This window comes from Ralstonia sp. OTU4908 (assembly GCF_038440115.1).
Lineage (GTDB): Bacteria > Pseudomonadota > Gammaproteobacteria > Burkholderiales > Burkholderiaceae > Ralstonia > Ralstonia pickettii.
In genome coordinates, this window is the sequence record NZ_JASATD010000019.1 from 1 (window position 1) to 55,543 (window position 55,543).

Sequence of the window (55,543 nt, forward strand, 5' to 3'; positions counted from 1 at the left end):
GGCCAACTCTCAACACGAAAATTCGTACCGCCGAAGATCGCCCAAAGAAAGGAAGCCTGCCCACCAAGTATCGCGATCACAGCTACCAAGTACCTCATACAACCCTCACCATGATGGGCAACGCGAAATAAAGTTCGACCACTCACGCCACTGCTCTGGAGTGATGATCCCCGCCTCACGCAGCTTGAGAATTTTCCGGCGCTCGTTCAGCTTCGCCTCTATGCCGCGCACCTTCTGCGGCTGCAGCCGGCCATGCGTGTACCAGCCGGGAAGGTAGCTGTACGGTGCCTGCGATGCGTCTTCCTTGAACACCTGCCGGGTGTCATATGCCGGGTACAAATCCCCGCCCTTGTACCACCAGCGGTCAGCCACCATCGCGTTGAACTCAGTGCCGTACAGCACCTTTGCGACATGCAGTTTCGGGAGCTTCAGCTTGACCTTGCCGAGCGTGAACGTATCGATCAAGCCGGACAGGAAAGGGATTTTCAGGCGATCAAAACGACGGCACTCAACGAGGTACTCGACCAACGCATCGCGAACCTGACGGTCAACTTGGCTGATGTGCTGGCAGATGAAATACACATCCCAGCCTCTCTTACGGCTGTGCACCAGCCAGTCGATCACGTCCTGCTGTCGCTTGTCCTGCCAGTTACGAGCGTTCAGCAGCTGCGAGACTTCATCGAGAAAGATGCCGCCATTCTTCGTTTCGTCGTAACTCTCATTGCCGCGCCCTAAGCTATCCAGATGTGCAACCGTCGGCTTATCAGGCAGACGCACAACACGCGGCGTCTTCGCCTTCGGCCCGCACAGCTTCTCGAGATTCAAATCGAGATTCGTCGCAACAGGCCGGCCCTCTGCCAGCAAGTCGCGAATGCGGCCGACCGTTGCAAGACTTTTGCCAGAACCGAGCCGCCCCGTGATGATGTAGATAGGCATTTCAAGCCGCCGCCATAATCTTGATATTGCCAACGCCCCAGCGATACAGAAAGATCGCTGCATCAGCTGCAAACGCAACATCGAGCGCGGCGTTCAAGCTGTCCGCAGCTAGCAACCACATCGCATCACCGAGAGGCACCGCGAGATACGCCGGCATCGCGCCGATCAACCCATTCAACACCAACGCCTGCGCAGCAAGCATCCCAGTCGTCAGCGTACCGAACGCAGCAACAGCTGCCATTGCGAACGCAACCTTCTGCGTGAACCACTTCGCAAAGAAGCCGGCCATCGAGCCAAACAAAGACACCATCAACGATGCGAGCAATGGCATACCGCCCCCTTAAACTGCACCGGCATTCGCGCCGGCCGCCTTATTCCAGACATAGACCGCCGAGAGCACCGGCCACAACCAAGCAAGCAGGTCATGCACATATTGAAGCTGCGTGCAGACATCCCACGTGCCACGCCAGCTACCCCACGAAAACCACTCGATAGGCTGACACGATCCACCCGGCAAGATATGAGGCATGGTCAACGTCCACGACCTACTGTTGTTGACGTTCTGTAGCTGCGCCTCTGCTGTCTGCTCAGCTGTCTGCAAATCGGTCGACGGCTGCGCCATCGCAGTCCCAGCATCCGCTTTCGACGGCGTTCCGGTTTCGTCTATCAAACACTTCGGGCTACCGCTCGTACCGAGGCCACACGGCGTAGGAGACGACGCCGGCTGCGGCTGGGGATTGCCACCTCCGCCGGTACCCCCAGCCGTCGGACTCTGCGTAGTCGTTGTTGTCGTCGTCGTCCCGTCCGGGTTGGTTGTCGTCGTTGTCACAGTCACAGTCACCGGATGCTCGGCAAGCGTACCCGTATCCGTATTTGGCGAAACCGTCACCGTCTGCTGACTTGTGGTCGTACCAGCCGACGTAGTGGTTGTCGTCTTAGGCCCAACCACCTGCCCATTCGCAGGACTCAAAATCTGCGCAGGCAACGCCTGCGTAGATGCATCTCCCAAGGCCGCATACCATTGATCGGGCGGCATGATCCCCCAATAGTCTTTAGCCCGGTTCGGATTGCCGCTCATCACGTTCGCCAAGTTACTCGCTAACTCCGGGTATTGCACCGGCTGCGGCTGAACATTCGCATTAGGGTCAACGACACATTGCGAACCAGATGCAACATAGTTCTTCACACACCTACCGTTCGACTGCACCCCAACACCGTTCCAAGACGGGTTGCTAACTTGCCCATCTTGCTTAATGACAAACACGCACCCGCCTGACGTCGGCGAGTAATACTTGACAGAACTAAACGTCGCTGTTGTGCCAGCGGTATTGTTCCCAAACGCGTTATTCGCCCAGGCCTGACAAGCGGCCTGCGGGCTATCAAACAAATTCGTGCCATCCGCGGTCCACTGGAACCCGTTGAAGCCAGTGTCCGTAGAAGCAGGGTTCGCAACGCCCGGCTTACACCATCCATTAGGACTCGTTTGGCACTGCTTAATGCCATACGAAATCAAATCCGCGGCGAGCAACGTCAATGCTATAGGCGTCACCAAACCTACGGCCCGACTCGCAATGCTGGCCATCGCCACACCGCGACCCTCATTGATCATTACCCGACCGATGATGCCGTTACCAGTATTCATCGCGCCAACACCGATATCGACTTCACCAGCCTGCAATACCGTCAACCCACTCGGCGACGCTGTAACGGTCTGCGAAATATTCCGAATCAAATTCGGCACAAGCTGCTGCAACGTCATGTTGGTTTGCGCGTACGCCCGAACAGGCACAAGCACGGACATCACCAGCGCAACCGCAACGACGACGGGCGCAATCAGCAGATCAACCAACACATGCCGCCCACGTTCAGCGGAAGCAAGGACTTTCATACGAGTGACAGGCATAGAACACCTCATACATGGGATCAAGCCGCGTGCCGCATGCGCTCAAAAACAAAAGGCCCGCGAGGGCCAGGGGAGCTAGCTTCGCGGGCCGGAACATCACGCCACCTTGTTGACCAGCTTGCGGCCGATGCGGAAGCCAATGTAGATGCCCCACACGATGACAGCCGCAGCGATGGCCTTGGTGCCAAGCGCCGTGGCGTTCGACGTGGTGCTGTCGAACACGGGTTGCATCGCGGTCGGAAAATCGAACGTGGTTTGCGCTTGAGCGCCGACCGCACCGACCATGCCAGCCACGGCAACCGATGCCAGCAGCAGCTTCTGCTTCGCACCTTCCAGATTCACCTTCATGATTCACCTCCAAAAATGGGCCGGTTGAGAAATTGCCCGGCTTGGCCCATCAACCGGTCAAAAAAGATCGAGCAACTTGCGACCAAGCCGAAACAACGACCCGACAAGCCAACCCGAAAAAAAGAACAACATGCAGAAGCCCGCATACGTAGCTAGGTCCGACGCGCTGTAGCTCATCGCGTATTCCCCGCAATGAAGCCGAGGCAAAAGCAGACCGCGACGAAACCCACCGCTAGCACCATGAAGCCGTCATAGCTCATACGTTTCTCCCTAAAGCCCTGCGGCTTCTATCGCTTGGTCGTACTGCTCAGACAGCTTGTCGATTTGGTCTTGCAGATCGTCACCACGGGCATGCGCCATCGCGTATTTGCGCAGCCACGACTGGGCATCTAACTCAGCCTCTTCACGCTCTTCGTCGAACCGCTGATGCAGCATTTCGAGACCGTGCGATATGTGCGCTAGCTCTTCAGCTTCGTCGTCCCAGTTCGCCAGCTTTGCCCCCGGATCGATCTCGCCGTTTTTCTCCGCAGCCCACAGACGGTCCATCACTACAACCAGCCGATCCGCGACAAGAGACGCCTTCAGCGTGGCCGCATACTCACGATCTCGCGCAGCCATCTCCCGCTCATGCGCACGGTCTTCCTCATCACGTGCCGCATCACGCTTACGAATTGCACGCTCGCGTTTGCCCTGCAACTCATCCGCCGCGAGCAAGTGCTGCTCTTGACCAGACTCGCCGTCATCGAACAACCCCGAGAACCAATCCGAAAGCCCCACAGCAGCCCCTTATCGATACGAAACCTGCGCTGTTGCACGCTCCATTTCGTCACGCACATCAACGTCATGGAGCCAATGCCAAGACGCGGCATATGCCCAGCCAGCGCCAATCACGATGCCGACGAGCAGCCACGCAACGCGCTTCCAGTCATCCATGGCGTCAACCGATCTGACCGGACTCGCGGTCACTCACGTCGACGTAGTTGTCGATAAATGCCTGCCGCGCATCGGCATGAACCTCGATCGTCGACTGCGCCCACACCTCGCCATGGAGGTAAGTAGCCACCCGCACAAGCGGGCTCGCAGGGTCATTCATCAACAACGACAGCAACGACAGCAGGGCGCCCTGCGCATAGTCGTTAAATACGAATCGCGTCGACGAATTCGCCGGGTCCTGCATGACCCCTTTAAGACGCTCTACAGAAATGCCATCAGCCATCACGTTTATCTCCATCGTTTTGTTGTCATGCGGATCGACCATCACAGCCCCCGCTTCAGACCACGCACAAAAACACTCAGCAACAACATCACCACGACGAACATCACCAATGCCCACCCAACTGCTTCCTCAGGCGACATCGGCATAGCAGGAACAGCGGGTTGCGACGACGCAGACCCAACCAGATAACCGAGCAGAAAATTCAGCATCAGGAACCCCACCTATTCAGGAAGTACCAAACGACGGCACGGAAATAGTCGGAGTGCATCCACGCCGTGATGCCAGCCACGAAACCAAGGCACCACACGAACAGAGCGCAGCACAGCAGCCGTTTCATCACGCACCCCGTAAACCGAAAAAAGCCCACGAAGGGTCATCCCCTCCGCAGGCTTTGCGTCATGCAGCATGATCACGATGCAGCGGCTTGCGCCTTCTGTGCATTGGCAGCGGGCCGCATGTTCAGAGCTTTCAGGCCGACGATGCGTGCAACCAATTCACCATCACGCGAGACAAACAGCTTGTAGTCGGCCAGATAATCGCCGGGCGTGGTGTCCTTGAGTTCGTCGGCGACGTTCACACGGCCAACCTTGACTTGCGCGGCAGTGGCGCCGTTCGCATCAACCACTTCTTCGGTCAGGATGCATTGCGCTTCATGCATCGAGTAGGGACGGCCAGTCTTGGCCGAGACGCCGTTACGGCTGTTGATGGCGATGATGGTCAGCTTTTGAGTGTTCGACATGATGGCTCCGACGTATGAGCAAATTGGTGTATGGTTAACTTGCACTCACGAATGAATTACTCAGGCGTGAGTACAGTGCAAAATATACTCACCGGTGAGTAAATTCACCAATTGGAGTTTTCTATGGAATATTCGGAACTGATTGACAGGGCCTTGCACGACCGAAAGGTCAACAAAGCCGCAAAAGAGATGGGCATCCCCCAGCCCAGCCTCGACCGATACGCCAAAGGCCAAACACTGCCGAACTACACAGCAGCCTTAATACTTGCCAAGGAAGCAGGGGTCAGCGCCGCTGAAGCGCTGTGCGCGGTTGCGTGCGAAGAAGCCAAACGCGCAGGCATTTACGAGAATGTGAAGAAGGTTTTTCGCTCGCTGCTTAGCGCCGCGAAACCGAGGAACAGGCTGGCCGCCTGACCCTTGCGCTAGGCAGTATGCGAGGGGTTCAAAAAGGACCCTCTCCGCCAGCAAGTCCAGCGCCCCCGTCAAACGGGGCCTGGTTCGAACAAAGCCCCGCCCTTGGCGGGGCTTTGTCGTTTACGCGTTCTCGGCGGTACAGATGGCCCAAGTTTTTAGGGGTTTGAGGGCGCCATTCTCAGCGCGACAGTACGGCGGTACCGTTAGGTGGTTTGGACACCCCAATATCGGGGTTGTTAAGCCGAAGCGAATCCCAGCAGCGCGCGCCGGGCAGCCCAATCGATGGGCAACGGGACGCTCTATTTGAGCGTATCCGAGGCCAGGCTTGGCGGTTGGGCACCGTCTAACATGGCCCGCACAATGTCAGGTGCCAGGAATGCCCGCCGGGGCTTACGGCGTCTTGATCGCCCCGGACGAGCCGTCGTGGATAAAGCCAACGGGCGCCAATCCCTGGGCCGATGAGGTCGTCTTGGTCAGGACCCGACCACGTCGGCGCCATTGCCGCGGACGTACGGCACCGGGCCGATCCCGCGTGCCGCCGCGAGGGCCTCGATCGCGTATCGGATCGAGACCGCGTCATTGAGCGAGTGGAACGTGCCGTCCTCGTTGAAACTGACTTGCGCGCCTTCGATCCAGGCGATAGTGAAGGTGTCTTCGGTGTTGTCTTCGGGGGTGTAGAAGGTATGCACCGAGCCGCCGGGCTCGTACAGGTAGGAGCCCGCCGTCTGCGGCTGGTCGGGGTACTCGCGATACTTCCAGCAGCCCTGGATCGTCCACACCTGCGCTGTACCAGTGTGGTAGTGAATCCCCTCAGCAGTACCAGTATGGTGGCGTCGGTTCGCTGCCGTTCCGGCCTCTGCGGCACAAGCAAGGGCGAATCAGACTCGCCGGCGACGCCGGGCGTGGCGAACCAGATCGACGGCCAAGACCAAAGAGCGCCGTACTGCAGTCTGGGTAGCGGGGAGCAACCCTAGAGCGCGCGCCATGGGCGTTTGCTGCTGATACGGAGGCAGGCCCCATGCCGAGAAGGATGTGTGGGATGTTCGGCAGCGCATCGGCAACGGCCTCGCGCAAACAGAGCGCTTCGTTGCTGCCCTGCAGAATCTGATTTCCGCCAGCAATCAGCTATGACTGTGGGCCCGACGAATCCTTCTCTTCGATCATGGATTCCAGCAGCAAATCGAATGGCGCGCTAGACACCTTGAATATGCCTTGGTACGGATGGGTCAATTCCAGTATCAGAAAATTGGCGCTCGCGATGGCGATGGCACCCAATAGCAGAAAAAACAACGCGAGCACACTGCCGCTGCTGAGGCTTCCATAAAGAAAGAACAGCAAACAGGCCCATCCAAAAACAATGACAAGAAGCAACGTCGGAACTTGGCTAGAAAGGCTCCTGACAATATTGGATTGAATGGAAATGAAGTTGCTGGAGAATTGCCGGATTGAGTTTAGATCGTCACGAGTAATATTTCTGAACGCCTCGGAGAGCCTGTTGATCTCCAGTACCGTCTCGACATCTTCGGACAGATGGCTGTAGCTGACCTCTCCGCCATGCTTCTTGCTCTCACGGGGCCAGTATCGTCGCAGCAAGCGAACAACCATCTGCCGCAGCATAAGCCTTGGCTTATCAGACACATCAGGAAATTGCTTCAGTAAGAGGTCGATATTGGCGACTGAATTGATCAGTGAATTAAAGTCGGCCTGATGGCTGTTGAAGGTGGTGTAGGAGGAGGATACAAGGAGGCCTAAAACAATGGCAAAAAGAGTGCCAATCAAACCGGAAACCGATCTGATTACATCCACTGAAAGACTGATTTCGGCGGGGAGCAGCTTGTGTACATAGCCCCCGGCAATTGCACAGGCAAAAGTAGCTATGGCAATTGCAATGCAGCGACCAAGGATGTTCATTCGGATCGTTCGTTCGGGTTAGTTTCGTTCATTTTGCGTCCGCCATCGCTGGCGGGGCATTACTATTCCATCTGATCAGCCGTTCTATGAGCGCACGCAAATCCTGGGTCTGGATTCCGTGCAAATTAACACCGCTGCGTCACTGAGTCTCTTCGACACTATTGCTCGTCAGTATCCCGATCCTGCGCAAGGAAGGAAAATCCGAATCCAGGCAATCGTCGCAGGTGCAGGACGATTCCAATGGCAACCGCGATGGCGTACGCCACTAAGCCGATTCCGGTGAGGCGTTGATCGTCCATCAGATAACTGGCGCACAGACGGGTCGGTGTGTCATGAAACAGCAAGCCCACCGTGGCGAGCATCCAGATCAGGTTTCCAGCAAAGAAAACCAGCCCCCCGCCAGGCGCGCGCCGCAGCCCGTGCTGCAGAGCGCCGCCCGCAATAAACAGCGATGCCAGTTTGGCAGCATCGATGCCGGCATCAAGCCGGGCCAGATCGAGTCCCAGTGGCACCATCCAGAACATGAGGCACAAAGTTGCACCGAGCAGAGGCACCAGCCCCATGTGCATGATTGCTTCAAAGGCGCGGCCATCGCCAATGCGTCGCGAAACCATGCGTGACGCCGCAAATCCCGATGCCATTACGAAAGGAAACTCAGCAAGCATCTGCAATGCCATGGACGATTCGACGGCGTTGCGGATCGGCGCCAGCAATAACACGGCAGGCAGGAAGACGGCGCACCACTCGACCCATGTGCGGTGGAGAGAGAACTGCGTTGCGGAATACCGGGCGGCGAGCTTCATCGCAGCACCTGCTGAGCCGCCGTCAACGCGGCATCGAACGCGCTGTAATCGTAAAGACCGAGGACGACACCACGCGCGTCGATGAGATGAATCTCGCCGTTGTGCACGTATCCGCCGAGCCCGTCGGGAATGGCAACCACATCGAGCGAACGCAATAGCGCTTCCTTTGATTCCGTGGTCAGCGGAGCGCCGATGCGCCAGATTGCTGGGTCGGCATGTTGCTGGTTGCCATATGCGCCTAGGCTTCGCGCATCGTCATGAGCGGGATCAATGGAAACCGACAGGAGCTCGACGCGGCCCGCCAGCGCTCCCGTCTTCACACGTTGCTGGAGTTGAAAGAACTCCGAACCCAGCGCCGCGCATACTGTGGTGCACCGCGTGTAGATGAAATCCACCAGATAGACATGCTCGTCTCGGGACGTTGGGGTCCACGGCACAAAACTGCGGCCGCGTTCATCGCGAAGCTCCACGGGTGGTGCAATCAGACTTCGGTCCGCAGACATCATGCTGCGGCGGTCATCCAAGGTCCAGACCTTGAAACCTGCCGTCAAGCAATACAGTGCGATGACGAAGGCGATGCTCAGTACCAGGCAGCCAGCCCCGGCCGCCCAGAGGCCGGGCGCCTTCGACACCGGGCCTTGCTGGCGCCTTCCGGCATGTGCCTCTCGCGAATCACGCATTCCCTATGTTCATTTGCCTGCCGAACTGCAAGAATCCCGACCAATCAACGGCCGCCGTGTACTGCCCGGGCTTTCGTGGATCGCTTGCATGCGCCATCCCTCATCTGCGCCCAGGTACGAAAAAGTCATGCGTGTAGATTCCCTCGGGCTTTCTTGGCTGGCGAGCTACCCAATTCATCAGCGGGCACTCGCCATGCCTGCCTGACTAAGCGGCACTCAGTGATCGGCAGAGCCGGGCACGCGCAGCCTGATCATTCGTCTTTTCCATTTACCACTTGAGCTTGCCCAGTTCGTCGTCTCCGTTATAAGGAGCGGTTTTTTCTTTGGTCGCATCGCGCACCTGGGTGACCGCTTGCGCGAGGATGGGTGGCGCAGCGTTGCCCCACTGGCTCCTCACATAACCCAACACGGCCGCAATCTCGGCGTCGCTGAGCTGGTCGCTGAACGAGGGCATCGCGCCATTGAACTTGGCGCCCTTGACGGTCAGCGGGCCAGTGATGCCGTGCAACACAATGGCCGCCACGGTCTCGGGGCGCCCTTGCACCCATTCCGAGCCGGCCAACGGGGGGAACACCCCGGGCAAGCCTTGCCCCGTCGCCTGATGGCAGGCCGCGCAGCGTGAAGCGAACAGCGCCGCGCCGTCAGTAGCGCCGCCGCCACCCGCTTTCCCTTTTTCAAGATCGGCCACGGTCCGGCTGTCCCCAAGACTGGCAGGGACGTTGATCGGGGAATTCGCGATGTAATAGATTCCCCACACAACAAGCGCCGCAACCAGCAGCTTGATGCCCAGGGGAATGGGAGTCTGGGATTCACCGGGCTCGGCATGCTCCCGCTCCTCTTGCGGGGTTGGCCGGGGGGCGGACTTGTCGTTCAGCATTGTCGTGGCTCCGCCGGGCTAGTTGGCAGCGACAGGCTTGGCAGCCTTGCTGGCTTCACCACCCGGCGCGGCAATTGCTGCATACGTATGGTCGAGCGACTTCAGGTACGCGACAAGATCAAGCGCATCGGGTGTCGCGACGACAACCTTGCCGGCCGGGGCTGCGCCCGGAGGCAGCGTCACTACGCGGTCTCCTTGGTCAGCTGCGTCTTTCACGTCGAACAGATATGGGTAGCTCGGCATGATGCTCTGCGCGACGTAGGCCCGCGGCTGGTACAGGTGTCCGAGGTGCCAGTCCGCGCTGGGCTGGCGTGCGCCGATGTTGAAAAGATCGGGGCCCGTGCGCATCGTGCCGAGCAGATGCGGGTGATCGTAGTAGTAGTCTGCCGCCACCGACGCCCGACCCCAGCCACGCTTGGCGTCGGGTGCAAAAGCGGCATCCCGAGGTTGCTGCGAATGGCAGTAGATGCAGCCGTTGCTGATATAGACCTGACGCCCACGCAGTTCTGCTGCGGTGTACGGCTTGAGTCCCGGGAGAGGCTTCAGTTCATGCAGCTGCAAAAAAGGTAGCACCACCAATGCACTGGTCGCCAGCGCCAGCATGAACATCCCCGAAGCGATCAGGAAGGTGACGCTTCTCATGAGCTGGCTCCCGATTTGGTCGCACCAGCGAGAGCGAACATCGCCGGCTTATCCCGATTCGGGCCCAGCCCAAGGATGACGCACGCAAAGTGAATGATGAACAGCAGGTGCCCGAGCACCATCAAGCCGCCCCCCACAGAGCGAGCCTCTAGGTACGGCACCGTCAGCACAACAGAATCGATGAACGGCCGTGACGCATCCAGCATGGCCAATCCCTGAAGCAGGCCCGCGATGGTCAAGGAGACGAAGTAGATGCCGATGCCGATGGCTGCCAGCCAGAAATGTGCTGTGATCAGGTTCGGGTAAGGCCACTCACGCTGCGTAACACGCGGAACGATGAAGTAGATTGAGCCGAAGAAGACAAAGCTCACGAATGCGTAAAGCCCCAGGTGCGCGTGACCGACGGTGTAATGCGTAAAGTGCGTGATGACATTGACGCTGCGCAGCGCCTCGAACGAGCCCTGGATCGAGCTCAGCGTGTACATCATCCCGCCAAAGGTCACGAAGCGCAGCGTCGGCGAGTACAGCAGCGCCTTGAAATTCCCCCGCATCGTCTGATGCAGGTTGACCGAGAACGCGATCACCGGAATCAGCATCATCATGCTCTGCACGATGGACAGCGTGATCAGCCAACCGGGGACGGGGCCGCCCACAAAATGGTGGCCGCCAACTTGCCCATACAGGAACGCCAGCGTCCAAAACCCGAGCAAGGACAGACCGTACGATTGAATTGGTTTTCCGATGATCTTGGGCAGGAAGTAGTAGATGGACGCCAAGGCAAGCGGCGTATAGAACAACCCCAGCACGCTATGCCCAAACCACCAGTTCATGGTCGCCTGCTCGACCCCGAAATGAACGTAGGGCACCTTGGCCACCAGGTACAGCACAGGGAACCAGAAGAGCGCGCACCCCATGTACCAGACGGAGACATAGAGATGGCTGACCCGGGTTGCCAGCAGTGTCAGCACCAGGGGGATGCCGACCAAGGCGCCCCCCACGGCAAACAGAATGCCGATCTGCCATGGAATCTCCAACCATTCGAGCCCATCGGACAAGCCGGCAGCGATGCTACCCAGTCCGGCAACGACGCCCGCATTCCACAACAGTGCACCCAAGACCGCGAACGTTCCACCCACCAACGGAGTCTTGAGCACGCGGGGCAAGACAAACTGTGTAATACCGAGGCCAGCCATTGGCGCCCAGCCATACGCCACGGCATTCAAGTGGATGGTGCGGATGCGCCCGAATGATAGCCACGCCTGAGAGGCTAGCGCATCAGGAAGATGCAGCTTGAGCGATGCGGTGAGCCCTGCCAGGGAAGCCACCAGCAGCCACAGCATCGCACTGCACAAGAACACGAAAACGACCAGCGACGATGCATCGGCTCCGTTAGTCATTTTTTACGCCAAGACGGCGGAGCACCGCAACAGGTAACACTCCTACAGTTTCCTGCAGCCGGAATCATCCCTCCCCAGAGGATTCGAATTTCAATCTAGGCGATCAACGAAAGTTTGCAAAGGGAGGTGTTAATAACGCCCGCAAGCTTGGCCGGTCAAAGAGAAGTCGGCCAAACGGGGTGAACGCATGAAACGGGCGGACCTGAACCGGGGTTCCTGTCCTGGAGCGTGTTCATCGGCTATTCGCTTGATTACCTTTCCCCGCGTTCTCCTGCCGGCTTCCCCAACGGCAAGAGAGCTTTGCCACCGTCTACGTCATGCCGCCTGACATGTAGGGGACGGCTACACGTGCCGCACCTGAACACCATCGCCCACGCCTGTCTGAAAGACATACCCACGCGACCGCTGGTCCGCAAAGCGTCCTAAATCGCCGAGCGGCTTCCGCATCGCTGGAAACCCGCCCCCCCCCCGGACCGACCAGATAGTTTCAAGTGCCTGTTCGCAGGCAATTATAGATTGAAGTATCTATAGTGACAATAGTATCAGTCGTGACGTTAGTGTCATTAAGTTCGACTGAACTAAACCGGAAGAAACGGACGGAGTCATGCGTGAAGACGCAAACAGAACCCGAGCAACTGGCGTTGGGTAGGCCCAATCGATGGGCAATGGCACGTGCTGCCTGAGGGCATCCGAGGTCTGGGCCGGCGTGCGCTTTCTCAGTGATCCTGGGCCGCAGCCTGGCGATCACGCCCCGTTTGTCGAAACACGAGCAACGGGGCGGCGTGGGGCGTTACTGCGCAACAAACAGAATGCCATGCGGATCTTGCAGGGCGGATGCGTTGCCGACGCTGGTCACAACCGGCGTCAGATGGCCGGTCTTGGTGTCCAACTGCATGACTTGGCCCTGCCCAGCGCTGTACGCGTCGCCTTGCTTGAACGAGGCGTCTACCCGGTAGGTCGTGTTGCTAGCATCGGTAAAAAGCATGAACGTCTTGCCCGTCGGCCCGGCAGCTGGTACCCAGCGGGTGTCATCGACCGGAGTGACCGGGCCGTCCTTGTCGTTGAAGAGCGTCAGTGTTAGCACGCTCACCGTTTGGCTCGGGCCGGGGTTGCTGATGAACACGAGCTTTCCGTCCGCCTGGCTGTCGAGTACCAGATTGCCGGAAGCGTCGATCGTTTCTGAGTCGGGGTCGGTCAGGGCAAGCGTGACGGGCTTGTTGAAGTTTGGATTGGTTGCGCCGCCAACGGAAGGCGTGATGTCGGTGGCTTGGGCATTACCGGCAAGGACCGGCGTGACGTCGAACGTCGTGCCGTTTGCATTCAGCGACAGCGAGACGACCGTGGGTGCGGCCGTGCCGGGCGTTGTTGGGTTGGAGGCGCTGGCGTACACAACACCGTTCAACAATTGCATGTCATCGAACCCACCGCCGTGCGCGGTCGGATTAACCGTTGCCTGATACGTCTTTTGCGCTCCGGTTGCGAGGTTGATGATGGTCAGCTTGGGGTTGGCGTCTTCGTTCGACATGGCCCACAACGTATTTGTGTCCGTACGTGCCAGCAAGCCGTCGATATGTCCAGGAACCGTATAGCTCTTCAGGACATTGCCACTCAAATCGTACTGGACCACTGTGTTGGTCAGGCTCGGCACGGAGCCGTCTTTGACATCGCCCGCCATTTGATAGCCGATGAAGACGGTGTTGTTGTATTGAACAATCGAGTCGGGTTTCGCGGTTGAGGACGGCGCCTTTGCAAACACCGACAAGGAATATCCGGCAGCCGTCGCAGTGTTGGGAATTTGCGCGGGCGTTGCGGCCGTTGCAGACGTTGCCGGTGTGTCATCACCACCGCCGCATGCAGTAAGTAGTGCCGCAGCAGACATTGCAACCAGCAAACTCTTCATCTTCATGTTCTACCCCCAGTTCAAGTTGATCCACGATTTCGGTTAGATGCGCAAAGCTTTGGAATTGAGAATGCAATCGCTTTGGCGTGACGACCCACAGTTGCGCGAAAAGTCTATGTGCCAATTGTGACTACTCAGTGAATTGAAAGAATTGGTGCAGCGTGAGGTGTCGTTGCACTGGAAGCCGCGCTTCTTGTCGAGGGCAGGAGCGTTAGCCTTCCAATCACGATGGACCAAGACTGATCAACGATCAGCGGATCAGCGGGGCTTGCGTCGGACGCCTGTTTGAGCGGGCTGATCCGTTGGGCTTGCTTGGTGGTGGACCCCACCGCATCGCTTACAGCCGGACTGGGCGGAGGCTTAACGATGCTGCGGCGAGCGGAGGAGGGTGCCTTGGCCTGCGTCGACTTGAGGCCCTTGTGGCTCTTGGTGGGTCCGGCTGCGGAGTTGGTCGCGGGGGCTCGACCGGGTGCATTCGAGGTGGAGGATTCCCTGTTATTCCCTGTTCCGAGTCGGTCGTTGTGCCCAGCAAATCCGGCCAGCCCGCGCAGAGCCTGGGGTACAAGTGGATCAGAGGGAGGGAAAGTGCCGAATTCCCTGCCAATTTCCCTGTTCGCAGCGAGCAGGGTGAGACAAACCAGCCGCTGACACAGCGCTCCGCCAGGATGCACTCCGAGGGGGTGCAAGTCGGTTCGGAGAAGAAGAGAAAAAGCCCGTGGAATAACGCTCCACGGGCTCTTTTTTGGTTCTTCGAAGACCGTGGGCCGGGTCTCCACATTCCGTAAGCTGATGCCAACACCTGCAACGCTCAATCGCACGCCATGCGCGCTTCGCTCGAATGGACGCACGCCGAGTTGCACTTCCAGCCGCGCCACCTGGTGGCTGATGGCGGATGCCGTGAGGTGAAGCTCCGCCGCGGCGTGCGCGAAGCCGCGGCGGCGCGCGACAGCTTCGAAACCCGGAGGGCAGCCCGTACTACGGCAAGCATGAATCCTATGCTTACCGTTTCCAGACCCCCGATCACGTCATTGTCTTCACCGGCGACACGGGCCCCAGCTCCGGACAAGTGGTCGTTGCCAAGGACCTGATGGAGTTTTGACCCCATGGTCGCTCGATTCAATCAATGCCTGTCGATGCGTTGCCCGAGGTGGAACGGTCATCGCGTGCGTTGAGACACAACAGCAGCGCAAGTTCGAACTCTCGTTCAGGCCCTGCTAGCCCATACGGCGCGCACGTTTGCGTCATTCCGACTCAATTGCTTCACAAGGGTTTCCCCTGTGAATAACGGGATGTGACCCGTGCCCTCATGCTTGCTCCTATAGTCCCATCAACTCCTTCATCAGAGAGGAGCCAGATCCATGATGGAGACGACACCCTTGAATATCCCGCCCAAGTCAAGTGGGTACGCGCACATGCAGACCCTGCGCGTCCTGTTCCGCAGCGCATTGATTGGTGCTGCTCTTTTGGCGGCGAGCGCGTCGCATGCTGCACTGGATGTTGGCCGGGCCAAGGCGCTGCTCTCGCAGAATGCATGCCTTGGTTGCCACGCGGTCGAATCACGCGTGGTCGGGCCTGCCTACAAAGACGTGGCGGCCAAATACAAAGGCGGGAATCCCGTTGTCCTCGGTGCGCGCATCAAGTCTGGCGGGGCAGGAAAATGGGGTGAGATTGCCATGCCGCCTCAGGCCCAGTTGTCCGATGCGGATGCCAGGATTCTGGCTGCGTGGATTTTGGCCGGCTGCCCCGATCAATGAGTTTAGCGAGCTGTCTTGCTGTTCGTGGTGACATTGTGAAAACGCGCGTCAGTCCGCCGCATGGCGACAAGCGCTGAACATTCTGGAGGTTACGCCTGTGAAAGTCATTCCCATTTCACATGATCAAGAACCGGGCGCGGCAGCTTCGAAGAAGGAACTGACGCTGACACGTAGAAGCATGCTCAAAGGTACCGGCGTGCTTGTGGGCACGTTGGCCATCGGCAGCCCGCTGGCGTTGCTGGCGCCGTCTACGGTGTGGGCTGTCGAGCTCAAGACGCTGAGCAAGGCCGAGGGCGACACGCTGCTGCAGATGGGGCGTGTACTGTTTCCCCACGCCAAGCTGCCCGACGCCGTTTATGCACTGCTCGTGAAAGACCTGGATGCAAAAGCCGCTCAGGACGCCCAGGCGGCCACGCAGTTGCACGAAGGTATTGCCGCGCTCGATAAGCTGGCTGGCGGCAGTTTCATCAAGGCCAGCGCAAAGAGGCGCCTGGCAGCGGTCAAGTCCATGGAAGGCAAGCCCTTCTTCAACACGGTTCGAGGCCAGTGCGTGACCTCGCTCTACGACAACGAAATGGCGTTTGCCACGTTCGGCTACCCGGGATCGGCGTGGGAAAAGGGGGGCTATATCACTCGCGGCTTCCAGGATCTGAAGTGGTTGCCAGCGCCCCCGGTGGAAGCGAGTCCGCCGCCTTTTCTGGGCTGATACGCGTCGCAACAACCCTCCGCTTCAAGCCCGTTAAGTGCTCGACGCAGAGCCGAGCCCGTTGACTGGAGCGAGACAAAAATGCCGGCGGCATGCTGGTGCGCAATACAGGAGACATGTATGGCAACGTTTGATTTCAGCGATGACTCGGTCGTCGTGATCATCGGTTCTGGTGCCGGCGGCGGCACGCTGGCCAACGAGCTGTGCCAGAAAGGCATCAAGGTCGTCGTGCTGGAAGCGGGCGGCAAGCAGTCGAATGCCAGCTTCATCAATGATGAATGGAAGGCCTTCAGCCAACTGGCTTGGCTCGACAAGCGCACGACCTCCGGAAGCTGGCGCATTGCCAAGGATTTTGCGGAACTCCCTGCCTGGATCTGCAAGACGGTTGGAGGTACAAGCACGCACTGGGCCGGCGCTTCTCTGCGCTTCCAGGAGCATGAATTTCAAGCCCGGACGCTGTACGGCGACCTCAAGGGAGCGAATCTGCTGGATTGGCCTCTCACGCTCAAGGAGCTGGAGCCGTATTACGCCAAGGCCGAAGACAAGATGGGCGTCACGCGCACCAATGGCATCCCGGGCCTGCCGGGCAACAACAACTTCAAGGTGATGTACAACGGCGCCACCCGGCTCGGCTATAAGGAAGTGCACACCGGCAACATGGCCATCAACAGCAAGCCGCGCAAGGGTCGCGCACGCTGCATGCAGCTCGGCTTCTGCTTCGAGGGCTGCAAGAGCGGCGCCAAATGGTCGACCCTGTACACCGAGTTGCCCGAAGCAGACGCTACCGGCAATTTCGAGTTGCGCACGCAGGCGCATGTCACCCGCATCGAACACGATGACAAGGGGCGCGTGAATGCCGTCATCTATATGGACAAGGACGGCAAGGAACAGCGGCAAAAGGCGCGCATCGTCTGCGTGGCGGGGAACTCCATCGAAACACCGCGTCTGCTGCTGCTATCCGCTTCGAACATGTTCAAGGACGGTCTGGCCAATTCGTCGGGTCAGGTCGGCCGCAATTACATGCGCCATATGACCGGGTCGGTTTATGCGGCATTCAAGGAGCCTGTGCACATGTACCGCGGCACGACCATGGCCGGCATTGTGCGTGACGAGGCTCGCCACGATACCCGTCGTGGGTTCGTCGGCGGTTACGAACTCGAAACGCTGTCGCTGGGTATTCCGTTCATGGCAGCCTTTCTGAATCCGGGGGGGTGGGGTTCCGACTTCGCGTGGTGGATGGATCACTATACGAATTTGGCGGGCATGTGGCTCGTCGGTGAAGACATGCCGCGTGAGACGAACCGCGTTACGCTCAATACGAACGTCAAGGATCAATGGGGCAACTACGTGCCGAATGTGCACTTCGATGATCACGAAAACGACATCGCCATGCGCAAACACGCCTACACCCAGGCCGAGCGCATCTACGGCGCAGTCGGAGCGATCAAGACGTTCCGCACGCCGCCGTATCCGTCGACCCATAATCTGGGTACCGCCCGCATGAGCGCCCGCCCGCAGGATGGCGTCTGCAATAAATGGGGGCAGACACATGACATCGCGAATCTGTTCATCAGCGACGGCAGCCAGTTCACCACGGGCGGCTCGGAAAACCCGACATTGACCATCGTCACGCTCGCTATCCGGCAGGCTGACTACATTGCCAAGCAGATGTCGCAACGTTCGATCTGAGTGCCGCAGCGTCGGTTGACCCTCTGCAGGAGACTGCGATGTGTGAATTCTTCGTCACCGCTGATCCCATTCTTTATGAGTCGCGTACGCGCTCCGTGCGCATTCATGGGGTACACACCAGCATCCGGCTGGAAAACTTTGTCTGGGATACCTTGGCGATCCTCGCCGCGGATGAAAACATGACCACCAACGCGCTGATCGTCCAGTTTCACGACGAGATCCTGCATCACCGGGGCGACGTTCAGAATTTCACGTCCTTCCTGCGGGTGACCTGCCTGCGCTACCTTCGTCGTAAATGCGACCTGCTCGAAGCTGCACGGCAGGCTGAGGGGGTGATGCAGGCACAGATGGCACCGCAGAAGAGAACACTACAGACTACCCACTGAAACATGGCCAAGCTCATCCATACGATGATCCGCGTGCGCGACCTGGACGCGTCGCTGAAGTTTTACCGCGAGGTACTGGACCTGACGCCCTCGCATACGCTCGATTTTCCGGACTTCGGGCTCGTCTACCTGCGCAATGCAGAGAACGATGTTGAACTGGAACTGACTTTGAACAAGGGCCGCCAGGAGCCCTACACCCACGGCGACGGCTATGGCCATGTGGCCGTGGTTGTCGACGATGTGGCCAGCAAGCATGCCGAATTGCTCAGGGCGGGCTACGAGCCGCTGGCGGTCAAGGAATTCAAGGCAAACGATGCGTTGCTAGCCCGCTTCTTCTTCATCCAGGATCCGGACGGCTACAAGATCGAGGTGCTTGAGCGCCTCGGTCACTATCGCTGAGCGGTGCCATCGCGCGGGCATGGCTCAGCGTGCCTGATCTGATCTGATCTGATATTGGAAGCAACGCGCCATGATTCCTCACCTCTTCACCGCGTTCTCGGGCCCGCTTTCGGCTGTCACCAAGGATAGTCAGCCGCTTAGCCGCGTCATCATCCAGGAAGGGGTGCCGTCGAGGGAGCGATTGCACGGCGCCGCGGCCGAACCTGTTGTCTACATGATCGGGCAGCACGTCGTGGGCGGTTTTTATCGGGCCAACGCCGGCAGGGGCGTGGACGAGCATCTGAATGCGCCGGGGGCGGTGTTTTCGCCCATGCTGCCGGTCGATCAATCCTCGCAATCGCGCTCGCTCTCGTTGCGCACTACGGATGAAGAGCCCAACCGCTTCTATCTATACGGAGTCGTCGGTCAACTGGCCGCGCTGGCGGCGAGCGATGAACTCAAGGCCGCGCAAGCCGAGGCGCCGTCGGCGCTGGAATTTGCCTGAAGGCTGGCTCCCCATGTTGACACTTCGACCGTTACCGGCGTTCGCTGACAACTACATTTGGGTATTGCATGATGAGCGACACGCTTGGGTCGTGGATCCTGGGGAGTCTGCACAAGTGCTCGACTATCTGCAGAAGCACGGTCTGGTTCTGCAGGGAATACTTCTGACGCACCATCACTCCGACCATGTCGGCGGAGTGCAGGCGCTGCGCCAGCAAACCGGTGCTGCTGTCTACGGTCCGGCGGGCGAGCCGATTCCCGAGCCTGCGCGCCGGCTGAGGCAGGGCGATCGGGTGGATGTCTTGGAACAGCAGTTTGAGGTGATCGATGTGCCGGGACATACCGCCGGCCACATCGCTTATTTCAGTGCTGCCTGCCCCGATCGACCGCTCTTGTTTTGCGGGGACACGCTGTTTTCGGGAGGCTGCGGAAGGTTGTTCGAGGGCACACCGGAGCAGATGCTGGCATCTCTCGATACGCTCGCGGCCTTGCCGGCGCAGACGCAAGTGTGTCCCGCGCATGAATACACGCTAGCCAACCTGCGGTTCGCGCAGACGGTCGAACCATCTAACGAAGCTCTGGCCCGCCACGTGCGCTATTGCGAGATGTTGCGCGCGCAAGGATTGCCGACGCTACCGAGCCGCCTTGGGCTCGAGCGTCAGATCAACCCGTTCCTTCGCTCGCGCGAACCCAGCGTGCGGCAGTCGCTCAGTCCGTTGCCGTCAGCCAGTCTTGGCGATGTGCACGTCTTTGCCGCGCTTCGCGAATGGAAAAACAACTTTCAATGATCGCGCGCTGAGCGTGGCGCATCGGGTCGTTACGTGTCACAGGGTTCTGCTCGCCCCCTGCGCAGGCGCTTCTGTGGCGATACGACGGCGGCGAGGAACGCGTTCAGCAGGCTATAGGGTTGGGGAGTCACGTAGCGGTGACCTCGGATCGCTTGTCGGTGCGTCGCCAAGCGCCCGCATCAGGCCATCGACCTGGCCACACCGATCACACGCTACCAGCCCAGCCCGCGGCCGTATCCGTCTACGCTGGCACCGATCGAGTACAGCCCGCAGGACATCGTCCTCAACGTCGGATGGAATGGAGAGCTACGCTTGAAGAGCCGCTGCTTCAGGCTCTCCAGCGACTTGCACGGCTTGCCGGTAGCGTTGCGCCCTGACCCGACACAAAGTGATCAGTTCGATCTTTACTTCGTTCACCAACACCTTGGCCGTATCGATCTGAAACTGCCCGACGACTGCTGACAGGTGTCAACCATGTCCTCGCACACCTGTCACCTATGTCTCCGGTCCGTACAGCGGGGCTTTGTCGTGTAAGCGTTCTTGGCGGTACCGTGGAGCGAGTTTTCGTGGGTTTGGGACCGCCATTCTCAGAGTGCCAGTGCGGCGGCGTACCGATAGCCAGTTTTGCTGCTGATGTCGGCGCTGAATCAGGCGGAGATGAACCCGGGCAACTGGGCCCAGTCGATGGGCAAGGGTACGTTTTGCACGTGGGCATCGGAGGTCAGAGCCGGCGGTTGGGCACCATCCAACATCGCCCGCACAAGGTCAGGCGCCGGGAAGGTCCGGCAGATGACGCGCGTCGCAAAGTAGCGAGTAGCGCCCTCTACCTCTGCAATGGCGGCGATGGACGTGACCCTTCCGGCGTCTAACGCGGCCACGGCGGATTGGCCATTCGGTACCCAGTCTGCTGATAGGCGGCATCTCCCGACGCGCCTTGGATGGCGTCCCCGATCATGGGGTCGTCTTCCACAAGCGATACCCGCATGCATCCACCGGCCATTGCCTCCGTCAATGGGCAACCCGAGCTGCGCGTTGCCTGAAGAGCAGCATGCCGGTCAGGATAAAGGCAAGCAGTGCGGCCGACGCGGAGTAGCGGCTCAAAGCGAGCCCACCAGCGCTGTGCGGTTTGTCGAGAAAGTCGCCAACCACGGCGCCCAAGGGGCGTGTCAGGATGAACGCGGCCCAGAACAGCAGTGTGCGGGAAGCGCGGGTCCAGTAGTAGGCGGCGATGATGAGCGCAAGCAGCGCCCCGAAGACCACGGCCGCCCCTGTGTACCCCAAGCCCGCCGTATCTGCCGTCCAATCGCCCAGGGCCGTGCCCAAGGTCTGCGAAAACATGATGGTGACCCAATAGAACGCTTCAGCCTTGGGCGAGTGGACGGTGCTCACCGACACCGACCCCAACGTGCGGTACCAGGCGAAAAGAGAGCCGAGCAGCAGTACCAGCAGCAAGGTGGAGCCGCCTGCATATCCGATACCCAAAGAGCGATCCGCGAAGTCTGCCAGCGTCGTGCCGACCGTGGTCGTGGCGATGATGGTGGTCCAGTAGAGAAGCGGATGAAAGCCCTTGGCTCTTATTTGTGCGGCTACCGACACCAAGAAGACGGCGGCAAAGATGCCGGTGCCCACCAGATAGCCCAGGTTCATCGACATCGAGACAGCATCACCACCGGTTTCGCCCAGTGTGGTGGCCGCAATCTTGAGTAGCCAAAAGGCCAGTGTGACTTCTGGCACTTTGGCCAGAGCGTGCTCTGTTGACGTCTTCATCATGCGTCCTCGCAAATCAAGTCCGACCTTGCAGCGTGTCGAAGGTTTTCAACAAATCGGTCAACGCAGCCTTGCAGTCGGGCTGCTTGGGTGTGTCTGCGCGCAATGCGGCCAGCGCACGGTCAATGGCCTTATCCAGTACGTGCCAATCATTGGCCGCCCGAGGCTTCAGGCCGGCTTCCGCCGCGTCCCAAGAAACCTCCAGATCTTTGATGCGTGCTTTTGCGGACGCCAGATCACCCTTGTCCACGAGGTTGGCAACATCCGTTGCGATGCTGCGAAACGCCGATAGATCACCAAGCTTCGACGCGGTTTTGGATTGGGGCGGTGATGCGGTTTGAGTCGATGTGCCCGGCACTGTCCCAGTTGCGGCTTGAGCCTCCGGTTTGGAGCAACCGGTGGCGATGCTCAGAAACAAGATGGCCGAGACTGTGGCAGTCGCCCGAACGAGTGTGTGTTGATCGAACATGGGGGTTCTCCTAAAAAACGAAGCGCTATTCGGTGGCCTCTACAGCTCGGCTTCTACCCATGCCGAACTGTTCACCCGCCACCAGTAAGACAATCACCGTGAGGAACAGGGCACTGGTCCACATGGCGCCCATGCCGAGACCGCCGTAGGTTTTTGCTTGAGTGAGCAAGTCGCCGAGCGCCGCGCCGAAGGGTCGGGTCAGGATGTACGCGATCCAGAACGTGAGCACGGCGTTGCCACCGATACGCCAGGCGGCGTACGTGACGCCGAGCAACGTGCCGAACACCACGGCTCCCCACGTGAAGCCAAGGCCCAGCGCTTCCGTCGCCAAATCGCCCGCCGCGGTTCCCAGCGCAAACGTACAGAGGATGGCGGCCCAATAGAACAGCTCCCGACGACGCGTGACGATCGAGTGGATCGAGAGCGTTCGTTCGACGCGATACCAGACGAAGAAGATGGCAGCGAGCAGCAGGGCAAACGCGGTGGTGCTGGTGTAAAGGCTGATACCCAACCCATCCGTCAACAGATCCGTGATCTGCGTGCCGACCACGCTGACCAGGACGACCGTGAGCCAGTAGATCGACGGGATATAGCGGCGAGACCGCAGCTGCGCAAACAAGGCAACTGCCAACAATACGGCCATCACGGCTCGTGTTGCGGCTTGGCCCCACCCGGCATTCACGGCCAGGAAATCGGCTCCCGTCTCGCCCACCGTCGTGGACATGATCTTGACGATCCAAAACGACAGTGCAATCTCGGGCACCTTGTTCCATGCGTCACTTACCTGCCACCGATTCATGATGTGTCCTCGCTTTAGTGGGAACCTGAGGGCAGTTTGGTCGAGCGGACTTAGCCTCGACATAGACCCAGGGTTGCCGTACGCAATCAGTCTTGCTTGTCGTGAACGTCGTCGTGATCGGCCTTGTCCTCGACAGCGGAAATGACCGTGCCCTTGTCGGCATCGATCCGAACGTCGAAGACTTTGGCTCCGCTCACAACTTCCACGTCGTACACCCAGCCCTGTTTCGACTGCTCGTATTCGGCGCGTGACGCCTTGCCATTGGCGTGCTGCTCTGCAGCCGCGACAGCTTGAGTCAGCGGGATCTTTGCTTGTGTGACAGCGAGGGCGTCGTTTTGAATGTGGGCTTTGGCGGCGTAGGCGGCCGCGCCCGTCATCGCGATGGCAATGGCGAGGAGGGAAAGCTTGGTGTAGCGGTACATGGTGCTTCTCCTGACATGCGCGCGGAGGTGCGCAATGGAGAAGCTACGCAGGCAGACTTAGGCGGCACTGAGACGATGCGAAATTCCCAGGGCCAAGCCGGCTCACCTGCTTCAGGCTCTGGGTACTGCTCGAACACGCGCCTCCGCTCGGCGCTGAGGCAGATCCACCCTGAATCGATTGGCAGGGAACCAGCTGAGACAGGCCCGCCCCAGACTCACCGCTCCGCCAGCCCCGCCAGCAGTAGCAAAAGCCCCTTGGCTTTACGGCCAAGGGGCTTTTTGTTTGGCGCTTCGATCACCTAGTCAAAAAGCATCGACGCGAAGGCTACGCCACGCGGTTGGCTGCCTGTGCCAGCATGTTTTCGATCTGCTGGTCTTTCTCCTCCCAGAGTTCGGTGAGCCAGCGGTGAAAATCGCTGCGAAAGGCTGAGTCGGTGCTGTAGTCGTGCGTGCAGAAATCCGGCGGGATCGGCAGCTCGCGGATATGCACCATCACCCGGCCGGCGTGGCCGGAGGCCAGTTGCCAGAAGCTCGGTGTGCCGTCCGGATAGGCGATGCTGATATCGAGCAGCGACTGGAACCTTCCGCCCATGGCGTTGAGCGTCAGGGCCAGGGCGCCGGCCTTCGGCTTGAGCAGATGACGATAGGGGGACGACTGCGTCCGGTGCTTTGCCGGGGTGTACCGCGTGCCTTCGGCAAAGTTCATGACGCTGGTCGGCACGTGCGCGAACTTGGCACAGGCGCGACGCGTGGTTTCGCGATCTTGATTGCGCAGCTCGGGGTGCTTGCGCAGCGCTGCCTTGGAGTGCCGCCGCATGAACGGAAAATCCAGCGCCCACCAGGCCAGGCCGATGACCGGCACGTAGATCAGCTGTTGCTTGAGGAAGAACTTGAGCAGTGGGATGCGCCGGTCCAACACCCGCTGCAACACGAAGATGTCCACCCAAGATCGATGGTTGCAATTGACGAGGTACCAACCCGCGTAGCGCAGGTTGTCGGCGCCTTCCACGCTCCACGGCTCACGTTGCAGCACGCCGATCCAGGCATTGTTGCAACCGATCCAGCGCGTTGCGACCCAGTTGAGCATTGGGTCGATCCGGCGGCGGACGGCCACTGCCGGCACCAGCAGCTTGAACGCTGACAGCGTGAACAGCGGCACGCTCCAGAACAGCGTGTTCAAGGCAAGCAGGATTGAGCTAAATGTGCCCAGTAAAAAGGCAGGCAGGACGCGGATCAAGGCACCTCCAATGAGTACCCGCCGGGTGGCCTGGGCGGGCAGGAATCGTGATGTTGAGGATACGTCAGCGTAGCGCGGATCGCCTGCCCAGACCATGCGCTGCGTCAGGATTCGTGCGTCGTCTTCGCATCCGAGGGACGAAAAAAAAACTTGGTGTTGGCCAAGGGTTTTTTCTGCTCAGGTACGGCTCAGAACGAATGCTTCAGCCCCACACCCGCCAGCACTGTCTTCGCGCCCGGCGCCGTACCGCCCGCAACGATGGAAGTCTTGAGACTTTCCAGCGGGTCCACCGTGCCCACTGCGCCCGCATTGACGTACACAAGTTGCGCGTAAAGCGTGGTGCGTTTGGAGAAGGCGTAGTCGTTGCTCAGCACGACCGACTTGGTAGAGCTGTCGTGGGTGCTGCTTTCGTACTTGCTGTAGTAGCCCGCCAGCGTGGCGGTATTGGCGGGGCTCCACTTGTAGTCGAGCCCGGCACCGATCGATTTGACGTCTGACACACGTTGGCCGGTCGGCGCGTTATTGGTGACGCCGATGTAGTTCACGCGGCCCGTAAAGGCGCCGAACGGTACGGCCACACCTGCGCTCCACAGGCGGCTGAGGGTCTCGCCCGTGCCGCTGTCCGCCGTCGACTGATAGCCGAGGCCAACTGTGGCCGGGCCCGTGTAGGTGGCACCCAGCGAGAGTTCATTGCCGCGCCTGAAGCTGCCGGCAGTCTCTCCAAATGAATACGCAACGCCCAGCCACACGGGGCCGAAGTTGTTGGAGTACTGCAGTGCATTGCCGATGAACACGCCCACGTCGTTGCCGGGGTTGGTGCCCGCGCCCATTGCGTTGCCCGGTGCGGGGAGCTGGTTGTAGGCCCAGCCGTACAGGTTCGAGAACTGCTCCTTGAAGCCGCGCACTTCCGTGCCGATCGTACCGATGAGCGCCGGACTGTACTGGCGCCCAAGCGTGATCGCTCCCCAGTTGCCGCTGAGGCCAACGTTCGCTTGCCGGCGGAACAGCTCGGAGCTGAAGCCGGGGCCGGTGGTGAGCGTGCCGGTGTCGCTGCTGAAATGCCCTTCGAGGTTGAAGTTGGCCTTCAACCCACTGCCCAGGTCTTCCGACCCCTTGAGGCCCCAGATGCTCGGGCTGATGCCGCCTGAATGCACTTCGGTGATGCTGCCGCCGGCCGCACTGCGGTTTTGATACTGGAGGCCGGCATCGACCGTGCCGTAGAGGGTGACCGACGATTGTGCGATGGCGCCACTCGCTGCGCAGCCGAGAGCGGCTGCAATGGCGGTCAGGACGCAGGGTCGAAGGCGTGTGTTTTGCATGTTGTCTCCGTATTGTCGTTGTCTGATGCGTCGTGTGAATCGGCTCGGACGCATGGGGTGTTGGCGCTAAACCCGCGGGGGCGGGCTCAACGTCGGCGGGACTTTGCAATATGCGTACCACGACGTTTGCGGCGCATTGCACGGAGTTGCAGCGCGTTGATTAACGTTTGCGGATACCGGCGGCTGTGCGTGGGATGTAGCGTGGCGGGACAGTTGATGCACCACATGTCTGCCGTCTGTTCAGCCATGGAGCAGCTGCGATCAGGCGCTCGGCGCGCTTTGCATCCAGCGATCTTCGAGTTCGCGCCACGCACGTCCGACGTTCAGCGCATGGCGGGGATGAAAGTTGCGCCAGTCGCGATAGGCGTCGCCCGGGACATACGCGAGCGCGCGGGCTGCGTCGCCGCCGCCTTCAATGGCGCGCGTGACCGTGCTGTCGAGCATGTCGAGATAGGCGAGCGTCGGCCGCAGCATCTGAGCAGGCGTGCCGATGGCGGTGCCGACGACGATGTTGGCGGGCAGTTGCACAAGCGCATGCAATGCTTGGCGCCATCCAGCCAGCGAGCCGTCCTGCAGGTCCGGAATGCGCTGCAGATATGCCAGGCCGCCTGTGCACAGCACCCCGCGCTGCGGCGCGTACAGCACCGTGTCGGATGCGCTATGCGCGGCCGTGCAGACGTGGACTTGCCACGCAGTCTTGCCGGTGTGCAGCCAATCGCCATCGCGCAGTGCCGGTTCCGGATAGACGATCTCCGTTTCATGCATGACGCGCGCACCCAGCATGGCGGTCAGGCGCGCCAGACAGGTTTCGCAACGCTGGCGCATGAGGTCGGCGGTGGCGGCGGAGGCCAGGAAGGCAGGGCGCGGCTGCAGTTGTGCGAAGGCGGCGTTGGCCAGCACATGCTCGGGATGCGCATGCGTGTTGACCACCCAGCGGATGGGTTCGGCCGTGATGTGCCGGATGGCCGCGATCAGGTGGTGTCCCCATCGCGCGTGCGGGCCAGGGTCCACCACGAGCACGCCGTTGCCCGTCGTGTGCACCAGCGTGGGCACGACTTCTCCGGCATTCGCGCGCGAGGCTTCTGCATTCACGGCGCGCGCCGCGTACAGGCCGTCCTGCAGGCGCAACAGCGTGACGCGCGCGGGGGCCGCAGACACCGTCGGGGCCGGACTGATCAGTGTCGTGAGCATGATGCGCATCCAGTGTCGCCGCGCGGGGTCTGGCGCCATGTCAGGGCGCCAGCGCGGCGTTCTCGTAACGTGGGTAGAAGCGGGTCACGTTGCGCACGTACTCCGCGGGCATTCCACCCCACAGCGCGTAGGGCGCGTCTACCGGCATCGCAATCACCTCTGCCAGGTCGCGTCCTTCTGCCGCTGAGCGGCGCATACGCGCGTCGAGCCACTGCAGGTACTGACGTGTCTGCGCGATGGCGTCCGCCTTGCCCAGCGCGGGCCCGTGGCTGGGGATCAACACGCGCGCGCCGCTGTCGGCAACGATCTTCTGCAACCGATCGAGACTGGCCAGCCAATGCGCAATGTTGGCGTGCGGTGTGGTGGGAATCCGGTCTCGAAAGGCAATGCCGCCTGCGAAGACCACACCGCTGGTCCGGTCCACTAACACAAGATCGTCATCGGTATGTCCGTCGAGGCGGATCAGGTCGATGCGATGGTGCCCCATGGTGCGTGTGCCAGGGGTCAATGGCGTGCCGGGCGGTGTCGATACCGTGTTCTGCATCCACGCGCCGCAGATGCGGTAAAGATTGTCGGCGTAGGCCGCGCCCTCGCGTTGCGCACCGGCGATGGTGCCGGGCAGCGCCTGGGCACCGACATCCGCATAGGCCTGGTTGCCGAAAAAATAGTCCGGGTGCAAGTTCAGGTTGAACACCCAGCGCACCGGCGCCGAGGTGACCGTGCGGATGGCCTGGCGTTGCTGCTCGCCGTACAGCATCGACGGCCCCGTGTTGATGACGAGCACCCCATCGCCGGTATCAATGAAGCCGGTGTTGATGATGTTGCAGCCGTTGCGCGCAGAGAAATCCGCGTTGGCGCCTTCGAGCACCCAGATGCCGGGCGCAACCGCGTGCGGTACGAGGTGGTAATCGGGGTTCTGCGCGCGCGCGATGGCTGTCAACATCGCAAGACACAGCAGAAGGCCCAACTGTTGGTGGCGTCGGCTCATCGTGTCACCTGCGCGCGGATGCGGTTGCCGTTGTTGTCGACGCCGGCCACGCTGATGCCGCGTCCAACAGGGCCATCCAGATCGAACGAGAGGATCGGGTTCTCGGCCACCGGCTCGTACAGCGCCAGTTCAAGCATGGGCTGACGCCGGGCATCGAGCAGGTTGAGCTGCTCGATATGGAACGACGGAATGCCCGCCACCAGGCCGGTGTCCATCGGATGCATCACGCGCAGACGGATGCGGCTGCCTGCGCCGTTGAAGCCCGGAAACACGCGCGACTCGACCTGGTTCAGCGTGGTGCTCCAGGTGGCGTTCTGGCGTGTGGCGCCCGGCAGCGTGCAGCCACCGCCGGTGGCATCCACCTGCAAGGTGCCGACATGCCAGACACCGTCCGGCGTACGTGCGGCCACGCGCACCGCAGAGGCCTCCTGCAGCTTGAACCGGAACGACAGCGCCGGGCGTACGTGCATCGGCGCGAATTCGAGCACCTTGCGAATCGGGTTGCGGTCGACCGCGACGACGATGCGCTCCACCTTGCCGAGCGCCGATGCGTCGAACGCAATCGGCACCTGCATCGCGTCTTCCGCAAACGCCGGTCCGGTGATCTTGATGCGGCTGTCGAACGTCGTCCGCGCCGCGCCAAACACCTCCTGCTGAATCGTCGGCCAGAGCGGCGAGCCCGCCGGGTCGACGTTCGTATCGGCGCGGGCCGGCCCGGACAGGTACGCAACGGCCAGCGCAGCAGCGGCAGCATGGAGTGAAGCCGTTCTCATCGTGTGCCTTGGCAGGTTCAGATGAAAGGTCCACGTTGCGAAAGTCATGCCATGCAAGCGGTGTGTCCGCACAAGCGTCCATCGGGTGTTCAGGTGATGAGGCGTTGAGCTTTGCAACACCTGTTGTTCCATTCTGGAACAGTCAGGCCGGCCGATCGGCGTGAACAAGCGATGGGAGTGGATCGAGCATCCACCGCAGGGGATGGCCCGGGTTTTGCAGATGACGACCGGACACAGCGCAGACAACGACGCTGCGGTCATCACTCAAACATCAGGAGACAACCCATGCGTTACGCTCATCCCGGCACTCCCGGCGCCATCGTTTCGTTCAAGCCGCGCTATGGCAATTTCATCGGTGGCGAATTCGTGTCGCCGGTCAAGGGCCAGTACTTCACCAACACGACCCCGGTGACGGGCGAGGTGATCGGCGAGTTCCCGCGCTCGACCGCTGAAGACATCGACCGCGCGCTCGACGCCGCGCACGCCGCCGCTGATGCCTGGGGCCGCACCTCGGTGCAGGACCGCTCGCTGATCCTCCTGAAGATTGCCGACCGCATCGAGCAGAACCTCGAACTGCTGGCCGTGACCGAAACGTGGGACAACGGCAAGCCCGTGCGCGAAACGCTAAATGCCGACATCCCGCTGGCCGTGGACCACTTCCGCTACTTCGCCGGCTGCATCCGCGCGCAGGAAGGCTCCGCTGCCGAGATCAACGAACACACCGTGGCGTATCACATCCACGAGCCGCTGGGCGTGGTTGGCCAGATCATCCCGTGGAATTTCCCGCTGCTGATGGCTGCATGGAAGCTGGCGCCCGCACTGGCTGCCGGCAACTGCGTGGTCCTCAAGCCGGCCGAGCAGACGCCGCTGGGCATCTGCGTGCTGATGGAGCTGATTGGCGATCTGCTGCCGGCGGGCGTGCTCAATGTCGTGCACGGCTACGGCAAGGAAGCCGGCGAGGCACTGGCCACCAGCAAGCGCATCGCCAAGATCGCCTTTACGGGCTCGACGCCGGTCGGCTCGCACATCATGAAGTGCGCGGCCGAAAACATCATTCCGTCAACGGTGGAGCTGGGCGGCAAGTCGCCCAACATCTACTTCGAAGACATCATGCAGGCCGAGCCGAGCTTCATCGAAAAGGCCGCCGAAGGCCTGGTGCTGGGCTTCTTCAACCAGGGCGAGGTGTGCACGTGCCCGTCGCGCGCGCTGGTGCAGGAATCCATCTACAGCCGCTTCATGGATGCGGTGTTGACCAAGGTGGCCGCCATCAAGCGCGGCGACCCGCTCGACACCGACACGATGGTCGGCGCGCAGGCTTCGGAGCAGCAGTTCTACAAGATCCGCAGCTACCTGGAGATCGCGCAGGAAGAAGGCGCCGAATGTCTGGTCGGTGGCGATGTGGAAGTGCTGCCCGGCAATCTGTCGAAGGGCTACTACATCAAGCCGACGCTGCTCAAGGGCGACAACAGCATGCGCGTGTTCCAGGAAGAGATCTTCGGCCCGGTGATTGCCGTGACGACGTTCAAGGACGAAGCGCAAGCCCTGCAGATCGCTAATGACACCGACTTTGGCCTGGGCGCCGGTCTTTGGACGCGCGACATCAACCGCGCGTACCGCGTGGGCCGTGCCATCAAAGCAGGGCGCGTGTGGACGAACTGCTACCACCTGTATCCGGCGCACGCGGCGTTTGGCGGCTACAAGAAATCGGGTGTGGGCCGCGAGACCCACAAGATGATGCTCGACCACTATCAGCAGACCAAGAACCTGCTGGTGAGCTACGACACCAAGCCGCTGGGCTTCTTCTGATGGTGTAGCAGGACGGCTGGCGCCGGGGCATCGCGCCTGTGCGCCAGCCGCTGACCTGCGAGGCAACGACCCCGCAGGCAAACAAGAAGAGGAGACATGGCCGTGTGCCAACCATTTGCCCTGCCGCAACGCGCGCAGGTGTCACCCCCATTGCCGCTGATTCCCTGCCGGGATTAGCCACCGCCACGCCTGTTCTCTGGGATACGTCATTGATACCCGAGACCCGCGAGCGAGAACTTCGGGGAGACACTTCGTGCATTCGCCTATCAGCCGTTCGGAGAAGAGCACCAGCCGTGTGCGCAACGCCGCACCGTGCCTTGCAGGCGGCGTGGCTGCGCTCACTGCCGCGGGGCTTTACTCGCCCGCGTTTGCCGAAGACCAGATCGTGGCGGTGGCATTGCCGACCGCGGAGGTCGTCGGCTCGACCCCGATCGACAGCATTGGCGTGCCGCTGTCGCAGTTTCCTGCCAATGCGCAGCGCGTGAGCGCGAAGGATGCGCGCGAGCAACGCAACTCCAACCTGGCGGACCTGCTCAACGACAACCTGGGTCAGGTGAGCATCAGCAACGGGTCGGGCAATCCGTACCAGAACGACATCAACTATCGCGGGTTTCAAGTGTCGTCGCTGCTGGGCGTGCCGATTGGCGTGTCGGTCTACTTTGATGGCGTGCGGATGAACGAGCCCTTCGGCTCCATCGTGAACTGGGATCTGATTCCCATGAACGCGATGTCCAGCGTCAACATCCTGCCGGGCTCCAACCCGATGTTCGGCCTCAACACACTGGGCGGCGCGCTGGTCGTCAACACCAAGAACGGGAAGGACAACGCCGGCACGTCGATTGAGGCGCTGGGCGGGTCGTTTGGCCGCCGTGCGCTGAGCTTTGAGACCGGTATCGTCGACAAGGCACACAGCACCGATTACTTCGTCGCCGGCAACTTCGACCGGCAGGACGGCTTTCGCGATCACTCGGGTTCGAACGTCAAGCAACTGTATGGAAAAGCGCGGTGGCACGGCAACGACGGCGCTACCCAGCTCGAGCTGTCGGCCGCACTGGCAGATACGTCGCTGAGCGGCACGCAGTCGTTGCCGATGGACATGATGGCGAACCGCAGCGCCGCCTATACGTGGCCCGACACCATCTCAAACCGGATGGCGCTGCTGAACCTGAAGGGCAGCCATTGGTTGAACGACACCAACCAACTGGCCGGCAGCGTCTACTACCGCAAGGCCAGCCTTCACAACGTCAACAGCAACGCACAGCTGGATGACGGCTGCTTCAACGACGACGGCTCGCTGGCAACGACCGCTGCAGGTGGCACCACCACGTACAAATGCGCGAACAAGGCGCCCAACGGCACGGCAGTCAATGCAGTGACCGGCGCGAATGCGCTTGCGCTCGGCTACGGCCGCTGGACCAACGCCATCAATACCAGCGTCGTCGATTCCGCCACGCATGAGGGCACGGTGGGCTCGTCCCTGCAGTGGTCGAACTTCAGCCAACTTGCGGGACACGACAATACGTTCACCTTCGGTGGTGCGTTCGATCATTCGCGCATCACGTATGACCAGACGACCTACCTGGCACGGTTGATCAACTATCAGACGGTGGTGAGCCCGAACCAGACATACGGATTCACCGCCAATGGATCGGCACCGTCGACATCGAACCCGGCGTTGTTCACGGGCAGCAACGTCATCGGCGCGGTCAACCTGTCGTCCAACGTCAACAACTTCAGCCTGTACTTCACCGATACGTTGAGCGTGACGGAAAAGCTGAGCGTGACCGCATCGGGCAGCTTCAACTACACCACGCTCAACCAGGGCGGCGCCAACAACCGGTACCTGAACGAAGACGGCGGCTATTCCTGGACGGACGCCGTATCAGGCGTGTCGTATTACAACCCCGGCTATGTGGACGCCTACCGGTATTCCAACACTGGATCCGGCGCAGCCTCCAACCCGAACGGTGTGCCGGCAGGGGCGGTCGCCGGCCCGCAAACCAACAGCCTGGCCGGCTCTCATCATTACCACCGGTTCAACCCGTCGTTGGGATTCAACTACGACCTCGGGGCCGGTCAGGGCATCTTCGGGAACTACAGCGAATCGATGCGCGCCCCGACCTCGATCGAGTTGTCTTGCGCCGATCCGAACAGCCCGTGCTCGCTGCCGACCGGGTTCAACGGCGATCCCGACCTGAAAGCCGTGGTGGCTAAAACATTCGAGTTCGGCGGCCGCGGCAAGCTGGGCAAGTCGACCTACTGGAGCGCGTCGGTCTACGACTCGCGCCTCAGCAATGACATCCAGTTCATCGCCACGTCAAACACGTACGGCTACTTCGCCAATGTCGGCAAGACGGAGCGACGCGGCTTTGAACTGGGCGCGAGCACGAAGATCGACAAGTGGTCGCTGTCGGCCAACTTTGGTTATGTCGATGCGATCTACAAGTCGGCATTCACCACAGCGAGCGGGCAGCATGTGGTCAGCGGCAACAAGATCCCGGGCATCCCCGCGAAGACGCTCAAGCTCGGCGCGTCGTACGCCTTCAGCCCGAACCTGTCGATGGGCGGGAACGTGATCCTGGTCAGCAAGCAGATCGCGCACGGCAACGAAAGCAATGCCGACCCGAACGGCGAGGTGCCGGGCTACGGCCTCGTCAATCTGAACCTGCATTACAAGCCGACGAAACATCTCGAGATTTCGGCGTACATCAGCAACCTGTTCAACAAGCGCTATTCCACGTACGGCCTGTCGGGCATGCGGAGCATCTACACGTTGGCGAAGCAGCAGTTCATGACGCCGGCACCGCCGCGCGCGATCTGGATTGGCCTGACGTATTCGTTTGGAGGCAAGGCCGCCGGTGCCGATGCGGACTGAGCCGCCCATAAGAGACCATCATGAACGCACTGACCTACTACTTCCGGATCGCCACGTTGCTTTGCGTGGGTTGGGTATTGACCCTCCAGGCGGTTGCCGAGGTGTCGGATCCCGTCGCCTACGTCACGAATCAGGGCGGCGGTGTGACCGTGCTCAATGCACGCACGCTCAAACGGCTCGACGAGATTGCCGTGGGCAAGGATCCGCGCGGCCTCGCTGTCACGCCCGACGGCCGCTGGTTGCTGACGGCCAACCAGGGCAGCGCCGATGTGTCGGTGATTGACACAGGCACACGCAAGGAGATCAAGCGCATCGCAGTCGGCAGGAATGTCGAGTTCATGCGCATCTCGCCCGACGGCCGCCGGGCGTTCGTCACCTACGAGCCTTCGTCGGAAGGCGGGCCGCCGGGCAAGAACGACCGGGCCGTGAAAGACGAGAAGGATGAGAACGATGAAGCCCCCGCCGAAGTCGCGATCATCGACCTCAGCCAGTGGGCCGTGGTCGGCCGCATCAAGGCCGCCCGCGAGACCGAAGCCATCGAATTTTCACCGGACGGAAAGTTGCTGCTGGTGGCCAACGAAGGTGACAACACGGTCGGCGTTTATGAGCTGTCGACGCTCAAGCAGATCCGGCGGGTGGATGTCGCGCCATACGGCAATCGGCCGCGCGGCATCAAGATCGCGCCGGATGGAAAGACCTATGTGGTGACGCTGGAAAACTCGAACAACCTGTTGCTGCTGGATGCCGGTTTCAAGCCGATCCAGACCGTGCCCACTGGGCAGGGGCCATACGGGATCGCGTTTGACCGCGAGGGCCAGTACCTCTGGGTGGCTGCCAGCCGCGCTGATCAGTTGCAGGTGTTCGATGCCCGCACCTTTGCGCAAGTGGCCGCCATTCCGGTCGGCAAGCGTTGCTGGCATTTCAGCTTCACGCCGGGTGATCGGAAGCTGCTGCTTGCCTGCGGCCGCTCGAACACTGTGCAGGTGATCGACCCGCAGAAGCGCGAGGTCGTCGATACGCTCCAAGGCTACAAGTTGCCCTGGGGTGTGGTGACGTATCCAACCTCGGTGGGCAGCCTCGATGCGCCGCGCTGATCGACCCGCCCACGCATCCGCGCCGGCCTACGCGGCCCTGCAGATCGCGTTGCATTGGGTGAGCGCCTCGTTGCTATGCGGCCTGTTCGCGCTGGGCTTCTACATGACCGGTCTGGCCAAGGGCGCACCGGGGAAGGCGGTCTTGGTAAATCTGCATAAATCGCTCGGGCTGACGGCGGCGCTGGTCATCGCGTGGCGCGTGGTGGTGCGCGTCAGCCGTGCTGCGCCACCGTCCATTCCGGGGCTGTACTGCTGGGAGACGGAGCTGGCGCGCATTACGCATCGCCTGCTCTACATGTGCATGGTCGTGATGCCTGTGTCGGGCTATCTCGGGTCTTCGTTCAATCCATACGGAACGCGCTTCTGGGGCGTGCCGCTGCCGCGCTGGGGTTGGGTCGACAGCGCACTGCAGCACATGTTCTACACGGTGCACAGCACGACGGCCGATCTGCTGCTCTGCCTGGTGGTGCTCCACGTTGCCGGGGTGATCAAGCACCAGTGGGTCGATGCGCGGAGGTGCGTGCAACGCATGCTGCCGGGCCAGCGCACGCGCGCGCTGTAAGCCCCCCGTCTTCGCGTGGGCTGCGTTCATTGCGTTGCTCCATTTCGCAACAGAACAAACGATGTGTTGCGGTATGGCACGCAACAACACACTGCAAGTGGCCTGAAACCGCAATTTCACGGCGTTTTTCGATGGCACGGGATTTGCCCTGAGTCCGACCGGTGTGACATCACACTGCCGGACCTGGACCATAAAGAGAGGTAGAGGAGACAAGAATGAGGACACTACGAGTGATTGCACTTGCGGCTGCCATGGCGGCTGCAAGTGTTGCCGTGCACGCGGCAACGCCCCTCGTTACCGATGCCATGATCGAGAACGATGCGAAATCGTCGAACGACGTGCTGACCTGGGGCATGGGTACGCAAGGGCAGCGCTTCTCGACGCTCACCAAGATCAACACGAAGAATGTCAGCCAGCTTGTACCGGCATGGTCGTTCTCGTTTGGCGGTGAGAAGCAGCGCGGTCAGGAATCCCAGCCGCTGATCTACAACGGCAAGATGTTCGTCACGGCGTCGTACTCGCGCATCTATGCGATCGACCTGAAGACCGGCAAGAAGCTGTGGAAGTACGAGCAGCGTCTGCCGGAGGGCATCATGCCCTGCTGCGACGTCGTCAACCGCGGCGCCGCGCTGTACGACAACCTGGTCATCTTCTCCACGCTGGATGCGCAGCTGATCGCGCTCAATCAGGACACCGGCAAGATCGTCTGGAAAGACAAGATCGAGGACTACGCCGCCGGCTATTCAACGACCGCCGCACCGCTGATCGTGAAGGGCATGGTGCTGACGGGCGTGTCGGGTGGCGAGTTTGGCGTGGTCGGCCGTGTGGAAGCGCGCGATGCCAAGACCGGCCAGTTGATCTGGTCGCGTCCGACGGTCGAAGGCCACATGGGCTACAAGTACGACAAGGATGGCAACAAGACCGAGAACGGCATGACGGGCACGCTCAACGCGAGCTGGCCCGGCGAGACGTGGAAGACCGGTGGCGCATCGACGTGGCTGGGCGGCACCTACGACCCGCAGACCAACCTGGTCTACTTCGGCACCGGCAACCCGGGACCGTGGAACAGCCATCTGCGCAAGGGCGACAACCTGTATTCGTCTTCCACGCTGGCCATCGACCCGGACACCGGCAAGATCGTCTGGCACTACCAGAACACCCCGAACGACGGCTGGGATTTCGACGGCGTGAACGAGTTCGTGACGTTCGACATGGACGGCAAGCGCGTCGGCGGCAAGGCTGACCGCAACGGCTTCTTCTACGTGAACGATGCGAAAACTGGCAAGCTGCTCAACGCGTTCCCGTTCGTGAAGGTCAACTGGGCCACCAGCATCGACCTCAAGACCGGCCGCCCGAACTACGCACCCGACCACCGTCCGGGCGATCCGGCCCAGGCCGCGGGTGAAGAGAAGAAGGGCAAGTCGGTGTTTGCCGAGCCCGGCTTCCTGGGCGGCAAGAACCAGATGCCGATGGCATACAGCCCGCAAACCGGGCTGTTCTACGTGCCCGCCAACGAGTGGGGCATGGACATCTGGAACGAACCCGTGAGCTACAAGAAGGGCGCCGCCTACCTGGGAGCTGGCTTTACCATCAAGCCGCTTAATGAGGATTACATCGGCGCACTGCGCGCGATCAATCCGAAGACGGGCAAGATGGAATGGCAGATCACGAACAACGCGCCGCTGTGGGGCGGTGTGATGACGACTGCCGGTGGCCTGGTGTTCTGGGGCACGCCCGAGGGCTATCTGAAGGCGGCCGATGCCAAGACCGGCAAGGAGCTGTGGCAATTCCAGACTGGCAGCGGCATCGTCGCGCCGCCCGTCACCTGGGAAGACAACGGCGAGCAGTTCGTGGCCGTGGTGTCGGGCTGGGGTGGTGCAGTGCCGCTGTGGGGCGGTGAAGTGGCCAAGCGCGTGAACTTCCTGGAGCAGGGCGGTTCGGTTTGGGTGTTCAAGCTGCACAAGAACTGACGTGCGTGGTTGAGCGCTGTGCGCCCTTTGCGGCGCGCAGCCTCTCGCACAGCTTCAAGGAGTTTCAGATCGTGATCATGCGCAATGGAGTGTTCTCGCTGCTGGCCGTAGTGTCTGCAGCAATCGGGGCGGCGCCCGCCCACGCCGCGCCGGACATGCAGGCCCTGGCCGACAAGAGCGGCTGTTTCTCGTGCCACAGCATGCATACCAAGATCGTCGGCCCCGCCTTTGCCGACGTGGCCGCCAAGTACAAGGGCGATGCCGACGCGCCCGCGAGACTGGCGCAGAAAGTGCGCGAAGGCGGCAAGGGTGTGTGGGGCCGCATCCCGATGCCCGCGCACCCCAACCTCAAGGAAGACGAAGCGAAGCAATTGGTGGCCTGGGTGTTGAGTTCAGGCTCCTAGGCTTCTACGTTGCTCGCCAGGGAAAAGGAAGAGGGCCGGCATTGTCCGGCCCTTTCTCTTCTCCAGGATTGCGTTCTATGGTTGCGTGAGCCGGCGCGAATTGGCATCGGTCCGGAACACGATGGGGACCTCGCCGGTGCGGGTGTCACGCATCTGTCCGAACCCGTTCATCGCAGCCATCCGGCCTTGCAGCACCACCTTCTGAAGCGCACCGTGATCCGCCGATTTTCCGCACACCGGGTCCGTGCGCGTCGCATCGCCCGTCAACAGATAGGCCTGACAGCGGCAGCCGCCCGCATCTTCTTCGCGCGACTCGCATGACTGGCACGGCTGCGGCATCCAATGCGTGCCGCGAAAGCGCTGAAAGGCGTCGCTGCTTCGCCAGATATCGCTCAGCGGCTGATTGAGCACGTTGGGCAGCTCCAGCCCCGGCAGCATGCGCGCAGAGTGGCAGGGCAACGCAACGCCATCCGGCGCGATGCCGAGGAATGTCGTGCCCCAGCCGTTCATGCACTTCTTCGGGCGCTGCTCAAAGTAGTCCGGCACGACGTAAAGCAATTGGCATCGGCTGCCGATGCGGGTCCGGTAGTCGTTCACGACGGCTTCGGCGTCACGCAGTTGCTCCAGGGTGGGCATCAGCGCCAGGCGGTTTTCCCATGCCCAGCCGTAGTACTGCGTGTTGGCAAGTTCCAGGTATTCGGCGCCGATCTCCAGCGCCATGTCGATGATGGCGCCCACGTGCGGCAGGTTATGCCGGTGCATCACGCAGTTCATCACCATCGGATAACCGTGGGCCTTGATCAGATCCGCCACCTGGCGCTTCAGGTCAAATGTGCGCGTGCTCGACAGAAAGTCGTTCAGCTCCCGCGTGGAGTCCTGGAACGACAGCTGGATATGGTCGAGCCCCGCTGCGCGCAATGCGCCAAGCCGCGCATCGGTCAAGCCCACCCCAGATGTCACGAGGTTCACGTAGAACCCGAGCCCATGCGCATGCGCAACCAGGGTTTCAAGATCCTTGCGCAACAGCGGCTCGCCGCCCGACAGGCCGAGCTGCACCGCCCCCAGCGCCCGCGCCTGGGTGAACACATCGCACCACTGTTCGGTGGTGAGTTCCTGATCGTGCCGCGTGTAGTCGACCGGGTTGGAGCAGAAGGCGCAATGCAGCGGGCAGCGATAGGTCAGCTCGGCCAGCAGCCAGAGCGGCGGACCGGGCATCGGCGTAGCTGCCGGCGCGAGCAGCGAATCGGCCTCAAACGAGCCAGCCGCGTTCAAGAGCATGTTTGACAAAGGCGTGGACCTCCGGAGCGATGCCCTGCACGCCAAAGGCGGATTGCAGGTCGTCGATCAGCATGTCGAGGGTATGGGCACCGTCGCAGCGCTGCAGGATCGCGGCGGCGCTGTCATTGAGCGTGACCATGCCTTCGGGGTACAGCAGCACCCAGCTTTGCTGCATGTCTTCCCATTGCAGCCGGAAGGTCCGGTGCAGCGTGGGGTGGGCCGGATCAGACAAGGGAGGGCTCATGTGCGTGGGCCTGTTGGATGGCATCGAGCATCGACCAGAGGATGTCGAGCTTGAACTGCAGGATGTCCAGCGCACGCAGTTGCTGCTCCGGCGTGCGGAAGTAGTCGAGTGTCACGCGCAGGCCGTGCTCGACGTCGCGCGAGGCCAGCGGAATGCGCGAGCGGAAGTACGCCAGCCCCTCCGGCTGCACCCACGGATAGTGCTCGGGCCAGCCGGCCAGTCGTTCCTTGTGAATGTCCGGCGCGAACATCTCCGTGAGCGAGGAGCACACTGCTTCCTGCCACGGCGCGCGGCGCGCAAAGTTCACATACGCATCCACCGCAAAGCGCACGCCCGGCAGCAGATGCCGGTGAGACCACAGCGCGTCGCGCGTCAGGCCCACGGCAACGCCTAAGCGCACCCAGCTCTCGATGCCGCCCGGCTGCGCATCGTCGCCGTCGTGGTCGTGGATGCGGACGATCCACTCGCGGCGCGTTGCCCGGTCGGGGCAGTTGGACAGGATGGCCGCATCCTTGAGCGGGATGTTGACCTGGTAGTAGAAACGGTTCGCAACCCACGTGCGGATTTCCTCCGGCGTGCATTCGCCAGCGCGCATGCGCAGGTTGAACGGATGATGAATGTGATAGCCCGCCTGCTTCGCGCGCAGCCGTGCTTCGAACTCTTCGGCCGTCCAGGCAACAGGATGTGTCATAGCGAGATTTCCATGCCGTCGTAAGCCACCTCGATGCCGTGTGCTTCCAACTCCCGGCGCTGCGGCGAGTCTTCATCGAGGATCGGGTTGGTGTTGTTGATATGGATCAGCACCTTGCGCGTGGCCGGCAGCTGGTCGAGCACGTCGATCATGCCGCCGGGGCCGGATTGCGCGAGGTGGCCCATGTCTGCTGCCGTCTTGGTGGAAAAACCGAGGGCGAGCATCTCGTCGTTGCGCCAGCAGGTGCCGTCCACCAGCACCACGTCGGCCGCGCCCATTTCGTCGAGCACATGGGGTTCGACACGGGCGAGACCCGGCGCGTAGAATGCACGCCGGCCGCTCTTGCGATCGACGATGCGCAGGCCGATGTTGTCGCCCACGCGGCGCGCGTTGCGGCTGGGCGAGTAGGGCGGCGCCTTGCTCTCCAGCGGGATCGCCGTCAACGCCACGTCGTCGAGCGGGGGCACCGAGAACGCCGTGCCGTCCAGCGCGAGCGCGCGCGTGTCGAGACCGCAGTAGTGCGACAGCATGCGGGTGAGCGGGAAGGCGGTGGACAGATCGCTGATGACCGCTGCGCTGGCATAGACGGGCAGCGCTTGCCGATGTTCACGCAGCATCAAGAGGCCCGTCACATGGTCGATCTGCGCATCCATCAGCACGACGCCCACGATGCCCGTATCACGCGGCGTGCGTGCCGGTTGCAGCGCTGGCGAACTGCGCAGTTGCGCGAGGATGTCCGGCGAGGCGTTCACCACGAGCCAGTTGTGTTGGCCGTCGCCGAGTGCGATGGACGACTGCGTGCGCGGCGTGGCGCGCACGGTGCCGCGCCGCACACCGTCGCAGTTGCGACAGTTGCAATTCCACTGTGGGAAACCGCCGCCGGCGGCCGAGCCGAGAACCCTGAGTATGGTCATGATGCAAATCCAACGTGTCGGGGCGGATTGAGCAAGAAGTCGGCCAGGGGATGGCGGGAAGGCACGCGCGCCTCCAGGCGGAAAAAAGCCCGCCGTGAAGAACCGGCGGGCTCGTGGAGCCTTGCGTGCTCAGCCGCGCAGTGTCAGCGGTTGGCGATGTACATGGTGATCTCGAACCCGAGTCGCAGTTCGGTGTAGGCGGGGGTCGTCCAGTTCATGTCTCCTCCTTGAGGGTTGGCATAGTTAGTGAATGCACAGCGTTGTTCAGCGGCTGCACAGGCGTTTGCCGAACGCAGCCGCATCGTCATCAAGGCAACATCCATGCCCACCTCCGACTGGCCAACCACATCCGCCCGCTTTCACCTGCGCACGCCGGACGGCCACTGCCTGCATGTGCGCCAATGCGGGCCTGACAGCGGAGAACCGTGGCTGGTGCTGCATGGCGGCCCGGGCAGCGGCTGCGCGCCTTCGATGGCTGCGTGGTTCGATCCGCTGCGGCATCGCGCCGTGCTGCCGGACCAGCGCGGTGCCGGGCGCTCGCGACCCGCCGGCACGCTACGGCGCAATACGGTGACGGCGCTGCTGGCCGATCTGGAGCAACTACGCATTGCGCTCGGCATTGCGCGCTGGGGCGTGGTCGGTGGGTCATGGGGCGCAGCGCTGGCGTTGGCCTATGCCGATCGCTTTCCCCATGCCGTATCGGCGCTGGTGCTGCGCGGCACCTTCCTGACCGGTTTCGACGATGTGCAGTCGTTGTTCAACGCGCGCGGCGCCGGTCGTGATCTCTTGCGAGGCGTCGGTGGGCGAGGTGAGGGTTTTCCTGCGGCCCGTGGTCGCCTTCGCGTTGCAACAGACATGTTGCAGCCTGGTACAACTGTTCAGAAATTGAACATTGCCACGGCATGGCAGCGTGGGGAACATCGGCTGTTGGGCCTGCGGCCGCTGGCACGTCGCCAAACCTGGCAGCAGCGCATGGCCCTCGTGCGCAAGTACCAGTTGCAGGCGCATTACCTGCATCGGCGAGCAGGGCTGGGGAAGGCAGCGTTGCTGCGGGCGGCCACGCGCATCGGGGCGAGGGGTTTGCCGGTGACGCTGCTGCATGGGCGGGAAGACAAGGTTTGCCGGCCCGGCAATGCGCTGCGGTTGTCTGTAGCGATCCCGCATGCGCGGTTGGTGTGGGTGCCGGGTGGGCACCTGGCGGTGGGTGAGATGGCGAAAGCGCTGGGCGCCGCCATCCGTGCGTCGGCGTGGTCAGTCGGTGTCTGAAGGCAAGCCGCCGGCCTCGTCGATCCGGCGGTAGATTGTGTTGCGCGAAATGCCGAGCGCTTTCGCAGCGGCGGAAATATTGCCGTTGTGCGCCTGCACGGCCGCCATGATCGTCATGCTTTCCACATCGGCAAGCCGCTTGGGCTGCGTGCCGCCCACGTTTTGAGTGACAGGCGGTACAGCCGCTGCCGATGCCACCGCATTGTCCGGAGACGGCTGGTCGCCATGACGCGCCTGCCAGTCTTCAAGAAAATCGTCGGGCAGATGGTCTTCGGTGATTTCCGGAGCGCCTTCGGCCATCAGCCGGGCGGTGCGCAGCAGATTGCCGAGCTGGCGAATGTTGCCGGGCCAGTGGTAGCTGCGGAACATCTGCATCACGGCTTCGCTGATGGGGGGCGCGTCGGCCTGTTCAAGTTTCAGCAGCTTGTCGGCTACCACGTCGAGGTCGCTGCGCTCGCGCAATGCCGGCAGGCGCACGACCAGACCGTTGAGCCGGTAGTACAGGTCTTCGCGGAACTGGCCGCTGGCCACCATCTCGCGCATGTTGCGGTGAGTGGCGCACACGACCGTCACATCTACCTGGATCAGCTTGTTGCTGCCCAGCGGAGAGACCGCACGCTCTTGCAATGCGCGCAGCAGGCGGGCCTGCAGGTGCAGCGGCATGTCGCCGATCTCGTCGAGGAAGAGCGTGCCGCCGTTGGCCAGCACCATCTTGCCGATGCCGCCCTTCTTGCGCGCGCCGGTAAAGGCGCCTTCTTCGTAGCCGAAGAGTTCAGATTCGATGAGCGCTTCCGGAATCGACGCGCAATTCACGGCGATGAAGGGGCCGGCGTGGCGCGGGCTGTCGGCGTGGATGGCGCGCGCAAGCAGCTCCTTGCCCGTGCCGGTTTCGCCCAGGATCATGACAGGGATATCCTTGCCGATGACCTTGCGCAGCTTGCCAATGACGGTCTGGATCTGCGCGTCGCCGGTGTCCAGCGCCTCCAGGCTGGCCGGCTGCCGGATCGGCTCGATGTAGGCCCGGCGCGGCGCCGCGTCGCGGTCGGTCGAGAGATCAGCGCCAATCGCGCCGCCCACCATGCGGTTGGCCGGCCGCTTCCATTCGACGCGCGCAAACACCTTCACGCCGCTGGGCAGTTGCAACTGCACGATACCTGCCGCTGCGGTGCGTTCGCGGTCGATCAACTGCGACATCGAGAGCCCAAACAGCGACGAAAAGGTATGGGCATGCAGCGCGCGGATCGACAGGCCGAGCTGGAATTCGCCGCTGCGGTTGGCCGACAGGAAGCGCCCCGCCGGCGTGAAGGCCGCAATGCCCTCGACCAGTGTACCGATGAATTCCGGGCGCGAGTGGAAGTGGATGCACACCACGTCCTGGAACGTGTTGGCAAACAAGTGATTCTCGATCATCTGCGCCGACATGCGTACCAGCGCCATGGTGTGCTTGTGGAAACCGCGATGGTCCCCCGTCACATCGAGCGCACCCACGGTGGCGCCGTACGGATCGAAGATCGGCGCACACGAACAGGTGAGGAACTGATTGGCCTGCAGGTAGTGCTCGGAGCCGTGGACCAGCGTGGGTTTAGCCTCGGCCAGCGCCGTGCCGATGGCGTTGGTGCCCCGGCTCGCTTCCGACCACAGCGCGCCCGGTTGAAGGGCCACCTTGCTCGCCTGGGCCAGGAAATCGTCGTCCCCCAGCGAATGCAGGATCAGGCCCGACGTGTCGGTCAGGATCACCATGCTTTGCGTGTTGACGATTTGGCTGTAGAGCGTCTCCATCACGGGGAGCGCGTGCGTGAACAGCGACTGGCTGCGCTCGATCTCGGTTTTCAGCTCGCTGTGCAGGACCGGGCAGAAGTCGGGCGACTCATACGGGCGCAAGCCGTAGGACTTGGATCGCTCGTGGGATTGCGCGATCAGTTCAGGCTGATCGTTCGGGGCGTCACCGAGCGTGGCCGGGGCGTTTTCGGAACCGCGCGGGTCGGCTGCCGCGTGAGGGGTCATGGTGTGTGTCTCCTTAAACCTCGCCCGCAATCTGTGTGCGGGTCGCCCGGATCGCCTGATTTAACCAGGGTGCGAACCGGAAGTGTTGCGCCATGAAGCAAGACCCTTGCCAGGGTGTTGCATTCCTGAGCACCTGTGCCAACCCTCGCATCGGATAACCGGCGCGCTTGGCGGATGCAGGCCGGGTTTGGCGGCAGGTTCGCGCCTTGGTATGGCTCTTGCAGAAATGGCTCCAAAAATCGTTTCAACGACAACTAGGAGACACTCTTGAAAACGCCTCGCAATTTGCTCGCGCTGCTTTCTGCCTGCGCACTTCTGGCCGGCGGATTGCCCGCAGCCGCATCCGCTCACGGCGATGTCACACCGCAGGCCGTAGACACGCACACCTTACCGCAACTCGGCGCCGATTGGCGTCAGGACAATCCATACCGGACGGGCCCCGCCCACGACGAAGCGCTGCGTATCGGCACCTCGGCGTTCAACCAGAACTGTGCGCGCTGCCACGGGCTGGAGGCCATCTCCGGCGGCATCGCCCCCGACCTGCGCAAGCTCGACACCGATTGCATGTCGCTGGCAAGCGCCAAGCAGAAGGAGGCTTGCTACGGCGAGGTGTCGCAGTACTTCACCGCCACAGTCCGCCACGGCCGCACCCGCGATGGCCGCGTCTACATGCCCCCGTTTGAAGGCGTGCTGACCCAGGAAGCGGTCTGGTCGATCAAGACGTATCTGGAATCGCGCCGCGTACAGGAGTAGTAGGTCGGCCTGCCCCCGTTGGCAGCTTTGCGAGCCGATGCTGTCCCTGCCTTCGTGTGCATCGGCTCGCTCATTTTTTCCACCAGGAGATTCTCATGAATGCCCGTATTCGGTTGACCGCGGTTGGGGCTTTCCGTCGCCTTGCCGGCCTCCTGCTTGCTGCGGCAGCCATGATGGTGAGCGCCGCGCCGGCACATGCCGACATGGCGAAGATCCGCCAGAGCGGTACCCTGAAGGTCGCGCTGTACAAGGGCCTGCCGCCGTTCTCCGACAACGTCGGGGGCCAATTCAGCGGCATTGACGTGGCGCTTGCCAATGCGCTTGGCAAGCAGATGGGGCTGTCGGCGTCGTTGCTGCCGTTTGATGCGGATGACGATGGCATGTCGGGCGACCTGCGCAACATGGTCTGGAAGGGGCACTACCTGGGGTATGGCCCGGCCGACGTGATGCTCCATGTGCCGGTTGACCCGAACTTCATTCGCCAGAACGACCAGGTGCTGATATTCGCGCCGTACCTTCGCGAAGGCTATGTGCTGGTGTACGACAGCGACCGCGTCCGCAAGGTCAGCAGTTTCGAAGACCTCGCCGGTCAGGCGACCGGCGCCGAGCAGGGGTCGGGCGGGGCGAGTGCGCTGCTTTCCAGTGCCAACGGCGCGCTGCGCGACAAGGTGAAGATCTATCCGGAGGCCAACGAGGCGCTGCGTGCGCTGTTCTCCGGCCAGATTGCCTCGGCAATGGTGACGCGGGCGCAATATGAAAGTGCGCTGAAGATGCAGAATCAATCTGCCACACGGTTTGTGGCGACCGAACTGCAGTCGCCGCTGCTGCCGGCCCGCGGTTGGGCGATTGGCATGGCCGTCAAGGCGGATCAGCGAGAACTGGCGCAGGCGCTGGAGACCGCGCTCAATGCACTGCGCGCCAGCGGCGAGCTGCAACGCATCTTTGCGCAATACGGCGTGTCGATGGTGGCACCGTAGGCGCCACCGCCCGCGCACGGAGCCGAACGTGTCGACGCACCTGACGCGGGGGCACTGCGGGCGGCTGGCCGCGCCGGCCAGCTCACGCGCTACGCCTTCTCCGCCGCGGCGTGCTTGGAGGGCAGCGCACTCACGTTGTCGTCGAACTGCGAATCTACGGGGATCTTCGAGAAGTGGTGGATCTTGGGCGCGTGCGAGTCGTCGGCCTGCGCGTCGTGCGGGTCGATGAACGACATCGCCGTGCGGCGCCGGAGCATATGCGAGTCGCGCGATTGCGATTCGCGCCACAGCTCGGCCGTGAACTTGAGGCCGGCGCGCAATGCGTGGGCGCTTTCCTGCTTGCCCTTGCGCTGGTCGGACACGCGCTCGATGCCCTTCTTGACGACGTCTTCCAGGAATATGAGACGGGCGCGGTAGTAGTCCGCGTGCATTTGTGCATCCATCACGCGCTGCTCTGCCTGGTACAGCTCCATGCGCAATTCGCTTAGCGCGCGTTCGGCCTGCTTCTCTGGAGAGGGTGCGTGGCTCAAGGCCCAGTTTGCAATCCACCGCAACATGGTCAAGCCCTCCTGTCTTGCGGTGTCCGCCGCCGGTGGGAAGACACCGTTCACTGCCCGTGCATTGATCGGAAGTGATCGCCGCTTTCCAAACAGACTAGCAAAAAAAACAGGGCGATTGCGCTAGTCCACCCGCATACCTGTTGTGAAAAGGAAGCATGGTCCTTTTGGCTGAGAGGCGCGCGGGCCAAGTTCTGGTCTCATAAGCGGATTGCCTCGTGTGCACAGGTTTGCCACGCGAATTTCACCTCCATGCGCAAGCGATTGCGCACATCACCGCGCCCGATTCTGGGCGCGCTGTCAGCGGAACCGGTACGTGAGCGAGGCCATGGCCGTGGTCTGCTGGCGGCGCTGGGTGATCGGACTGTCTGCCGCATCGCCACGCAGCCGTGCCACCGTGAGCGAGCCATTGGCCGTCCACCGGTCATCGAGCCTGCACGTGACGATGGCGTTGAAGTGGATGTCGCGCAGCCCCGCATGCGCGGCAAATACCGGCAGGCCCGAACGCGCGCTCTGCCCATCGTCCACGCCAAAGAACGTACGCATGTACTGACCGTTCGTCCACGACACGCCGGTGCCAAGGCTGAACAGCCAGCGGCCGGCCGGCGCGCTCGCGTAGGCATCGGCGTTGGCGATCAACCCCTGGCGGTTGCCGAGGATGTCCTGCTCCGCATCGGTGGACAGCGTGAGGAACGACACCGTGTACTGCGCGAACGCCTTCGCGCGCACCGTGGCGTTGACATTGCCCAGACCATTCAGGCGCGCGTCGTCATGCGCATGGCGCCACGTCGGGTCGAACTGGAAGTTGCCGCCCACCTGCCATGTGTCGTCGTTGGCGAGGTACACGCCTGCAAAGTCCATCCCCTTGGAAAAGAAGCGATGCCGGTATTCGATCTCCTGATCGATCCACGGAAACACAAAGCTGGATTTCGCGCCCGGATATTTGGGTGACATGTAAATCGCCGGGCCGACAGCGACGCTCCAGTCGCTGTCTTCGGCGTTGTTTTCCGCGTTGGCGGCAGGGGCCGTCTGTGCCTGGGCAGCGCTGATTGACAACGCGCTAACCAAGACCAAGGAAAGACGGAGCAGAAGGCGGAGCGGGGCACGCGAAGGCAGCGGCATGAGCGAACGGAACTGGAGAGAAAAGCGATCGGATGGAACGACGGGCACGCCATTCTAGTGGAACCGCCCGAACGGTTGATGATGGTGCAAACGTTGGCTCATCCCGCCGGCGGGCCGACGTTACATTTGTCATGCAAGCGACACGGGTGGGTCGCCGCGCGGACATACAACGAGGCTAGCGTGACCGGGCCGCCTGATGGCGGCAATCCAGAGGAGAAACCCGTGTCCCCCCAGAAAACTCTTGCTGTTGCCGTGCTTTCCACGCTGGCATGTGGTCTGTCTACACACGCGTACGCCGATGACGATGATGCGCGCCACGCGCACGCCAAGCATGTCCTGCTGATCTCGGTCGATGGCTTGCATCAGTCCGATCTTGACTGGTACGTCGGCAACCATCCGGGTTCCACGCTGGCGCGCCTCGTGCGCCAGGGCGTGAGCTACCGCAATGCGCGCACACCGTTCCCGTCGGACTCGTTTCCGGGCATGGTCGGCCAGGTGACTGGCGGCAACCCCAAGACCACCGGCATCTACTACGACGACGCTTACAGCCGCGGCCTGCTTCCGGCCGGCACGACGGCCGCCAACTGCCACACCACCAAGCCGGGTGCTGAAGTTTTCTATGCCGAGGTCATCGCGAAAGACCCGAACCGCCTCGACAGCGGCCAGGGCATCCCGGGCCTGTATGCCGATCTTTCGAAGATCTCGCAACTGACGGGCCGCGCGCTGGACCTGATCGATCCGGCGCTTCTACCGGTATCGCCCGTCACCTGCGCGCCGGTGTATCCGCACCAGTATCTGAAGGTCAACACGGTATTCGAAGTGGCGCGCAAGCACGGCCTGCATACGGCATGGTCGGACAAGCATGCCGCGTACGAAATCCTCAACGGACCGAGTGGCCAGGGTATCGACGACCTGTTCGCGCCCGAGATCAACAGCTCCGTGACCGACCCGTCGCTGCCGGCCGGGCCCGGCGCCGACTGGACGAAAGACAACACAAACACGCAGCGTTACGACAGCTTCAAGGTGCAGGCCGTGTTGAACTGGCTCAAGGGTCACGACCACGCCGGCAACGGCACGCCGGGCGTGCCTGCCATTCTTGGCATGAACTTCCAGGCTGTGTCGACCGCACAGAAGCTGAACAAGTCGGCGTATTACCCGGACCCATCCAACACTGCCAACAAGGTGTCGGGTGGCCTGGGTGGCTACACCAACAGTGGCACGGTGCCGGGCGTGGTCCTGCAAAGCGCGCTCACCTTCGTCGACAACAAGCTGGGCGAGCTGGTCAAGGCGGCCGACCCATCCAACACGGTGGTGATCGTGTCGGCCAAGCACGGCCAGTCACCTAACAGCCGTGCAGACCTCACCATCATCAACGACGGCGACATGATCGACGCGCTCAACTGCGCATGGGAAAAGTACGCCGCGACGTGCAAGGACGCGACCAAGCCGCATCTCGTTGCGCACGCGATGGACGACGACGGCATTCTGCTGTGGTTGAACGACCGCTCACCGGCCGCACTGCACTTTACGAAGCAGTTCCTGCTGGGCTACTCGGGTACAGGGCTGGGTTCGGATGCGGCGGGCAATGCCGTCGCCAAGCCCTTTACGCAAGCCGGCGCGAGCCGCTTCGTGGTGGGCGAGGAGGTGGCTGACTTCTTTGGCGCGAAGCCCAGCGATGATCGCGTTCCGGATGTCGTCGGTATCGCGCAGCAGGGCACGGTGTGGGCTGGCAGCAAGCTATCGAAGATCGCCGAGCACGGCGGCTTCCGTCCCGAAAATCGCCATGTGCCGATCGTGGTGTGGGGGGCGGGTGTCAACGCTGGCATCGTGGACGAGCGCGTCGATACCAATCAGATCGCGCCGACCATCCTGAGCGAGCTGGGCCTCAAGCCGCATGAACTGCAAGCCGTGCAGATCGAAGGCACGAAGCGTCTGCCGCATCTGCATTGATGCACTGCCAAGCAGACAAAAAAAACGCCGGGAATGTCCCGGCGTTTTTCATGGCGCGACTGCCTTATTGCTTGGCGGGCGCAGCGGCCTTCGGTGCCGAAGCGGCGTCGGTCTTGGCTTCCGACTTGGCTGCAGCCTTGTGGGCCTTCTTGTGAGCGTGCTTCTTCTCGTGCTTGGCTTCAGCCTTCGGTGCCGAAGCGGCATCGGTGGTCGTCGCTGCAGCGGTCGCGGCCGGTGCAGGTGCGGCGGCCGGTGCGGAGGCGGTGCCAGCCGCGAACACGGGGGCTGCGAAGGCACCAGCAACGATCAGAGCGGCCAGGGATTGAGCGACTTTCATGTGAGACTCCTTAATCAGATTCAAGCGGGATGTTGGGACTCCAGATACATGGATCTCGTCCCATTTGCGATCCATGCCTCCAAAAACGCCTGACATTGCGCACGCGCTGACCGCCGTTTGTAAGCGTTCTGCCCACGGTGTAAGCGCGCGTAACAAGGTGGGTTTTGCCGCCTCTGCTGTTGCTTGCGATGGGTTGCGACACATCAAGGCTCCGGCGTGCTCATTGGCGTACCGTCAGGCTTCGGGTGGACAACCGCTGGCGCCTACTCCACACTGCATGGTGATGTGCGGGTCATTCCGGGTCATTCCGATATCGGGCCGCGCATTGACAGCAGGTGCGGGAGCGGATTGGGTCACGCTCCATCCAGTACCGGAACGCGCCATAAACCATTCTCTTCGATAAGGACAACACGATGAACAAGCTCCTGGCTGCCCTTGTGGCTGCAGTCTTCAGCGCCGGCGCATTTGCGCAGGCTTCCGCTCCGGTTGCCCCGGCCCCCGCTGCGCCTGCCGCCGCGCCGGCGCCTGCGGCATCGGCACCGGCCGCAGGCGAGAAGAAGGCTCACCATCACAAGAAGAAAAAGAAACGCGACCACCGTCCGAAGCTGCAGGACAAGAGCGCATACGGCGTGGGCGGCTGATCAGCGGCAGCCTGCCGTTTTTTCTGCACACCAGGCGCCGGCCTCCGAAAAGGGGCCGGCGCTTTGTTTTGGGCGGCCCGGAATAATTCGCGTACAGTCGCTTGACTTAGAGTGCGCTCTAACTTCTAAGCTCCGTTCATGACCACATTCCTGACCATCGCCCAGGTTGCAGAAGCCACCGGCCTGTCGACGCATACGCTGCGCTATTACGAGCGCATCGGCCTGCTCGACAGCGTGCAGCGGCGCGATAACGGCCATCGTGTCTTCCGTGCCGAAGACATGACGTGGCTGGAGTTCCTGCTGCGCCTGCGCGATACCGGCATGCCGATCGCGCAGATGCAGGCGTACGCCGCGCTGCGGCGGCAGGGCGACAGTCTGGACAGTGTGTCGGCGCGCCAACGCCTGCTGGAGTTGCATGCGGCGGCGCTGGAAGCGGAGCTGCGCGCGCGGGCCGAGACGCTGGCCGTGCTGCGCGTCAAACTCGTTGTCTACGACGGCATCCGGGCACGGATTGAAGCCGCGGAAGGCACGGGAGGCGCGGAAGGCGCCAAGGGCTCTGCTTCCTCATCTTCCAAATCGAAGCGCAAGCCAAAACGCCAACCGAACGAGGACGCGCATGACCCCGACCACCCACACCGCACAAGCCGCAAACCACGCCAACCTGCAGGACGATCGCTACGCGCGGGGCTGGCAAAAACTCAAGGAAGTCGATGATGTGGCCGGCGAGCGTGTGGTCGAGGCCTTGGCCGACATTTCGCCCGACCTCGGCCGCTACGTCGTCGAGTTCGGCTTTGGCGACGTCTATAGCCGCCCGGGGCTGACGCTGCGTGAGCGCGAGATCGCCACCATTGCCGCGCTCACGGCGCTGGGCAACGCGGCACCGCAGTTGAAGGTGCACATTGCGGCAGGGCTCAACGTGGGGCTGACACGCCAGGAGATCACCGAGACGATCCTGCAGATGGCGCTATACGCGGGTTTTCCGGCGGCACTCAACGGCATGTTTGCCGCCAAGGAAGTATTTGCCGCTCACGAAGCCGAAGACGTGACCGCTGCCGGCGGGTCGATGCGCCGCGACACCAGCAACTGATCGATCCGGTGGTTGTCGATGTCGAGCACTTCAATATGCAGTGGCCCGATATCGACGGTCTCGCTTTTCTTGGGGATGCGCTTGAGCGCGTAGATGACCAGCCCGGCAAGCGTTTCGACGTGGTGTTCGCCGGGCAGGTCGTCGAGGTCGAAGGCGCGTTTCACGTCGCCCAGCGGCGTGACACCGTCGATCAGGCAGGAGCCGTCATCGCGGCGCACGATCTGCTCGTCTTCGCCCAGGTGCAGGATGTCGCCCATTACCGCGCCGACAATGTCGTCGAGCGTCACCACACCCACCACCAGTCCGTATTCGTTGACCACCGCGCCAAAGCGCTCGTGCATCTCGCGAAAGCGCGTGAGTGCCTGTGACAGGTTGAGCGTGTCCGGCAGTACGAGCAGGTTCTTGTCGTAATGCTTGCTGATGTTGCGGATCACGGCGGAGGACTCTTCCGACAGGATCTGCTGCAGGATGTCCTTGGACGCAATGAAGCCGAGCACCGAGTCGATGTCTTCGCGGCAGACGAGGTATTCCGCGTGCGGCTGCGCGATGATCTTCATCTTGATTGACTCCACCGGCTCGTCCACCGTGAAGTAGATCACCTCGTCGCGCACGGTCATCACAGAGGTGATGGTGCGCGATTCCAGCTCGAACACGTTTTCGATCATCGCCAGCTCGTGCTTGCGCAGCACGCCGGCTTGCGCGCCCGCGCCCACCATGGCGGCGATGTCTTCCGTGGTGATCTGGTCGACGCGGTGCGTCGGTACGCCAAACAGCTTGAGGAACATGTCGGCCGCGCCGTTGAACAGCCATACCACCGGCCGCAACACGCGCAAGCACGACTGCATCGGGCCGATGATCGACATTGCACAGCGCTCGGGGTAAAGCACGGCCAGGCGCTTGGGCAGCAGATCGGCAAATAGAATGAACAGCCCCGTCACGATGACGAAGCCGGCGATGCTGCCGATACGTTCGGCGCGGGCAGCCGGCAGCCAGTCACTCAGCCCCGCGGCCAGCGGCCCCGAGATCTGGCTGTCGCCGATGACACCGGCCAGGATGGCCACCGCGTTTACCCCGATCTGCACCACTGTGAAGAAGTTGCCAGGCATGTCCTTGAGCTGCAGCACGCGCAGGGCGCGGGTGTCGCCGTCGTCGGCCAAGGTTTGCAGACGCGTGCGCCGCGATGCCGTGAGGGCGATTTCGGAAGCGGAAAAAAAGGCGCTGATCAGGATCAGCAGGGCAAGGAGGAGGGCGGACATGATGGCGGGGGCCGTCCGGGCAAGTCGCGTCGTTGCGCAGCGACAACTGCTCGGGCGCGTGAAATGTGGCTTCGGCTGATCATGGTGCAGCCCCAATCGCTTTGTCAAACCACGGCGTGCGCGGGTGATCTCAAACAATTGTTTATGTCCGAGGGGGGTACCCGGTCATCAAAAATGTGGTTTGCCGTGTACCCATGGCATCGGCGATACTTCACCTTCGGACACATTGTCTCGGGATGCCTTGCGGGGCCTGCGTTTGCGGGCGGCAACCGTGAAGAAAAATAGCAGTTCCGAACGGCGGCATCACAGGCGCCGATCTTCAGTGCCGGCGCAGATCGGCCCAATTGATGCACATAGTTGCATAGCGGAGTGCCAGTTCATGTGGGTTCTCAGCCGTTTACAGCGGCGCACCGGGGGGAAACGGGGGAATACGGCAGGGACGATCGCACGGTGGGCTGGGCTTCTTTTGGCCGCCACCGTTTCGATGCCTTGTGTGACGCTTGCTCAACAAGCGCCTGCCACCACCGGCTCCGGGGCGTCAGGGGTAACAGCTTCAGTTTCGGTCAACGCGCCGAACATCGCGTGGTTCTACGGCGACAAACCGCCCGTGGCGCAGTTGCGCGCGTTCGATGCGGTCGTGGTGGAGCCTGACCACGGGTTTGATCCATCGCAGTTCAAGACGCCAAAGACGCAGTGGTACGCCTACGTGAGCGTGGGCGAAGTCACGCCGCAGCGTAGTTGGTACAAGGATCTGCCCAAGACCTGGCTGCTCGGCCGCAACGAGGCGTGGGCGTCGCGCGTGGTGGACCAGACGCAGCCCGAGTGGCCGGCGTTTTATGTCGAACACGTCATCAAGCCGCTGTGGGACAAGGGCTACCGCGGCTTTTTCCTCGATACGCTCGACTCGTATCAGCTGGTGGCCAAGGATGACGCCTCGCGTGCGGCGCAGGAAGCCGGCATGGTGCGGGTCATTCGGGCGATCAAGGCGCGCTATCCGGACGCCAAGCTGATCTTCAACCGCGGGTTTGAGATCCTGCCGCAGGTGCATGACCAAGCGTATGCGGTGGCGTTTGAATCGCTGTATCGAGGCTGGGACCAGGGCGCCAAGCAATACAAGGAAGTGAGCGACGCCGACCGCGCGTGGCTGATGGGCCAGGTCCGCAAGATTCGCGACGAGTACCACCTCCCCGTCATCGCCATCGACTACTGTCCGCCGGCCGACCGGGCCTGTGCGCGCGATACCGCCAAGCGCATCAAGGCGCAGGGCGTGGTGCCGTATGTCACCGATCCGGACTTGTCGACCATTGGTGTAGGGCGCATCGAGGTGTTGCCGCGCAAGGTGTTGATCCTCCAGGATCGTGACCCGCGCACGACCATTGACACCAGCGAGGGCGTGCGCTTCGTGGCCACGCCGCTCAATTTCCTTGGCTACGACGTCGAGTACGCCGACATCAACAAGACGCTGCCCGCTTCTGTACCGCCCGACCGCTACGCCGGCGTGGTGGTGTGGGTGAACACCAGTCCGATCAAGCAGGTGGCGGCGCTGTCGTCTTGGGTACGGCAACGCATTCATGACGGCGTACGTATCGCCTTTCTGAACCAGTTTGGTCTGCCGGTTGACGGCAGCATGGCCGACATGTTCAAGCTGCAGCTTGTGCGTGGCCGTGCCAACGGGCCGCTTTCGGTGGTGTCGCAAGACAGGATGATGGGTTTTGAGATGGCGCCGCAACCGGAGCGCCGTGAAGCCCAGCCGATCAAGGTGAGCGCGAACGGACAGTCGCTGCTGCGGCTGAAGTCGGGCAACTTTGAGTTTGATGCCGCAGCCATTACCGATTGGGGCGGCTATGTACTGAATCCGTACGCGGTGTTCTCGATGGACACCGTTGAGCAGGCGCGCTGGGTGGTCCAGCCGATCGAATTTCTGCGCCGCGCACTTGCGCTGCCTGACATGCCGATCCCCGATGTGACCTCTGAAAACGGCCGCCGGCTCATGCTCGTGCACGTGGACGGCGACGGCTTTGCCTCGCGCGCCGAGTTTCCAGGCCCCGAGTATTCCGGCGAAGTGCTCCTGCAGGACGTCTGGGAGAAGTACCGCATCCCGACAACGCTCTCGGTGATCGAGGGCGAGGTCGGCGCAAGCGGCCTCTACCCGAAGCTGACGCCGCGCCTGGAAGCAATTGCGCGTCAGATGTTTGCGTTGCCGTACGTCGAACTGGGCACGCATACCTATTCGCACCCGTTTGATTGGAGCCGCACGGTGCCCGGCGCTGCGGGAGACCGCGCGAAGGAAGGGCCCGGTGCGGACAAGGGGGGCGGGGACACTGCATTCGCGCTGTCCATCCCGGGATACAAGTTCAGTCTCGACCGCGAGATCTCGGGCTCCATCAACTACATCAACGAGCGCCTGGCACCGCCCGGCAAGCGCGTCAAGATCCTGCAATGGTCAGGCGACTGCCAGCCGCCGGAGATTGCCGTGCGCATGACGTGGGATGCAGGCGTGCTCAACCTGAACGGCGGCGATACCACCATCACGCGCAGCTCGCCATCATGGACGGAGATTGCGCCGCTCGGCATCGACAAGGGGCCCGGGGCTTACCAGGTATTCGCGCCAAACCAGAACGAGAACGTCTATACCAATGACTGGACTGGGCCGTTCTATGGTTTTGATCGGCTGATTGAAACGCTGCAATTGACCGACACGCCGTATCGTTTCAAGCCAATCAACATCTATTACCACATGTATTCGGGCACCAAGCTTGCTTCGCTCAAGGCCTTGAAGAAGGTCTATGACTACGCGCTAGCGCAGCCCGTGTTCCCGA

58 protein-coding genes and 2 pseudogenes (1 of these 60 cut by a window edge) are annotated in these 55,543 nt (G+C 61.9%); 23 read left to right on the plus strand and 37 right to left on the minus strand.

Annotated features, from left to right (window positions below; all coding sequences use genetic code 11):
• Positions 1-105: 105 nt before the first annotated feature.
• The 9 genes from AAHM38_RS16405 to AAHM38_RS16445 all read right to left on the minus strand — a co-directional run bounded on the left by AAHM38_RS16405 (position 106) and on the right by AAHM38_RS16445 (position 5,142).
• A complete protein-coding gene (locus tag AAHM38_RS16405; protein ID WP_342234300.1) occupies positions 106-936 on the minus strand; it encodes a zonular occludens toxin domain-containing protein in 831 nt (276 codons plus the stop codon).
• 1 nt (position 937) lies between these two features.
• Positions 938-1,267 carry a DUF5455 family protein gene (locus AAHM38_RS16410; protein ID WP_342234301.1) on the minus strand — a complete coding sequence of 110 codons (330 nt, stop codon included), beginning with the start codon at positions 1,265-1,267 and terminating at the stop codon, positions 938-940.
• Positions 1,268-1,276: 9 nt separating this feature from the next.
• Positions 1,277-2,824 (minus strand): hypothetical protein, encoded by a 1,548-nt coding sequence (locus AAHM38_RS16415; RefSeq protein WP_342234302.1) that lies wholly within the window; start codon positions 2,822-2,824, stop codon positions 1,277-1,279.
• A gap of 111 nt (positions 2,825-2,935) precedes the next feature.
• Positions 2,936-3,187 carry a hypothetical protein gene (locus tag AAHM38_RS16420; RefSeq protein ID WP_012762516.1) on the minus strand — a complete coding sequence of 84 codons (252 nt, stop codon included), beginning with the start codon at positions 3,185-3,187 and terminating at the stop codon, positions 2,936-2,938.
• Between the two features lie 270 nt (positions 3,188-3,457).
• A complete protein-coding gene (locus tag AAHM38_RS16425) occupies positions 3,458-3,964 on the minus strand; it encodes a hypothetical protein (RefSeq protein ID WP_103519424.1) in 507 nt (168 codons plus the stop codon).
• A gap of 9 nt (positions 3,965-3,973) precedes the next feature.
• Entirely contained in the window at positions 3,974-4,120 is a 147-nt protein-coding gene (locus tag AAHM38_RS16430; protein WP_157039885.1) for a hypothetical protein, read from the minus strand.
• Between the two features lie 4 nt (positions 4,121-4,124).
• Complete coding sequence (locus tag AAHM38_RS16435) at positions 4,125-4,445, minus strand: hypothetical protein (protein ID WP_012762514.1); 321 nt, start codon at positions 4,443-4,445, stop codon at positions 4,125-4,127.
• Positions 4,445-4,612, minus strand: a complete 168-nt coding sequence (locus AAHM38_RS16440) for a hypothetical protein (protein WP_012762513.1) — start codon at positions 4,610-4,612, stop codon at positions 4,445-4,447. The genes AAHM38_RS16435 and AAHM38_RS16440 overlap by 1 nt, the downstream gene beginning before the upstream one ends.
• Before the next feature lie 200 nt (positions 4,613-4,812).
• Positions 4,813-5,142, minus strand: a complete 330-nt coding sequence (locus AAHM38_RS16445; protein WP_342234303.1) for a hypothetical protein — start codon at positions 5,140-5,142, stop codon at positions 4,813-4,815.
• A gap of 123 nt (positions 5,143-5,265) precedes the next feature.
• Between AAHM38_RS16445 and AAHM38_RS16450 the strand changes: the two genes are divergently transcribed.
• Positions 5,266-5,556, plus strand: a complete 291-nt coding sequence (locus AAHM38_RS16450; protein WP_342234304.1) for a hypothetical protein — start codon at positions 5,266-5,268, stop codon at positions 5,554-5,556.
• A gap of 473 nt (positions 5,557-6,029) precedes the next feature.
• Here the strand turns inward: AAHM38_RS16450 and AAHM38_RS16455 are convergent, their stop codons facing one another.
• The 9 genes and pseudogenes from AAHM38_RS16455 to AAHM38_RS16495 all read right to left on the minus strand — a co-directional run.
• The gene (locus tag AAHM38_RS16455; protein ID WP_012762510.1) at positions 6,030-6,335 is read right to left on the minus strand and encodes a hypothetical protein; all 306 of its coding nucleotides are present in this window, start codon (positions 6,333-6,335) and stop codon (positions 6,030-6,032) included.
• A gap of 346 nt (positions 6,336-6,681) precedes the next feature.
• Positions 6,682-7,467, minus strand: coding sequence for a bestrophin-like domain (locus AAHM38_RS16460; RefSeq protein ID WP_012762509.1), 786 nt, complete (start codon positions 7,465-7,467; stop codon positions 6,682-6,684).
• A 158-nt stretch (positions 7,468-7,625) separates the two neighbouring features.
• Entirely contained in the window at positions 7,626-8,270 is a 645-nt protein-coding gene (locus tag AAHM38_RS16465) for a hypothetical protein (RefSeq protein WP_012762508.1), read from the minus strand.
• Positions 8,267-8,950, minus strand: coding sequence for an SCO family protein (locus AAHM38_RS16470; RefSeq protein ID WP_012762507.1), 684 nt, complete (start codon positions 8,948-8,950; stop codon positions 8,267-8,269). Before AAHM38_RS16470 ends, AAHM38_RS16465 begins: the two co-directional genes overlap by 4 nt.
• 268 nt (positions 8,951-9,218) lie before the next feature.
• Complete coding sequence (locus tag AAHM38_RS16475; RefSeq protein ID WP_037028293.1) at positions 9,219-9,827, minus strand: c-type cytochrome; 609 nt, start codon at positions 9,825-9,827, stop codon at positions 9,219-9,221.
• 18 nt (positions 9,828-9,845) lie between these two features.
• Positions 9,846-10,469 (minus strand): cbb3-type cytochrome c oxidase subunit II, encoded by a 624-nt coding sequence (locus AAHM38_RS16480; protein WP_116575404.1) that lies wholly within the window; start codon positions 10,467-10,469, stop codon positions 9,846-9,848.
• Positions 10,466-11,866: a cbb3-type cytochrome c oxidase subunit I gene (locus AAHM38_RS16485; RefSeq protein ID WP_116575403.1), complete on the minus strand. Its 1,401-nt coding sequence runs from the start codon at positions 11,864-11,866 to the stop codon at positions 10,466-10,468. Before AAHM38_RS16485 ends, AAHM38_RS16480 begins: the two co-directional genes overlap by 4 nt.
• A 790-nt stretch (positions 11,867-12,656) precedes the next feature.
• Positions 12,657-13,772 carry a hypothetical protein gene (locus AAHM38_RS16490; RefSeq protein ID WP_037028305.1) on the minus strand — a complete coding sequence of 372 codons (1,116 nt, stop codon included), beginning with the start codon at positions 13,770-13,772 and terminating at the stop codon, positions 12,657-12,659.
• A 791-nt stretch (positions 13,773-14,563) separates the two neighbouring features.
• Positions 14,564-14,758, minus strand: a pseudogene (locus AAHM38_RS16495) (helix-turn-helix domain-containing protein); the annotation flags it as partial.
• 366 nt (positions 14,759-15,124) lie between these two features.
• On the opposite strand from AAHM38_RS16495, the gene AAHM38_RS16500 reads away from it, so the two are divergent.
• The 8 genes and pseudogenes from AAHM38_RS16500 to AAHM38_RS25710 form a co-directional block, all read left to right on the plus strand.
• Positions 15,125-15,520 (plus strand): c-type cytochrome, encoded by a 396-nt coding sequence (locus AAHM38_RS16500; RefSeq protein WP_012762502.1) that lies wholly within the window; start codon positions 15,125-15,127, stop codon positions 15,518-15,520.
• Between the two features lie 97 nt (positions 15,521-15,617).
• On the plus strand, positions 15,618-16,226 hold the full coding sequence (locus tag AAHM38_RS16505) for a twin-arginine translocation signal domain-containing protein (protein WP_012762501.1): 609 nt from the start codon (positions 15,618-15,620) through the stop codon (positions 16,224-16,226).
• 120 nt (positions 16,227-16,346) lie between these two features.
• Entirely contained in the window at positions 16,347-17,915 is a 1,569-nt protein-coding gene (locus AAHM38_RS16510) for a GMC family oxidoreductase (RefSeq protein ID WP_009241233.1), read from the plus strand.
• A 38-nt stretch (positions 17,916-17,953) separates the two neighbouring features.
• Positions 17,954-18,301: a ribbon-helix-helix domain-containing protein gene (locus tag AAHM38_RS16515; protein ID WP_012762500.1), complete on the plus strand. Its 348-nt coding sequence runs from the start codon at positions 17,954-17,956 to the stop codon at positions 18,299-18,301.
• A 3-nt stretch (positions 18,302-18,304) separates the two neighbouring features.
• Positions 18,305-18,700: a VOC family protein gene (locus AAHM38_RS16520; RefSeq protein WP_012762499.1), complete on the plus strand. Its 396-nt coding sequence runs from the start codon at positions 18,305-18,307 to the stop codon at positions 18,698-18,700.
• A 70-nt stretch (positions 18,701-18,770) separates the two neighbouring features.
• The gene (locus AAHM38_RS16525; protein ID WP_116575402.1) at positions 18,771-19,184 is read left to right on the plus strand and encodes a glutamate--cysteine ligase; all 414 of its coding nucleotides are present in this window, start codon (positions 18,771-18,773) and stop codon (positions 19,182-19,184) included.
• Positions 19,185-19,197: 13 nt separating this feature from the next.
• Entirely contained in the window at positions 19,198-19,971 is a 774-nt protein-coding gene (gene gloB, locus AAHM38_RS16530) for a hydroxyacylglutathione hydrolase (RefSeq protein WP_116575401.1), read from the plus strand.
• A gap of 168 nt (positions 19,972-20,139) precedes the next feature.
• Positions 20,140-20,433, plus strand: a pseudogene (locus AAHM38_RS25710) (IS481 family transposase); the annotation flags it as partial.
• A 546-nt stretch (positions 20,434-20,979) separates the two neighbouring features.
• Here the strand turns inward: AAHM38_RS25710 and AAHM38_RS16535 are convergent.
• The 9 genes from AAHM38_RS16535 to AAHM38_RS16575 form a co-directional block, all read right to left on the minus strand.
• Positions 20,980-21,738 carry a COG4705 family protein gene (locus AAHM38_RS16535; protein ID WP_012762496.1) on the minus strand — a complete coding sequence of 253 codons (759 nt, stop codon included), beginning with the start codon at positions 21,736-21,738 and terminating at the stop codon, positions 20,980-20,982.
• A gap of 16 nt (positions 21,739-21,754) precedes the next feature.
• Positions 21,755-22,207: a hypothetical protein gene (locus AAHM38_RS16540; RefSeq protein ID WP_012762495.1), complete on the minus strand. Its 453-nt coding sequence runs from the start codon at positions 22,205-22,207 to the stop codon at positions 21,755-21,757.
• Between the two features lie 25 nt (positions 22,208-22,232).
• A complete protein-coding gene (locus AAHM38_RS16545) occupies positions 22,233-23,006 on the minus strand; it encodes a COG4705 family protein (RefSeq protein WP_116575400.1) in 774 nt (257 codons plus the stop codon).
• An 86-nt stretch (positions 23,007-23,092) separates the two neighbouring features.
• Positions 23,093-23,428, minus strand: coding sequence for a PepSY domain-containing protein (locus tag AAHM38_RS16550; protein WP_004631218.1), 336 nt, complete (start codon positions 23,426-23,428; stop codon positions 23,093-23,095).
• Positions 23,429-23,753: 325 nt separating this feature from the next.
• Positions 23,754-24,665 (minus strand): acyltransferase, encoded by a 912-nt coding sequence (locus AAHM38_RS16555; RefSeq protein ID WP_116575399.1) that lies wholly within the window; start codon positions 24,663-24,665, stop codon positions 23,754-23,756.
• 188 nt (positions 24,666-24,853) lie between these two features.
• The gene (locus tag AAHM38_RS16560) at positions 24,854-25,984 is read right to left on the minus strand and encodes a porin (protein ID WP_009241211.1); all 1,131 of its coding nucleotides are present in this window, start codon (positions 25,982-25,984) and stop codon (positions 24,854-24,856) included.
• Between the two features lie 261 nt (positions 25,985-26,245).
• Positions 26,246-27,175, minus strand: a complete 930-nt coding sequence (locus tag AAHM38_RS16565; RefSeq protein WP_004631212.1) for an MBL fold metallo-hydrolase — start codon at positions 27,173-27,175, stop codon at positions 26,246-26,248.
• Between the two features lie 40 nt (positions 27,176-27,215).
• The gene (locus AAHM38_RS16570) at positions 27,216-28,163 is read right to left on the minus strand and encodes a quinoprotein relay system zinc metallohydrolase 1 (protein WP_004631210.1); all 948 of its coding nucleotides are present in this window, start codon (positions 28,161-28,163) and stop codon (positions 27,216-27,218) included.
• The gene (locus tag AAHM38_RS16575; RefSeq protein WP_342234305.1) at positions 28,160-28,936 is read right to left on the minus strand and encodes a quinoprotein dehydrogenase-associated SoxYZ-like carrier; all 777 of its coding nucleotides are present in this window, start codon (positions 28,934-28,936) and stop codon (positions 28,160-28,162) included. Before AAHM38_RS16575 ends, AAHM38_RS16570 begins: the two co-directional genes overlap by 4 nt.
• A 285-nt stretch (positions 28,937-29,221) precedes the next feature.
• Here AAHM38_RS16575 and exaC point away from each other — a divergent pair, with 285 nt between their 5' ends.
• The 6 genes from exaC to AAHM38_RS16605 all read left to right on the plus strand — a co-directional run bounded on the left by exaC (position 29,222) and on the right by AAHM38_RS16605 (position 37,647).
• On the plus strand, positions 29,222-30,742 hold the full coding sequence (gene exaC, locus AAHM38_RS16580; RefSeq protein WP_004631207.1) for an acetaldehyde dehydrogenase ExaC: 1,521 nt from the start codon (positions 29,222-29,224) through the stop codon (positions 30,740-30,742).
• A gap of 253 nt (positions 30,743-30,995) precedes the next feature.
• Positions 30,996-33,617: a TonB-dependent receptor domain-containing protein gene (locus AAHM38_RS16585; RefSeq protein WP_116575398.1), complete on the plus strand. Its 2,622-nt coding sequence runs from the start codon at positions 30,996-30,998 to the stop codon at positions 33,615-33,617.
• A gap of 20 nt (positions 33,618-33,637) precedes the next feature.
• Complete coding sequence (locus AAHM38_RS16590) at positions 33,638-34,711, plus strand: beta-propeller fold lactonase family protein (RefSeq protein WP_012762490.1); 1,074 nt, start codon at positions 33,638-33,640, stop codon at positions 34,709-34,711.
• Positions 34,698-35,273 (plus strand): cytochrome b, encoded by a 576-nt coding sequence (locus AAHM38_RS16595; protein ID WP_012762489.1) that lies wholly within the window; start codon positions 34,698-34,700, stop codon positions 35,271-35,273. Before AAHM38_RS16590 ends, AAHM38_RS16595 begins: the two co-directional genes overlap by 14 nt.
• A 215-nt stretch (positions 35,274-35,488) precedes the next feature.
• Positions 35,489-37,243, plus strand: a complete 1,755-nt coding sequence (locus AAHM38_RS16600; RefSeq protein ID WP_116575397.1) for a PQQ-dependent methanol/ethanol family dehydrogenase — start codon at positions 35,489-35,491, stop codon at positions 37,241-37,243.
• Positions 37,244-37,314: 71 nt separating this feature from the next.
• Positions 37,315-37,647 carry a c-type cytochrome gene (locus AAHM38_RS16605; RefSeq protein WP_004631198.1) on the plus strand — a complete coding sequence of 111 codons (333 nt, stop codon included), beginning with the start codon at positions 37,315-37,317 and terminating at the stop codon, positions 37,645-37,647.
• A 75-nt stretch (positions 37,648-37,722) separates the two neighbouring features.
• On the opposite strand, the gene pqqE is transcribed toward AAHM38_RS16605, so the two are convergent.
• The 5 genes from pqqE to pqqA all read right to left on the minus strand — a co-directional run bounded on the left by pqqE (position 37,723) and on the right by pqqA (position 40,992).
• Positions 37,723-38,925: a pyrroloquinoline quinone biosynthesis protein PqqE gene (pqqE, locus tag AAHM38_RS16610; RefSeq protein WP_116575396.1), complete on the minus strand. Its 1,203-nt coding sequence runs from the start codon at positions 38,923-38,925 to the stop codon at positions 37,723-37,725.
• Positions 38,897-39,169: a pyrroloquinoline quinone biosynthesis peptide chaperone PqqD gene (gene pqqD, locus AAHM38_RS16615; RefSeq protein WP_012762485.1), complete on the minus strand. Its 273-nt coding sequence runs from the start codon at positions 39,167-39,169 to the stop codon at positions 38,897-38,899. The genes pqqE and pqqD overlap by 29 nt, the downstream gene beginning before the upstream one ends.
• Positions 39,150-39,860 (minus strand): pyrroloquinoline-quinone synthase PqqC, encoded by a 711-nt coding sequence (gene pqqC, locus AAHM38_RS16620; RefSeq protein ID WP_004631191.1) that lies wholly within the window; start codon positions 39,858-39,860, stop codon positions 39,150-39,152. The genes pqqD and pqqC overlap by 20 nt, the downstream gene beginning before the upstream one ends.
• Positions 39,857-40,774 (minus strand): pyrroloquinoline quinone biosynthesis protein PqqB, encoded by a 918-nt coding sequence (gene pqqB, locus AAHM38_RS16625; RefSeq protein WP_009241201.1) that lies wholly within the window; start codon positions 40,772-40,774, stop codon positions 39,857-39,859. The genes pqqC and pqqB overlap by 4 nt, the downstream gene beginning before the upstream one ends.
• A gap of 143 nt (positions 40,775-40,917) precedes the next feature.
• The gene (gene pqqA, locus AAHM38_RS16630) at positions 40,918-40,992 is read right to left on the minus strand and encodes a pyrroloquinoline quinone precursor peptide PqqA (protein WP_009277446.1); all 75 of its coding nucleotides are present in this window, start codon (positions 40,990-40,992) and stop codon (positions 40,918-40,920) included.
• A gap of 103 nt (positions 40,993-41,095) precedes the next feature.
• Here pqqA and AAHM38_RS16635 point away from each other — a divergent pair, with 103 nt between their 5' ends.
• Positions 41,096-42,040, plus strand: a complete 945-nt coding sequence (locus AAHM38_RS16635; protein ID WP_116575395.1) for an alpha/beta fold hydrolase — start codon at positions 41,096-41,098, stop codon at positions 42,038-42,040.
• Here the strand turns inward: AAHM38_RS16635 and AAHM38_RS16640 are convergent.
• Positions 42,026-44,044 (minus strand): sigma-54-dependent Fis family transcriptional regulator, encoded by a 2,019-nt coding sequence (locus AAHM38_RS16640; protein WP_024972388.1) that lies wholly within the window; start codon positions 44,042-44,044, stop codon positions 42,026-42,028. The two genes, AAHM38_RS16635 and AAHM38_RS16640, sit on opposite strands and share 15 nt — an antisense overlap.
• Positions 44,045-44,311: 267 nt before the next feature.
• On the opposite strand from AAHM38_RS16640, the gene pedF reads away from it, so the two are divergent.
• A complete protein-coding gene (gene pedF, locus AAHM38_RS16645) occupies positions 44,312-44,797 on the plus strand; it encodes a cytochrome c-550 PedF (protein ID WP_004631184.1) in 486 nt (161 codons plus the stop codon).
• 95 nt (positions 44,798-44,892) lie between these two features.
• On the plus strand, positions 44,893-45,774 hold the full coding sequence (locus AAHM38_RS16650) for a substrate-binding periplasmic protein (protein ID WP_116575394.1): 882 nt from the start codon (positions 44,893-44,895) through the stop codon (positions 45,772-45,774).
• Positions 45,775-45,863: 89 nt separating this feature from the next.
• Here AAHM38_RS16650 and AAHM38_RS16655 read toward each other — a convergent pair whose 3' ends face one another.
• A complete protein-coding gene (locus AAHM38_RS16655; protein WP_238563796.1) occupies positions 45,864-46,304 on the minus strand; it encodes a hypothetical protein in 441 nt (146 codons plus the stop codon).
• Between the two features lie 327 nt (positions 46,305-46,631).
• Positions 46,632-47,453: a MipA/OmpV family protein gene (locus AAHM38_RS16660; protein ID WP_116575393.1), complete on the minus strand. Its 822-nt coding sequence runs from the start codon at positions 47,451-47,453 to the stop codon at positions 46,632-46,634.
• A 222-nt stretch (positions 47,454-47,675) separates the two neighbouring features.
• Between AAHM38_RS16660 and AAHM38_RS16665 the strand changes: the two genes are divergently transcribed.
• The gene (locus tag AAHM38_RS16665) at positions 47,676-49,403 is read left to right on the plus strand and encodes an alkaline phosphatase family protein (protein ID WP_116575392.1); all 1,728 of its coding nucleotides are present in this window, start codon (positions 47,676-47,678) and stop codon (positions 49,401-49,403) included.
• Positions 49,404-49,467: 64 nt separating this feature from the next.
• Here AAHM38_RS16665 and AAHM38_RS16670 read toward each other — a convergent pair whose 3' ends face one another.
• Positions 49,468-49,740, minus strand: a complete 273-nt coding sequence (locus tag AAHM38_RS16670; RefSeq protein ID WP_004631175.1) for a hypothetical protein — start codon at positions 49,738-49,740, stop codon at positions 49,468-49,470.
• A 413-nt stretch (positions 49,741-50,153) separates the two neighbouring features.
• Here AAHM38_RS16670 and AAHM38_RS16675 point away from each other — a divergent pair, with 413 nt between their 5' ends.
• From AAHM38_RS16675 to AAHM38_RS16685, 3 genes are all read left to right on the plus strand, one after another.
• Positions 50,154-50,381 carry a hypothetical protein gene (locus AAHM38_RS16675; RefSeq protein ID WP_012762475.1) on the plus strand — a complete coding sequence of 76 codons (228 nt, stop codon included), beginning with the start codon at positions 50,154-50,156 and terminating at the stop codon, positions 50,379-50,381.
• A 138-nt stretch (positions 50,382-50,519) separates the two neighbouring features.
• On the plus strand, positions 50,520-51,095 hold the full coding sequence (locus AAHM38_RS16680; RefSeq protein WP_116575391.1) for a MerR family transcriptional regulator: 576 nt from the start codon (positions 50,520-50,522) through the stop codon (positions 51,093-51,095).
• Positions 50,998-51,468, plus strand: a complete 471-nt coding sequence (locus tag AAHM38_RS16685) for a carboxymuconolactone decarboxylase family protein (protein WP_049779103.1) — start codon at positions 50,998-51,000, stop codon at positions 51,466-51,468. The genes AAHM38_RS16680 and AAHM38_RS16685 overlap by 98 nt, the downstream gene beginning before the upstream one ends.
• Here AAHM38_RS16685 and AAHM38_RS16690 read toward each other — a convergent pair.
• Positions 51,408-52,724, minus strand: coding sequence for a hemolysin family protein (locus AAHM38_RS16690; protein ID WP_116575390.1), 1,317 nt, complete (start codon positions 52,722-52,724; stop codon positions 51,408-51,410). The two genes, AAHM38_RS16685 and AAHM38_RS16690, sit on opposite strands and share 61 nt — an antisense overlap.
• Before the next feature lie 484 nt (positions 52,725-53,208).
• Here AAHM38_RS16690 and AAHM38_RS16695 point away from each other — a divergent pair, with 484 nt between their 5' ends.
• Positions 53,209-55,543, plus strand: the 5' portion of a protein-coding gene (locus AAHM38_RS16695; protein WP_116575389.1) for a bifunctional glycoside hydrolase 114/ polysaccharide deacetylase family protein. 503 nt of this gene lie beyond the right edge of the window; only the first 2,335 of its 2,838 coding nucleotides appear in the window; its start codon is at positions 53,209-53,211; the stop codon falls past the right edge of the window.

Excerpts from the sequence above, each read along its gene's own strand:
- AAHM38_RS16405 (WP_342234300.1), bottom strand. The coding sequence starts at position 936 with ATGCCTATCTACATCATCACGGGGCGGCTCGGTTCTGGCAAAAGTCTT.
- AAHM38_RS16410 (WP_342234301.1), bottom strand. The coding sequence starts at position 1,267 with ATGCCATTGCTCGCATCGTTGATGGTGTCTTTGTTTGGCTCGATGGCC.
- AAHM38_RS16415 (WP_342234302.1), bottom strand. The coding sequence starts at position 2,824 with ATGAAAGTCCTTGCTTCCGCTGAACGTGGGCGGCATGTGTTGGTTGAT.
- AAHM38_RS16420 (WP_012762516.1), bottom strand. The coding sequence starts at position 3,187 with ATGAAGGTGAATCTGGAAGGTGCGAAGCAGAAGCTGCTGCTGGCATCG.
- AAHM38_RS16430 (WP_157039885.1), bottom strand. The coding sequence starts at position 4,120 with ATGGATGACTGGAAGCGCGTTGCGTGGCTGCTCGTCGGCATCGTGATT.
- AAHM38_RS16435 (WP_012762514.1), bottom strand. The coding sequence starts at position 4,445 with ATGGTCGATCCGCATGACAACAAAACGATGGAGATAAACGTGATGGCT.
- AAHM38_RS16440 (WP_012762513.1), bottom strand. The coding sequence starts at position 4,612 with ATGCTGAATTTTCTGCTCGGTTATCTGGTTGGGTCTGCGTCGTCGCAA.
- AAHM38_RS16445 (WP_342234303.1), bottom strand. The coding sequence starts at position 5,142 with ATGTCGAACACTCAAAAGCTGACCATCATCGCCATCAACAGCCGTAAC.
- AAHM38_RS16450 (WP_342234304.1), top strand. The coding sequence starts at position 5,266 with ATGGAATATTCGGAACTGATTGACAGGGCCTTGCACGACCGAAAGGTC.
- AAHM38_RS16460 (WP_012762509.1), bottom strand. The coding sequence starts at position 7,467 with ATGAACATCCTTGGTCGCTGCATTGCAATTGCCATAGCTACTTTTGCC.
- AAHM38_RS16465 (WP_012762508.1), bottom strand. The coding sequence starts at position 8,270 with ATGAAGCTCGCCGCCCGGTATTCCGCAACGCAGTTCTCTCTCCACCGC.
- AAHM38_RS16470 (WP_012762507.1), bottom strand. The coding sequence starts at position 8,950 with ATGCGTGATTCGCGAGAGGCACATGCCGGAAGGCGCCAGCAAGGCCCG.
- AAHM38_RS16475 (WP_037028293.1), bottom strand. The coding sequence starts at position 9,827 with ATGCTGAACGACAAGTCCGCCCCCCGGCCAACCCCGCAAGAGGAGCGG.
- AAHM38_RS16480 (WP_116575404.1), bottom strand. The coding sequence starts at position 10,469 with ATGAGAAGCGTCACCTTCCTGATCGCTTCGGGGATGTTCATGCTGGCG.
- AAHM38_RS16485 (WP_116575403.1), bottom strand. The coding sequence starts at position 11,866 with ATGACTAACGGAGCCGATGCATCGTCGCTGGTCGTTTTCGTGTTCTTG.
- AAHM38_RS16490 (WP_037028305.1), bottom strand. The coding sequence starts at position 13,772 with ATGAAGATGAAGAGTTTGCTGGTTGCAATGTCTGCTGCGGCACTACTT.
- AAHM38_RS16500 (WP_012762502.1), top strand. The coding sequence starts at position 15,125 with ATGATGGAGACGACACCCTTGAATATCCCGCCCAAGTCAAGTGGGTAC.
- AAHM38_RS16510 (WP_009241233.1), top strand. The coding sequence starts at position 16,347 with ATGGCAACGTTTGATTTCAGCGATGACTCGGTCGTCGTGATCATCGGT.
- AAHM38_RS16515 (WP_012762500.1), top strand. The coding sequence starts at position 17,954 with ATGTGTGAATTCTTCGTCACCGCTGATCCCATTCTTTATGAGTCGCGT.
- AAHM38_RS16520 (WP_012762499.1), top strand. The coding sequence starts at position 18,305 with ATGGCCAAGCTCATCCATACGATGATCCGCGTGCGCGACCTGGACGCG.
- AAHM38_RS16525 (WP_116575402.1), top strand. The coding sequence starts at position 18,771 with ATGATTCCTCACCTCTTCACCGCGTTCTCGGGCCCGCTTTCGGCTGTC.
- gloB (WP_116575401.1), top strand. The coding sequence starts at position 19,198 with ATGTTGACACTTCGACCGTTACCGGCGTTCGCTGACAACTACATTTGG.
- AAHM38_RS16535 (WP_012762496.1), bottom strand. The coding sequence starts at position 21,738 with ATGAAGACGTCAACAGAGCACGCTCTGGCCAAAGTGCCAGAAGTCACA.
- AAHM38_RS16540 (WP_012762495.1), bottom strand. The coding sequence starts at position 22,207 with ATGTTCGATCAACACACACTCGTTCGGGCGACTGCCACAGTCTCGGCC.
- AAHM38_RS16545 (WP_116575400.1), bottom strand. The coding sequence starts at position 23,006 with ATGAATCGGTGGCAGGTAAGTGACGCATGGAACAAGGTGCCCGAGATT.
- AAHM38_RS16550 (WP_004631218.1), bottom strand. The coding sequence starts at position 23,428 with ATGTACCGCTACACCAAGCTTTCCCTCCTCGCCATTGCCATCGCGATG.
- AAHM38_RS16560 (WP_009241211.1), bottom strand. The coding sequence starts at position 25,984 with ATGCAAAACACACGCCTTCGACCCTGCGTCCTGACCGCCATTGCAGCC.
- AAHM38_RS16565 (WP_004631212.1), bottom strand. The coding sequence starts at position 27,175 with ATGCTCACGACACTGATCAGTCCGGCCCCGACGGTGTCTGCGGCCCCC.
- AAHM38_RS16570 (WP_004631210.1), bottom strand. The coding sequence starts at position 28,163 with ATGAGCCGACGCCACCAACAGTTGGGCCTTCTGCTGTGTCTTGCGATG.
- AAHM38_RS16575 (WP_342234305.1), bottom strand. The coding sequence starts at position 28,936 with ATGAGAACGGCTTCACTCCATGCTGCCGCTGCTGCGCTGGCCGTTGCG.
- exaC (WP_004631207.1), top strand. The coding sequence starts at position 29,222 with ATGCGTTACGCTCATCCCGGCACTCCCGGCGCCATCGTTTCGTTCAAG.
- AAHM38_RS16590 (WP_012762490.1), top strand. The coding sequence starts at position 33,638 with ATGAACGCACTGACCTACTACTTCCGGATCGCCACGTTGCTTTGCGTG.
- AAHM38_RS16595 (WP_012762489.1), top strand. The coding sequence starts at position 34,698 with ATGCGCCGCGCTGATCGACCCGCCCACGCATCCGCGCCGGCCTACGCG.
- AAHM38_RS16600 (WP_116575397.1), top strand. The coding sequence starts at position 35,489 with ATGAGGACACTACGAGTGATTGCACTTGCGGCTGCCATGGCGGCTGCA.
- pqqE (WP_116575396.1), bottom strand. The coding sequence starts at position 38,925 with ATGCTCTTGAACGCGGCTGGCTCGTTTGAGGCCGATTCGCTGCTCGCG.
- pqqD (WP_012762485.1), bottom strand. The coding sequence starts at position 39,169 with ATGAGCCCTCCCTTGTCTGATCCGGCCCACCCCACGCTGCACCGGACC.
- pqqC (WP_004631191.1), bottom strand. The coding sequence starts at position 39,860 with ATGACACATCCTGTTGCCTGGACGGCCGAAGAGTTCGAAGCACGGCTG.
- pqqB (WP_009241201.1), bottom strand. The coding sequence starts at position 40,774 with ATGACCATACTCAGGGTTCTCGGCTCGGCCGCCGGCGGCGGTTTCCCA.
- AAHM38_RS16635 (WP_116575395.1), top strand. The coding sequence starts at position 41,096 with ATGCCCACCTCCGACTGGCCAACCACATCCGCCCGCTTTCACCTGCGC.
- AAHM38_RS16640 (WP_024972388.1), bottom strand. The coding sequence starts at position 44,044 with ATGACCCCTCACGCGGCAGCCGACCCGCGCGGTTCCGAAAACGCCCCG.
- AAHM38_RS16650 (WP_116575394.1), top strand. The coding sequence starts at position 44,893 with ATGAATGCCCGTATTCGGTTGACCGCGGTTGGGGCTTTCCGTCGCCTT.
- AAHM38_RS16660 (WP_116575393.1), bottom strand. The coding sequence starts at position 47,453 with ATGCCGCTGCCTTCGCGTGCCCCGCTCCGCCTTCTGCTCCGTCTTTCC.
- AAHM38_RS16670 (WP_004631175.1), bottom strand. The coding sequence starts at position 49,740 with ATGAAAGTCGCTCAATCCCTGGCCGCTCTGATCGTTGCTGGTGCCTTC.
- AAHM38_RS16675 (WP_012762475.1), top strand. The coding sequence starts at position 50,154 with ATGAACAAGCTCCTGGCTGCCCTTGTGGCTGCAGTCTTCAGCGCCGGC.
- AAHM38_RS16680 (WP_116575391.1), top strand. The coding sequence starts at position 50,520 with ATGACCACATTCCTGACCATCGCCCAGGTTGCAGAAGCCACCGGCCTG.
- AAHM38_RS16685 (WP_049779103.1), top strand. The coding sequence starts at position 50,998 with ATGACCCCGACCACCCACACCGCACAAGCCGCAAACCACGCCAACCTG.
- AAHM38_RS16690 (WP_116575390.1), bottom strand. The coding sequence starts at position 52,724 with ATGTCCGCCCTCCTCCTTGCCCTGCTGATCCTGATCAGCGCCTTTTTT.